The organism is Patescibacteria group bacterium (assembly GCA_041650895.1).
Lineage (GTDB): Bacteria > Patescibacteriota > Patescibacteriia > 2-01-FULL-39-33 > 2-01-FULL-39-33 > CAISTG01.
Window position 1 is genome coordinate 865,074 of the sequence record JBAZKF010000001.1, and the last position, 57,671, is coordinate 922,744.

General features: G+C 43.3%; 52 protein-coding genes and 4 tRNA genes (2 of these 56 cut by a window edge). 53 read left to right on the forward strand and 3 right to left on the reverse strand.

Features of this window, described 5'->3' with window-relative positions:
• Both WC473_04315 and typA read left to right on the forward strand, forming a co-directional pair.
• A protein-coding gene (locus WC473_04315; protein ID MFA5125014.1) for a hypothetical protein crosses the window boundary here: on the forward strand, window positions 1-547 show its 3' portion. It extends 647 nt beyond the left edge of the window; only the last 547 of its 1,194 coding nucleotides appear in the window; its start codon lies off the left edge, out of view; the stop codon is at window positions 545-547.
• A gap of 147 nt (window positions 548-694) precedes the next feature.
• On the forward strand, window positions 695-2,479 hold the full coding sequence (gene typA, locus WC473_04320) for a translational GTPase TypA (protein MFA5125015.1): 1,785 nt from the start codon (window positions 695-697) through the stop codon (window positions 2,477-2,479).
• A 140-nt stretch (window positions 2,480-2,619) separates the two neighbouring features.
• Here the strand turns inward: typA and WC473_04325 are convergent, their stop codons facing one another.
• The gene (locus WC473_04325; protein ID MFA5125016.1) at window positions 2,620-2,949 is read right to left on the reverse strand and encodes a hypothetical protein; all 330 of its coding nucleotides are present in this window, start codon (window positions 2,947-2,949) and stop codon (window positions 2,620-2,622) included.
• Between the two features lie 11 nt (window positions 2,950-2,960).
• The gene (locus WC473_04330) at window positions 2,961-3,428 is read right to left on the reverse strand and encodes a hypothetical protein (protein ID MFA5125017.1); all 468 of its coding nucleotides are present in this window, start codon (window positions 3,426-3,428) and stop codon (window positions 2,961-2,963) included.
• Window positions 3,429-3,700: 272 nt separating this feature from the next.
• Between WC473_04330 and WC473_04335 the strand changes: the two genes are divergently transcribed.
• From WC473_04335 to WC473_04555, 45 genes are all read left to right on the forward strand, one after another.
• Window positions 3,701-3,982 (forward strand): HU family DNA-binding protein, encoded by a 282-nt coding sequence (locus tag WC473_04335; protein MFA5125018.1) that lies wholly within the window; start codon window positions 3,701-3,703, stop codon window positions 3,980-3,982.
• A 75-nt stretch (window positions 3,983-4,057) separates the two neighbouring features.
• Window positions 4,058-5,410, forward strand: coding sequence for a hypothetical protein (locus tag WC473_04340; GenBank protein MFA5125019.1), 1,353 nt, complete (start codon window positions 4,058-4,060; stop codon window positions 5,408-5,410).
• 103 nt (window positions 5,411-5,513) lie between these two features.
• Complete coding sequence (locus tag WC473_04345) at window positions 5,514-5,969, forward strand: RNA methyltransferase (protein MFA5125020.1); 456 nt, start codon at window positions 5,514-5,516, stop codon at window positions 5,967-5,969.
• Between the two features lie 4 nt (window positions 5,970-5,973).
• Window positions 5,974-6,198, forward strand: a complete 225-nt coding sequence (locus tag WC473_04350; protein ID MFA5125021.1) for a hypothetical protein — start codon at window positions 5,974-5,976, stop codon at window positions 6,196-6,198.
• A 45-nt stretch (window positions 6,199-6,243) separates the two neighbouring features.
• Window positions 6,244-6,316 (forward strand) — tRNA-Pro (locus tag WC473_04355).
• A gap of 240 nt (window positions 6,317-6,556) precedes the next feature.
• Window positions 6,557-7,309: a hypothetical protein gene (locus WC473_04360; GenBank protein ID MFA5125022.1), complete on the forward strand. Its 753-nt coding sequence runs from the start codon at window positions 6,557-6,559 to the stop codon at window positions 7,307-7,309.
• 89 nt (window positions 7,310-7,398) lie between these two features.
• Complete coding sequence (locus WC473_04365; GenBank protein ID MFA5125023.1) at window positions 7,399-7,818, forward strand: response regulator; 420 nt, start codon at window positions 7,399-7,401, stop codon at window positions 7,816-7,818.
• Between the two features lie 31 nt (window positions 7,819-7,849).
• Window positions 7,850-8,233, forward strand: coding sequence for a response regulator (locus tag WC473_04370; protein ID MFA5125024.1), 384 nt, complete (start codon window positions 7,850-7,852; stop codon window positions 8,231-8,233).
• Between the two features lie 12 nt (window positions 8,234-8,245).
• Window positions 8,246-9,067 (forward strand): hypothetical protein, encoded by an 822-nt coding sequence (locus WC473_04375; GenBank protein ID MFA5125025.1) that lies wholly within the window; start codon window positions 8,246-8,248, stop codon window positions 9,065-9,067.
• Between the two features lie 2 nt (window positions 9,068-9,069).
• A complete protein-coding gene (locus tag WC473_04380; protein MFA5125026.1) occupies window positions 9,070-18,615 on the forward strand; it encodes an Ig-like domain-containing protein in 9,546 nt (3,181 codons plus the stop codon).
• 37 nt (window positions 18,616-18,652) lie between these two features.
• Window positions 18,653-21,637, forward strand: a complete 2,985-nt coding sequence (locus WC473_04385; GenBank protein ID MFA5125027.1) for a PAS domain S-box protein — start codon at window positions 18,653-18,655, stop codon at window positions 21,635-21,637.
• Between the two features lie 17 nt (window positions 21,638-21,654).
• Entirely contained in the window at window positions 21,655-22,041 is a 387-nt protein-coding gene (locus WC473_04390) for a response regulator (protein MFA5125028.1), read from the forward strand.
• Between the two features lie 146 nt (window positions 22,042-22,187).
• A complete protein-coding gene (locus tag WC473_04395; protein MFA5125029.1) occupies window positions 22,188-22,550 on the forward strand; it encodes a response regulator in 363 nt (120 codons plus the stop codon).
• A 31-nt stretch (window positions 22,551-22,581) separates the two neighbouring features.
• Entirely contained in the window at window positions 22,582-24,228 is a 1,647-nt protein-coding gene (locus tag WC473_04400) for a GspE/PulE family protein (GenBank protein MFA5125030.1), read from the forward strand.
• 12 nt (window positions 24,229-24,240) lie between these two features.
• Complete coding sequence (locus tag WC473_04405) at window positions 24,241-25,467, forward strand: type II secretion system F family protein (GenBank protein MFA5125031.1); 1,227 nt, start codon at window positions 24,241-24,243, stop codon at window positions 25,465-25,467.
• A gap of 1 nt (window position 25,468) precedes the next feature.
• Window positions 25,469-25,936 (forward strand): prepilin-type N-terminal cleavage/methylation domain-containing protein, encoded by a 468-nt coding sequence (locus WC473_04410; protein MFA5125032.1) that lies wholly within the window; start codon window positions 25,469-25,471, stop codon window positions 25,934-25,936.
• 1 nt (window position 25,937) lies between these two features.
• Entirely contained in the window at window positions 25,938-26,531 is a 594-nt protein-coding gene (locus WC473_04415; protein ID MFA5125033.1) for a type II secretion system protein, read from the forward strand.
• A 3-nt stretch (window positions 26,532-26,534) separates the two neighbouring features.
• Window positions 26,535-27,047, forward strand: coding sequence for a prepilin-type N-terminal cleavage/methylation domain-containing protein (locus WC473_04420; protein ID MFA5125034.1), 513 nt, complete (start codon window positions 26,535-26,537; stop codon window positions 27,045-27,047).
• On the forward strand, window positions 27,004-27,426 hold the full coding sequence (locus WC473_04425) for a hypothetical protein (protein ID MFA5125035.1): 423 nt from the start codon (window positions 27,004-27,006) through the stop codon (window positions 27,424-27,426). Before WC473_04420 ends, WC473_04425 begins: the two co-directional genes overlap by 44 nt.
• A gap of 31 nt (window positions 27,427-27,457) precedes the next feature.
• On the forward strand, window positions 27,458-27,919 hold the full coding sequence (locus WC473_04430) for a type II secretion system protein (GenBank protein MFA5125036.1): 462 nt from the start codon (window positions 27,458-27,460) through the stop codon (window positions 27,917-27,919).
• A 48-nt stretch (window positions 27,920-27,967) separates the two neighbouring features.
• On the forward strand, window positions 27,968-28,432 hold the full coding sequence (locus tag WC473_04435; GenBank protein ID MFA5125037.1) for a type II secretion system protein: 465 nt from the start codon (window positions 27,968-27,970) through the stop codon (window positions 28,430-28,432).
• A 76-nt stretch (window positions 28,433-28,508) separates the two neighbouring features.
• Window positions 28,509-30,077 carry a CHASE domain-containing protein gene (locus WC473_04440; protein ID MFA5125038.1) on the forward strand — a complete coding sequence of 523 codons (1,569 nt, stop codon included), beginning with the start codon at window positions 28,509-28,511 and terminating at the stop codon, window positions 30,075-30,077.
• Window positions 30,074-31,096, forward strand: coding sequence for an ABC transporter substrate-binding protein (locus tag WC473_04445; protein MFA5125039.1), 1,023 nt, complete (start codon window positions 30,074-30,076; stop codon window positions 31,094-31,096). Before WC473_04440 ends, WC473_04445 begins: the two co-directional genes overlap by 4 nt.
• Window positions 31,097-31,114: 18 nt before the next feature.
• A complete protein-coding gene (locus tag WC473_04450; GenBank protein MFA5125040.1) occupies window positions 31,115-33,460 on the forward strand; it encodes an ATP-binding protein in 2,346 nt (781 codons plus the stop codon).
• Window positions 33,461-33,470: 10 nt separating this feature from the next.
• Entirely contained in the window at window positions 33,471-33,863 is a 393-nt protein-coding gene (locus WC473_04455) for a response regulator (protein ID MFA5125041.1), read from the forward strand.
• Between the two features lie 8 nt (window positions 33,864-33,871).
• Window positions 33,872-34,237, forward strand: coding sequence for a response regulator (locus WC473_04460; protein MFA5125042.1), 366 nt, complete (start codon window positions 33,872-33,874; stop codon window positions 34,235-34,237).
• 139 nt (window positions 34,238-34,376) lie between these two features.
• Window positions 34,377-35,633, forward strand: coding sequence for a replication-associated recombination protein A (locus tag WC473_04465; protein ID MFA5125043.1), 1,257 nt, complete (start codon window positions 34,377-34,379; stop codon window positions 35,631-35,633).
• 8 nt (window positions 35,634-35,641) lie between these two features.
• Entirely contained in the window at window positions 35,642-36,082 is a 441-nt protein-coding gene (locus WC473_04470; GenBank protein MFA5125044.1) for an NUDIX domain-containing protein, read from the forward strand.
• A gap of 3 nt (window positions 36,083-36,085) precedes the next feature.
• Entirely contained in the window at window positions 36,086-36,337 is a 252-nt protein-coding gene (locus WC473_04475; protein MFA5125045.1) for a hypothetical protein, read from the forward strand.
• The gene (locus WC473_04480) at window positions 36,312-36,890 is read left to right on the forward strand and encodes an epoxyqueuosine reductase QueH (protein MFA5125046.1); all 579 of its coding nucleotides are present in this window, start codon (window positions 36,312-36,314) and stop codon (window positions 36,888-36,890) included. Before WC473_04475 ends, WC473_04480 begins: the two co-directional genes overlap by 26 nt.
• Window positions 36,891-36,894: 4 nt before the next feature.
• Window positions 36,895-37,227, forward strand: coding sequence for a hypothetical protein (locus tag WC473_04485; protein ID MFA5125047.1), 333 nt, complete (start codon window positions 36,895-36,897; stop codon window positions 37,225-37,227).
• 53 nt (window positions 37,228-37,280) lie between these two features.
• On the forward strand, window positions 37,281-37,637 hold the full coding sequence (locus tag WC473_04490; GenBank protein ID MFA5125048.1) for a hypothetical protein: 357 nt from the start codon (window positions 37,281-37,283) through the stop codon (window positions 37,635-37,637).
• Window positions 37,638-37,652: 15 nt separating this feature from the next.
• A complete protein-coding gene (locus WC473_04495; GenBank protein MFA5125049.1) occupies window positions 37,653-38,117 on the forward strand; it encodes a hypothetical protein in 465 nt (154 codons plus the stop codon).
• Between the two features lie 5 nt (window positions 38,118-38,122).
• Complete coding sequence (locus tag WC473_04500; protein ID MFA5125050.1) at window positions 38,123-38,887, forward strand: hypothetical protein; 765 nt, start codon at window positions 38,123-38,125, stop codon at window positions 38,885-38,887.
• Between the two features lie 10 nt (window positions 38,888-38,897).
• Window positions 38,898-39,980: a S1C family serine protease gene (locus WC473_04505; protein ID MFA5125051.1), complete on the forward strand. Its 1,083-nt coding sequence runs from the start codon at window positions 38,898-38,900 to the stop codon at window positions 39,978-39,980.
• A 158-nt stretch (window positions 39,981-40,138) separates the two neighbouring features.
• Entirely contained in the window at window positions 40,139-43,684 is a 3,546-nt protein-coding gene (locus WC473_04510) for a DNA polymerase III subunit alpha (protein ID MFA5125052.1), read from the forward strand.
• A 64-nt stretch (window positions 43,685-43,748) separates the two neighbouring features.
• Window positions 43,749-44,675, forward strand: a complete 927-nt coding sequence (locus WC473_04515) for an AAA family ATPase (GenBank protein MFA5125053.1) — start codon at window positions 43,749-43,751, stop codon at window positions 44,673-44,675.
• A 4-nt stretch (window positions 44,676-44,679) separates the two neighbouring features.
• Window positions 44,680-45,777, forward strand: coding sequence for a hypothetical protein (locus WC473_04520; protein ID MFA5125054.1), 1,098 nt, complete (start codon window positions 44,680-44,682; stop codon window positions 45,775-45,777).
• Window positions 45,778-45,788: 11 nt separating this feature from the next.
• Window positions 45,789-45,923: a hypothetical protein gene (locus tag WC473_04525; protein ID MFA5125055.1), complete on the forward strand. Its 135-nt coding sequence runs from the start codon at window positions 45,789-45,791 to the stop codon at window positions 45,921-45,923.
• A 71-nt stretch (window positions 45,924-45,994) separates the two neighbouring features.
• Window positions 45,995-47,263, forward strand: coding sequence for a tRNA (N6-isopentenyl adenosine(37)-C2)-methylthiotransferase MiaB (gene miaB / locus WC473_04530; GenBank protein ID MFA5125056.1), 1,269 nt, complete (start codon window positions 45,995-45,997; stop codon window positions 47,261-47,263).
• 91 nt (window positions 47,264-47,354) lie between these two features.
• Window positions 47,355-47,427, forward strand: a tRNA-Thr gene (locus WC473_04535).
• A 23-nt stretch (window positions 47,428-47,450) separates the two neighbouring features.
• The gene (gene rpmG, locus WC473_04540; protein ID MFA5125057.1) at window positions 47,451-47,606 is read left to right on the forward strand and encodes a 50S ribosomal protein L33; all 156 of its coding nucleotides are present in this window, start codon (window positions 47,451-47,453) and stop codon (window positions 47,604-47,606) included.
• A 21-nt stretch (window positions 47,607-47,627) separates the two neighbouring features.
• Window positions 47,628-47,698, forward strand: a tRNA-Trp gene (locus WC473_04545).
• A 497-nt stretch (window positions 47,699-48,195) separates the two neighbouring features.
• Complete coding sequence (locus tag WC473_04550) at window positions 48,196-49,119, forward strand: hypothetical protein (GenBank protein ID MFA5125058.1); 924 nt, start codon at window positions 48,196-48,198, stop codon at window positions 49,117-49,119.
• Between the two features lie 172 nt (window positions 49,120-49,291).
• Entirely contained in the window at window positions 49,292-50,461 is a 1,170-nt protein-coding gene (locus WC473_04555) for an outer membrane protein transport protein (protein MFA5125059.1), read from the forward strand.
• Window positions 50,462-50,574: 113 nt separating this feature from the next.
• Here the strand turns inward: WC473_04555 and WC473_04560 are convergent, their stop codons facing one another.
• Complete coding sequence (locus WC473_04560; protein MFA5125060.1) at window positions 50,575-50,805, reverse strand: hypothetical protein; 231 nt, start codon at window positions 50,803-50,805, stop codon at window positions 50,575-50,577.
• A 217-nt stretch (window positions 50,806-51,022) separates the two neighbouring features.
• Here WC473_04560 and WC473_04565 point away from each other — a divergent pair, with 217 nt between their 5' ends.
• The 6 genes from WC473_04565 to WC473_04590 form a co-directional block, all read left to right on the forward strand.
• On the forward strand, window positions 51,023-52,087 hold the full coding sequence (locus WC473_04565) for a hypothetical protein (protein ID MFA5125061.1): 1,065 nt from the start codon (window positions 51,023-51,025) through the stop codon (window positions 52,085-52,087).
• Window positions 52,088-52,211: 124 nt separating this feature from the next.
• Entirely contained in the window at window positions 52,212-54,455 is a 2,244-nt protein-coding gene (locus WC473_04570) for an ATP-binding protein (protein ID MFA5125062.1), read from the forward strand.
• Window positions 54,456-54,517: 62 nt separating this feature from the next.
• Window positions 54,518-54,811 (forward strand): Asp-tRNA(Asn)/Glu-tRNA(Gln) amidotransferase subunit GatC, encoded by a 294-nt coding sequence (gene gatC / locus WC473_04575; GenBank protein ID MFA5125063.1) that lies wholly within the window; start codon window positions 54,518-54,520, stop codon window positions 54,809-54,811.
• A 41-nt stretch (window positions 54,812-54,852) separates the two neighbouring features.
• Entirely contained in the window at window positions 54,853-56,313 is a 1,461-nt protein-coding gene (gatA, locus tag WC473_04580; protein ID MFA5125064.1) for an Asp-tRNA(Asn)/Glu-tRNA(Gln) amidotransferase subunit GatA, read from the forward strand.
• 58 nt (window positions 56,314-56,371) lie between these two features.
• On the forward strand, window positions 56,372-56,983 hold the full coding sequence (locus tag WC473_04585; GenBank protein MFA5125065.1) for a thioredoxin family protein: 612 nt from the start codon (window positions 56,372-56,374) through the stop codon (window positions 56,981-56,983).
• Between the two features lie 659 nt (window positions 56,984-57,642).
• Window positions 57,643-57,671 (forward strand) — tRNA-Ser (locus WC473_04590) (it continues 61 nt past the right edge of the window).

The following is a 57,671-nucleotide window of genomic DNA, read 5'->3' on the forward strand; positions in this document are numbered from 1 at the left end:
CGGCCAAAGCCATCATATTCTTTTTAATGTTTTGACTAATTTTATTTCGCGTAGTATTTGGTTGACTTCCGCCGAATCGGCAAAGAAACGGTTGACTGATAATGCTGCATCGCAGCAAAAAGATTTTTTAGAGTTGCTTTTTGATTGTACCGACGGCATTAATGAGAGCAAGCGTTTCATTCAATCCAAAGAGGCGCAGAGGCTAAGACTGTCGCTGGTAAAGAAATGGCTGCCGCGAATAACGTCCTGGTTGCCCGATTGGGATCCGCGCCGGCAAGAACTGGAAAAAATATTTAAGTGTTCCGGTGAAACTAGCCGGTTGCAATCAGAAACAAAGCCGGCTGAAAAGGATGATCCGGCTGAGGCGGAAGAGTGTTGCTCCGGCTGTACTTTGTGCGGAACCTCCTGTCTGCCAGCGATACCAACTCCGGCACCGACAGAGTCTAATGCCACGACTCCTTTCTGTGCTACTTTCCGTTATTGCCAGTATTGTGGCGAATGCATACCAGCTGCTTTGGATTCTTGCCCTGTTTGTTCGGGAAAATAACAACCTCAGGTGTTGCCGGCAGTCGGTATTCCACCCTTGGAATAGTTGAAATTTTAGCTCATTTTACGGCACTGCCTTATCGGCGGTGCCTTTTATTTTGGCAGAATCCTTGACTTTTGTTAAATTTTACTGTATAATAAAGCAATTATGGAAATCAGAAATATCGCAATCATCGCTCACGTTGATCATGGCAAAACCGCTTTGACCGACAAATTACTCAAGCAGACCGGCATGGTGTCTGAGGATTTTTCTATGGATCAAAACGCCCTGGAAAAAGAACGCGGCATCACAATTTATTCCAAAAACGGTTCGTTGTTTTACAAAGACACTAAGATTAATATCGTGGATACTCCGGGTCATGCCGATTTCGGTTCTGAAGTGGAGCGGGTTCTACGCTCCATTGATTCGGTTATTTTGGTGGTGGACGCGCAGGAAGGACCCATGCCTCAAACCAGATTCGTCTTGAAGAAATCATTGGAATTGGGCATTAAGCCGATCGTCGTCATTAACAAAATTGATAAGCCGGCAGCTCGGCCGGATATTGTTCAGGAAGAAGTATTTGAATTATTTTTGGATTTAGGCGCGACTGATGAGCAATTGGAGTTTCCGGTGGTTTATGCCATTGCTCGTGAAGGGTTTGCCAAAATTAATTTGGATGATCTTAATCATGATTTGACTCCGCTTTTGGAAACTATTATCGCTAAAGTAGCGCCGGCTAAAAATGACACGGCTAGCCCGTTGCGCGCCCAGCCCTTTAACTTGGCTTATGACGATTATCTGGGCCGTTTGGCCATTGCTCGAATTTATGAGGGCACGATTAAAAATGGTGATAATATAGTAGTCAAGAAGCCTGATGGCACGGTGATGGACGGGAAAATCACCAAACTGTTCACTTTTCGCGGTTTGAATCGTGAGGAAGCGGTCGAGGCTGAGGCGGGCGACATTGTTATGATCGCCGGCTTGCCTGATATTTATATTGGCGATACGATTTGCCGGGATGCCGGTCAAGAGAGCTTGCCGGCTATTAGTATTGACGAGCCGACTATCGCTTTGAATTTCTTGGTCAACAGCTCGCCGTTTGCCGGCCGGGAAGGAAAATATGTCACTAACAAACAAATTAAGGAGAGATTGCAGAAGGAATTGGAAGTCAATGTCGGTTTGAAAATTGATTTTTCTTCTTCTGAATATTTTAAGGTTTTCGGTCGCGGAGAATTGCATATTGCTATTCTGCTTGAGAACATGCGCCGTGAAGGTTATGAACTGTCAGTTTCCCAGCCCCAGGTTATCATCAAAGACGTCGTCGGAGTAAGATCCGAGCCGTTTGAAGAAGTGACCATTGATATACCAACCGATTATTCCGGTTCGGTGATTGAAAAAATGTCCAAGCGCAAGGGCTTGATTAAAGATATGAAAACCGAAGGCTCGCTGACCAGGATTATTTTTGAAACTCCTACTCGCGGACTTTTGGGTTATCGGGGAGAGTTCACTGTAGATACGCGCGGTGAAGGAATTTTATGTTCCCGTTTTGTCGGCTTTAAGCCGTATGCCGGTGAAGTAGAAAAACGCGATGTCGGCAGTATGATTTCCATGGTCACCGGTAAGACCGCCAGTTATGCCTTGGCTAATTTGGAAAATCGCGGCTTATTGTATGTCGGTGGCAGTGTGGAGGTTTACGAAGGCCAAGTTATCGGTAACGTAACCAAAGGCAATGATTTGACGGTTAATCCTATCAAAGGTAAGAATTTGACCAATATGCGGTCTTCCGGCGCCGATGAAGCTATTAAACTGACCCCGCCCTGGGAACTGTCTCTGGAACGAGGATTGGAAGTTATGGCCGAAGATGAATATTTGGAAATTACGCCGTCTAATATTAGATTGCGCAAACAGATGTTGTTAGAAGTGGAACGTGTTCGCCAGGCCAGAAAAAATTAGAAAGACAATTTTGGTTGAATAATTATCAGATTATTATATAAAAGATTAAAACCCCTTCGGCCAGTCGAAGGGGTTTTATAATTCAAAGTGCTAAGCGGTCGCTAAGTGGTCAAGGTGATAGAACTGGGTGCTTCGTTTTTCTAATCAATCAATTTCTTGATTCCTTCCATATCAACCCAAAACAACCGATAGCATCTAATCTCGAATATTACGCAATTGAATGATTGTATTAAAGCGCAAATAATGATCAGCATGGGTAGAACAACACTCGCGCAACCAATCAGAGTCAACCATTGAAATTTTAAAGCGGCGACAACTCCCATAATAACAAATAGTAGGCCTATCAAAAACGCTATAATCACGCCAACCAGTAAAATCACGCCTTGCCAGCGCTTAGCCCTGATCTTTTTTTTGAACAGTGATTTTGCCGTTTCGGCCTGTTTCAGTAGGGCTTCTTTATCTTTTATCATTATTCTTCTCCTTATACCCAGTGAGCTTGGCCGTTTGTAATCAATTCTTCTAATTCTACCGGTGATAAGCCGTAACTGCCTTCCTCATTTTCCCACCAAAGACTGTCTTCAAACGACATTAGTTCGTATATCCCGGGTGTCAGCCCGACCGTTTTTTCTGGGGGAGAAATTTTCATGTTATACAGCACCGCCGGACTAAGTAATTCGATTTTTCTCTTGATTATTGGCCAGGGAGGCGAATGTACCAGATCTGACAGATCAGCATTGTCATCTATCCCCGGATAATACCAACCGCTGTAGATTCCTTGGCGGCTGAGCCAGCTTTCAAGGAATAGCAAGCCGATAGTCATGGCAATGAAAACGATTAATGGCGGTATGATCTCCAGCCGGCCCGTGGCCAAGGAGCAGATTAATACGGATACTAGAATTAGAAGCAGGCCCAACTCAAAGATGACCGTGGCAGAAACCTTGATTTTCATGGTTATCCCTCCAATCGTTGATTTTAAGGTTCTTTTTGCTTATTTTAAGCTTATTTTGTTGATAATTTATTGTATCATATTTCTAAAGAAAGTCAAGGTGTCCAGTTTAACTTTAGATTGGCACTTATTTTTATTTGTTATTTAAATGGCAACCATTGACATTTTATTGGCTTTTTTTAAGGTTTTGCGTTATAATTCAGACATGTGGATAAATCCGGCGCCAAGTCGCCGCGACCGCACTTAAATAATTAAACAACTAATAACAAAGATTTATGGCTAAGATGACCAAATCTCAAATCATCGCCGCTTTGGCTGATGCCACAGAGCTGTCCAAGAAGCAGGTCGTGGATTTAATGGACAAGATAGTGTCCATGGCTTACAGTGAAGTAAAGAAGAGCGGTGAATTCGTTGTTCCCGGCATTGGCAAGCTGGTCAAAGTCCAGCGCAAAGCCCGAGAAGGCCGCAATCCGGCTACCGGCGAATCCATTAAGATTCCAGCTAAGACTGTCGTAAAATTCCGCGTGGCAAAAGCTGCTAAGGAAGCTGTTCTGTAATTTCAGTTTAGTTAAATTATCATTAAACCCCGCTTGGCTCGCCAACGGGGTTTTTGGTATGCTATAATATAGTATATGCCGACTAAAAAAATAAAAACTCTGCCTCGCAAGGCTTGGGTGGTGACGGTGGATATGGGTTACGGTCATCAACGCGCCGCTTATCCGTTCAAGGATATTGCCCAAGGCGGTATAATTTCCGCCAACACCTACCCCGGAATTCCGGATAAAGATAAATATATCTGGAATAATAGCCGGGTATTCTATGAATTCGTTTCCCGCTTTAAAATGGTGCCGATAATCGGGGAAGCGGTGTTTGATTTGTATGACCGGTTGCAAGAGATCCCCAGTTTTTATCCGCGTCGCGATTTGTCCAAATCCACCGTCCAATTGAAAGAGATTTATAAGTTTTTTAAGGAAGGCGAATGGGGCAAACATTTGATTAAAAAGTTATCGCGCAAGCCCCTGCCGTTTGTAACGACTTTTTTCGCCACCGCTATGATGGCGGAATATTTTGATTATCCGGCGGAAATTTATTGCATTTTATGCGATGCCGATATTTCTCGCGCTTGGGTTCCGCCTGAGCCGAGCAAAAGCCGAATTATTTATTTTGCTTCCAATCGCCGTGTGGCCGATCGTTTATTATTGTACGGCGTCAAGCCGGAGCGGGTGATTTTCACCGGTTTCCCGTTGCCTGAAGAAAATGTGGGCAAAAGTTTAAGTATCTTGCGCAAGGATTTGGGTCGGCGTCTGCCGATTTTGGATCCGCAAAAAGTTTATATCAATCAATACAAGAAAGTCTTGGTGGCACAGTTGGGTCGCCACAACCTAAAAACCAAAGCTACCCGTCCACTGACTATCACTTTTGCCGTCGGCGGCGCTGGCGCGCAACGCGAGTTGGGCATTGCCATCGTGGAAGGTTTGCGCGAACAGATTTTGGACGGTCAGGTGCGAGTCAATTTAGTGGCCGGCGTCAATCAGGATGTAGCCAAGTTTTTCCGCGATTCTTGCAAACAATTAAAACTTTGCCGGGAATTCGATCGATCAATCCATATTTTGTATGAACCGGGAAAGATGGAATATTTCAAGAAGTTTAATGAATTGTTAAGAGAGACGGATATCTTATGGACTAAACCGTCGGAATTGTGCTTTTACTGCGCCTTGGGCCTGCCGATTGTTATGGCGCCGCCCATCGGCAGCCAGGAAAAGTTTAATCGCAAATGGCTGACATTAATCAATGCCGGTATTGATCAGGATGATCCTCGATATACGGGCGAGTGGCTCAAGGATTGGTTGAATTCCGGTTGGCTGGCTGAGGCGGCGATGCAAGGATTCATTGAAGCGCCTAAATATGGCACCTACAATATTAAGAAAATAATCTTCCATCGCGAGAAAGAATTCAAGAAAGTCAAGACAGTATTACAATACTAGAACCAATTACAAATCAATAATTGCTAATTATAATATTCAGTTGTATCTTTGTTTCGTAATTCGTAATTTGAAATTCGTAATCTTATGAGTGATTATTGATAATATGGAAAAGCAAATACATGTTGTTCTAGACAATATTCGCAGTTTGTATAATGTCGGGTCAATTTTTCGTACCGCGGATGCTTTGGGGGTATCAAAGGTTTGGCTAGGCGGCATTACCGGCACTCCCGAACAAAAAGGAGTGAAGAAGGTTGCTCTGGGGGCGGAAGAAGCAGTACCTTGGGAACATATTAAACAGCCTTGGCGTGCAGTTGAAAAACTTAGACGCCAAGGTTTTAAAATCGTGGCTCTGGAATTGACAAAAGACAGCCAGAATGTTAAGGTATTCAAGCCAAAGTTCCCCTTGGCTTTGATTGTAGGCAATGAGGTTGCGGGCGTTTCGCCGGCATTACTGAGTCGTTGCGACGCTGTAGTGCATATCCCGATGCGGGGAGTAAAAGAATCATTAAATGTTTCTGTGGCTTTCGGTATTGCGACGCATGAAATTATAAGCAAATAAACTTATGGAGATTAAAATTATCGATGGCGCCAATATGGATATTGATCTGGTCTCCGGGGATGAAGCGTCTTGGCAACAAATGAGGTGTCCATGGAATGAAGCGGAAGGAGTAAAGAGCCATAGGTGCGCGGTGAAGAATATTTCCATTTGTGATTATTTTTGCGGCATAGAATATTTGGATAATGTTAAGTGTTGTTATCCGGATAAGAATGAATTAGTGGATAATTAAGTGAAACAACCATAGTTTAAAATTAATAATTAGTAATTTAATATTCGGGGTATAGCGCAGTTGGTAGCGCGCGCCGTTCGGGACGGCGAGGTCGTGGGTTCAAGTCCCGCTACCCCGATAAATAAAAAAACCGCCTTAAGCGGTTTTCTTATTTAATGAGGCGGGACTTGAACAGGTCAGAAGTGAGACAAGCGCGAGAGCGCGCAGTCGAACGTCGCCAACCTGCCAGTGACAGGTTGGCGCTGACCCTGGACGAGCTGAGCGAGAGCGAAGCGAGATGATATTTCCCGCTACCCCGACATAATGAAACATCTCATTTTTTTCATTTTTTCGCACCTTACAAATAGGAGAGCGCAACATGCGTTGGCAAAAGAAACAGGCTCAGGTTGAAGGGCTAGTTTATGACGCGTTGGCAGAATTATCTGAATGTTTGTCCATTGAATTAAGCTGTTACCCCGAGGTTTGGTGGATCGGTAAAACCGTCAAGTTTAATGATCTTGGTTTGCCTAAATCATTAAAAGACGAATTTGAAATAAGGTTGGCTGGCGGTTTGAGTTATTATTTGGTAAAGCAACAGATAATAATCATTGGTAGTAAATCAACCAGACATTCCATTTTAGAGGAATCGTCACACGCTTTTAATTTTTTGTCTTCCGGTGTCTCTTATAAAGTAGCCAATAAGAGAAGAAATGTTAAGGATTATATGGCACTGGGGATGCTGGTTGAGTTGATGGGGATGTTAGGTGCCAGATTGCTCGGCAGTGATTGGGAAAATCCCTATGAAGATTTCCCCGATCTGATGCTATTTGATGATAAATCGAGAGATAATATTCGACGGGTGTTGCTTGAAGCTTTAGGTGAAAATATTGATTTTGAAGAGTTTTTTATCCACCAGCAGGATTATGGCTTAGCCGATAGGATTTATGCCAAATATCTAAGCGGTGAAGTCGGCTTGGCTTGGATTAGAAAGCTGTTCCTTGATGATTTTAGCGGGCCGGATGGAGCGATAAACGCCTATACCAGATTAAGGAATAGATTTTGGCCCAAAGAATCTAGCAAGTTGCAATTGAGCGACTTGCTTTTAATTTTATTAAATTGTCCGGCCAATTAGGTAGACATTTGGTGCATATTAATTTTGCTTGTGGTATAATATTATGGTATACTATATTTAACTAACTTGGAGGGTAATTTAACTAAATTATGTTGAAGAATATTCTTGGCTTTGCAAGGAAGAGTCAATCCAAAAGTCAGACCAAAAAAATTTTAGTCGTAGAAGATGATTCTTTGTTGTCTAAGGTGCTGGCGGAAACCCTGAAAAAAGAGGGTTTTGAAGTTATGGTGGTTGATAACGGCAATGACGCCGTTACTATGATCAGGAAGTTTTTGCCTCAATTGATTCTATTGGATCTGGTTATTCCTGGCATTGACGGTTTTGCAGTGCTTAAAGAGTTGAAGGCTGACGACAAATTAAGGAGTATCCCCGTAGTTATTTTGTCCAATCTTGACGAGATTGGCGATGTTAAATCAGTTAAAGCGCTGGGTGCCGATGATTATTTCATAAAAGCCAATACGGAAATGAAGAAGATCGTTGATTATGCCAAAAGAGCATTAAAGGCTTAATTGAATTAAAAGATTAATACGAAATATCGTTATGGCGAAGGAAGGAACAAAGATAATTTTGATGGTTGAAGACGATGAAGTCCTGCTGAGGGCGCTGTATTTGGTTTTTCACGAAGGCGGTTTTACTATTGCCACCGCCACCGATGGCGAAACGGCCCTGCGCATGGCCGAAAGGACAAAACCAGACATTATCTTGCTGGATTTACTGTTGCCCAAGATGAACGGTTTTGAGTTTCTTAAGAATATTAAGGCCAATGCAAATTTACGGTCTATACCGGTAGTGGTTTTGTCTAATTTGGGTGATGATGACAATGTCAAGAAAGCTAAGGATTTGGGCGCTGTAGATTATTTTATCAAGGCCGATACTGATTTATCCGTCCTGAATGATAAAGTCAAGAAAATTTTAAACACTTAAAAATAACAATAGATGAAGAACAAATGGTTAAATCTCGTGCTGCTTTTAACCAATCGCATCTATAATCGCAAACAACTCATCGTAGGGCAAACTGGTTTGGAGGCAGTTTATAACATTTTCCTACTTTTTCTCTGGGAGATATTTTTAGCCGTGGTCTCTTTTCCTCTTTACCTGACTCTGAAATCGCGCGAGGTCACAGCTTATTTTGCTGACCGGGGGTCGTATGCCCAGGTGAATTTTGACTATAATTTGCGTCGCATTTTGACTGTTACCGGTGTCGGCGCTATCGCCCTGGTTTGGCTGATAAAACTATTGATTATTGTTTTAACTCCGACTATTTTCGGCCCTTTGCAGCTTTACTCTGTGGGTGATTTACAGCCGGCCGATATTACGCAAAAAGATTTGGTGGCAACTGACACTGGCATTCAGACGGCTCGCGTAGTGAGCACCATAGCCAGACCGGAGTTGCAGCAAGTCAAAAAAATTCGAGGGGGCAATTACGTCTTTTCGGGCATCGGACAACCGCTGACTACGGTTGTTTTATTATTGTCGGACAAACAGACTGCCGTGTATACGGCCGACGCTGATAGCCAAGGCAAATGGCAGATAGAACAGTTACAGAGTAACTTTCGTTTAAGCGAGGGCAATCATTCGGTGTTGGTTTTTAATTACGACAAACAACAGGGGATAAGGAGCGAGACCGCGCCAACTCAATATTTTAAAGTGGCTACGAACTGGTTTGATTTAGCCGCTAAGAACGTTGATTCCTTGGCTAATTGGTCGGTGGTCATTATTATCCTGTTAGGAATTTTCTTAACCATTCTAACCCTTTAGCTATGTCCAAACGCTGGCTAAATTTATTTTTGTCTTATTCCGGCTATGTTTTCGGTTTGCGTCAAAAAGTCGTTAAGACCGGCCAGTGGTACAAGGTTTTGCCTTTAGCTGTAGAACTATTGGCGATAGAAGTGGTGTTTGCCGTTGTTTCTTTGCCCATGTATTTGTTGGTTCCGCCGGATCGGTTGCAAGAGCAAGGGATGATTTTTCCCAGCCGGCAGAAAGTCGCTAAGCCCCTGCGAGTTTATACTGTCAGGAGGAGAATCAGTTTGGCTACCGCATCCGGTGCGGGAGGCCTTTTTGTTTTGAAAATTTTAGTTGTCGGCGTCCTATCTTTTATTTTTCTTGGTGCTATTCAAATTTTGGCTGATACGCAAGACTGGACATTCAGCACGCCAGGTGATTACGTCTATAACCCAGCTAAGATTGAAGTTACCGGAGGTGTGGCGCGGTTGAAAAATTTGGGTGGTCTGGTTTCCGGCAGCACTGTTAATTCCGGCTTTAACACCGATGCCAGCGGTTGGACTGCCGTTCCTGGCTGGGACAATGCTCCCGGTAAGACTAATACCGCTGCCTGGCAATCCTCCGGCGGTAACTCCGGCGGCTATGTCGATATTTATTTGGATGGAAAAAAGAATAATGATTCCGCCGGTTACTGGTACCAGAGTTTTACTACCACAGTCAACTCTCCGGATACGGCCGTTTTGAGTCTGGATTGGAAGGCGGTTTCAGTCACTGGCGCGCCCGTTTCATACGTGCTTTATGCTTTTATCGGTACTGACAGCGGCAACCCGACAATCGGCGGGGCTAATCAAGTTTGGTCCAGTGGCAATATATCCGGCGCAACTTCTTTCGCCACTACAACCCCCATTGATATAAAATCCAAAGTAACGGCGGCTGGTACTTATTACTTGAAGATAGCCGCTTATGTAAATTGCCAGGCTTCCGTTGACTGCAAGGCTACCGCCGGTTTTGATAATGTAATTGTTAATTGGTCAAAAACTACAGTCAGTTATGCTTCCGACAAGCCGACTACGACCCCGGTGAGCTCTTTAACTATGACTAAGGCCATCAGCTGGAATTCTTTCGCAGAAACGGCGACTAAAAACGGCGGTGAGATTTATTATCAATTGTCGGCCGATAATGGCTCCAATTGGCAATACTGGAATGGTTCAGCTTGGGCGACTACTACCTTAGCGACCAATTATAATACGGCGACTGACGTCAACTCTAATATTTCCAAATTCACTACTTCTACCAATCAGATAAAATGGCGCGCTTATTTGTCCAGCGACGGTACTCAGCAGGTGATTCTGGACAATATTACTATTACTTATACCCAGAATCAGCGGCCCCAGGTGCAATCTCTGGCGCCGGCGCAGAATACGGCCTACGGCTATGTCCATGTCAATTATAACTTGCAAGATGCAGAAGGTGACCTGTCCAGTTTGACGGCTTATGAATATTCCTTGTCCGGCACTTTTGCCGATGCCGTAACTATGACCGCCTCCACCACTGATCCGGCTCATAGCGGAGTTTCCGGACTGTCGGCGTCTTCCGGCGGTACGCCCCATGTTTTTGTCTGGGATGCTCGGTCGCAGTTGGGTAATATCGCGACTACCACCTATGTCCGTTTGCGGCCTAATGACGGCATTGGCAATGGCATTTATACCACTTCCTCGGTCTTTACTGTGGACTATGTTTCTTCCACTGTTTCCAATATTTCAGTTTCTCAACCCTTAGCTACAACGACTGTTACTATTGCTTATGATTTATTTGATAATACCGCCGATAATATTTTAGTGGAAATGCAAATATCGGGCGATGATGGCAGTACCTGGACGGTGCCGTCGACGAGCGTTAGCGGAGCTGTTGGCGCGGGGGTTGCTGCCGGCAATAGCAAAGTGATTTATTGGAATGCCGGGGCTGATTATCCCAACCAACAAAAAAATAATCTTCAAGTGCGCATCCGAGCTAAGGATAAATGGCAGAATCAGGGTGCTTACGTTTCCTCAGCTAATTTTTCTCTTGATACTTTGCCGGCGGCGATTTTGTCTGTGGCCGATCTTAAGGCTCAGCCTAATGCCGGTGATACCGCAGTTTTAATCGGCGGATCATTTACCGAGGTTAATCCCGACACCAATCATTTTTATGTGGCGATTAATAGCGGTAGTTACAGTTCCTCTACGGCCGGGGATAGCGATACGGCTACTCCGTCTAATCAGTCTACGGCTGTCGGTACTACTTTAGATGGCAATGACTATATTTCTAAAGTTAAGATTATTCATACTGATGACTACTCCAATGTAGGAACCAATGAAAACTTGACTCCGGATGCTGCTTATAAGTATGTTAAACCTTATACGCCATCAGCCCCGACTCTGAGTAATCCGGTTACCACGCGTCTGGATTTGACGATTAATCCGCATGTCGGCGAGGCCAGCGATGTGCCATACGCCCTGTTTGAAACGACGACTTCCAAATACGTACAAAGCGACGGTACCTTAGGTGTTAATCCGGTTTGGCAAATCATTGGTACCGGCTCCGGCCAATGGGGCAATAATACCGGTTCAGCAGGTATGGTCAGAATAACCGGTTTGTCTTCGCCGGTGGCTAATTATATTTTTAAGGTTAAATCGCGCAATCCCAGCGATTCCGGTCATGCGGCATCTTCGGAATCGTCTTTTTCCGCTTCGGCGCAAATCACCAACACCGCTCCCGGCATTGCTTTGAGCAGTTACGCCCAAACAACCGATGGTTCGCAGTACAGCCCTATTGCCTATACGGGTACGGATGGGCAAGGTGATATTACTTACCTGAGTGCTTACGAGTATTCGGTTGACGGTTCCACCTGGCATACCATGACGGAAAAATCAGGTGTGGGCAGCAACGGCACGACCAATCTGGTATTTTTGCCAACCGGAAGTGCTTACAGTTTTGTTTGGGATTCGGGTGCGGATTTGTCGAATATGGAAACAACCACGGCCAAGGTCCGCTTAAGGGGCAATGACACCTTGACTGACGGCAGTTTAAGTACCTCGGCCAACTTTGTTTTAGATAATAAGGCCCCGGTCGTCTCGGCCGTAGTTGCCAGCCAAACTGCCGGCGATAGAACCATAGCAATCACTTATGATTTAACCGATGCCAATAATTCTCTGATTCAGATAGATATTTCCAGCGACGGCGGAACGACTTGGACTGTCGCCACCTCAAGCTTAACCGGCGCTGTCGGTTCGGGGGTAACGTCGGGAACTGGCAAAAGCGTTACTTGGAACGCGGGTACGGACTATAATAATCAATACAATACTAATATCATGGTAAGGATTCGGGCTCGTGATACCTTCGGTAATCAGGGGTCTTATAGTAGTTCTGCTATTTTTACTGTTGATACGCACGCGCCGATGTTGTCTAATCTTTCCGCCAATCAAGATAGCAACGCTAACACTTTCACTTTCCATTACGACGTGTCCGAAGACGCGGGCAATATTAATACATTATTGGCGATTTCCGCCGATGGGGGGTCAACTTGGACCGTCGCCACATCCTCGGCGTCTGGCGATTTGGGCGTAGCTGTTGCGCCGGGCACCAGTAAAACCATTACCTGGGATGCCGGCGCTGATTACAATAATCAGGAAAAGACTAACATGCAATTTCGTTTAGTCGCGACTGATGGTTTTAGCAATAGTAGCTCTCTGGCTTCCTCTGATTTCTCTTTAGATACTAAAGCTCCGCGTATAACCAATGTTTCAGCCACTCAACCTTTGGGTGAGACCAGTGTGACAGTTTCTTATGATTTGGCCGACCAGAACAATTCCCTGGTAATGTTAGATATTTCTAACAATAGCGGAGCAACTTGGACGGTTGCCACCTCAACCTTAAGCGGTGAAATCGGCATCGGCAGGACTCCGGGGATAGGCAAAATAGTCACTTGGAATGCGGCGGCTGATTTCCCCAATCAAAATCTGTCTACGATGCAAGTGCGAGTCAGGGCTCTGGATGTTTTTGCCAATCAATCGGCTAATGTGCCCTCAACTGATTTTTCCCTTGATACTTTGCCGCCGGCGGTTAGTGTCATAGCCAATTTGTCAACTCAGCCTTTGGCCGGAGCAACAACGACGTTGATCAGCGGTTCTTTTACCGAGGCTAACCCTAATATTAATAATTTTTATGTGGCGATTAATGGCGGTGCTTACGGATCGGCCACTATTGGGAGCGGTAATACTGCTTCACCGGCTGATCAGGCTACGGCCGTCGGCGCTACTCTGGATGGCAATGATTATGTTTCTCAAGTTAAAGTTGTCCATACCGACGATTACGGTCAATCTGTAACCAATGAGAATAATTCGCCTAATTCGGCTTACAAATATGTGAAGCCCTACACGCCGTCGGCGCCGACCGTCAATAACCCCAGCGTCGGCACCGTAGATGTTTTAATCAATAAAAATCCGGCGGAAATAGACGGTTTGGAATACGCTATTTATGAAAGTTCCCAGAACAAATATGTGCAAAGCGATGGAACCTTAGGTATCAGCCCCGTTTGGCAGGTGATTGGCACCGGTTTTTTTCAATGGGGATTTTACTCGGGCGTAAGCGGCAAAATTAACATTAGTGGTTTAACTCTTGATTCTTACTACTATCAATTTCAGATTAAATCGCGTAATAGTAGCGACGCCTCTCATGCCGCCTCCAGCGATAGTACTTTGTCCAGCGGCGCTTCCTCGGTTAACCAGTCGCCGACTATTGTCATTGATTCAGTCGCCCAAACGACTGACGGCACTAAGTATGTGGTTATCAACTATACCGGTTTTGATTTGGAAAGCGAAACCACCACCTTAGTTACCTATCAGTATTCTACTGATAATGCTATTTGGCACACCATGACTGAAAAGTCCGGTGTGGGCTCGGACGGCAAGATTGGTTTATCTTTTATTTCTGTCGGAACAGCGCATGATTTTATGTGGGATGTTGGTGTGGATTTTCCCAACACCGAAGATGAAACGGTTTACGTCAGGTTACAGGCTGATGACAGTACTAGTAGCGGCGGAGTAACGGCTTCTTCGGCATTTATTGTTGATACCAAAAACCCCATAACAGCTTCGGTAACCGCCAGCCAGGATGCCAATTCAAATAATGTGTCGGTGAGTTATAATTTGACTGACTTATCCGATTCTTATATTGAGTTTGATGTTTCATCCGATAGCGGATCAACCTGGACTGTCGCAACTTCTACGGCTTCCGGAGATGTCCATGATAATGTCACGCCGGGTAGCGGCAAGGCTATCAGTTGGAATCCAGGTATGGATTATTCCGGCCAGGAATCAGGCACGATGAGGGTGCGAGTGGGCGCCAGAGACAATTTTGGCAATAGCGGATCCTTGGTTTCATCTGTTAATTTTGCCGTTGATAGTAAGGCCCCGGTTTTTGCCAATATTTCCGCGGCGCAGGTCGTTAGCAGCAGTTTAGTGTCTATAAGTTATGATTTTAGCGATGCCAACAGTTCTGTTGTGGCTATGGATATTTCATCGGACGGAGGCGGTTCTTGGGATGTTGCTTCCTCAAGTGTTAGTGGTGCCATTGGCGCAGGCATAACAACCGGCAATAGCAAAATTATTATTTGGGACGCCGGAGCGGATTTCCCTAATCAGCAGGTTAATAACATGCAGATTCGTCTGCGAGCCGTTGACGCTTACGCCAATGCGACCGGCAATGTCGGTTCCAATTTGTTTGCCATTAATACCCAAGCCCCAGTGATTAATACTGTAACCGCAGAACAAGTCGTGGGGTCCGATAATGTCGTCATAACTTATAACCTGTTTGACAGCGATAATGTAGTTATCAGTGTGGGTATTTCCAGCGATGGTGGCGCCACTTGGACCGTAGCTACCACTACCTTGACAGGCGATGTTGGTTACGGAGTCGCACCAGGACTGGGCAAAACAATTAATTGGAATCCGGGAGTTGATTTCAACAGCCAACAGAATGGCAGTATGAAGGTTCGTATCCGTGGCACCAATACTTACGGTAATAGTAGCGCTTATGCCGTTTTGGTTGACACTTTTAGCGTGGACACTCTGGCCCCGACGATTTTGACGATTGCGGATTTGACTGCTCAGCCACTTGCCGGCGATACGAGCGCGACTGTTAGCGGGTCGTTTACCGAGGCCAATCCAACCTCTAATGAGTTTTTAGTCGCTTTCAGCAGTGATGTCTATTCGGCTACTACCACCGGAGAAAGCAATACGGCGACTCCGGCTGATCAGGCGGTGCCGGCAAGCGGGGCGCTTACTGGTCATGATTACATTTCTAAAGTTAAGCTGGTAGAAACCGATAATTACGGCCATACAAGAATAAACGAGAATACTTCTCCTACAGCGAGTTACAAATACGTCAAACCGTATACGCCGGGAGCGCCGACGGTTAATAATCCGCAGAATACTACAGTGGATGTAACAATTAATTCGGCTTTCGGCGAGGCTAGCGATGTGCCTTATGTCATTTATGAGGTTTCCACCGGACAATACGTGCAGAGCAATGGCACTTTGGGTGTTAGCGCTGTCTGGCAGACGCTCGGCACCGGCGCCGGCCAATGGGGCCAGGGGAGCGGTATTAGCGGTCAAGTTACTATTAGCGGTTTGTTCTCGCCGGTGGCTAATTATAGTTTTAAGATCAAGTCACGCAACCCGAGCGATGCGGCACATCTGACGACTTCCGAATCTGATTTTTCTACAATAACGGGAATTGCTAATACTGCTCCGGCAATTAATATTTCAAGCGCAACTCAACAAGCCAGTGGCGGTTATGTGTTAATCAATTATATCGGTACGGATGCGCAAAATGATACTAATGATTTAACTGTTTTTGAATATTCCATTGATAACGCCAATTGGCAGGTTATGACCGAAAAATCGGGGGTGGGTTCAAACGGTACCTCCAGCTTGATTTTCTCTTCGGTTGGCACGGCTTACATTTTTGCTTGGGATATAGCGACTGATTTGCCTAATCAGGAGAATTCCACAGTTTATGTACGCTTAAAGTCATCTGATACTTTGGCTGACAGTAACTTGGCGGTGTCCTCGGCTTTTTATGCTGATACTTTGGGGCCGGTTATTTCCAATATTGATTTAACGCAAACGCCAGGTACGGGATTGGCCGTAATTATTTATGACTTGATCGATAATTCCGGAGCTAGCAATACTGTTAGTTTATTAATTTCCAATGATGGCGGTTTGACTTATACTGTGCCCGTTACTACGGCCAGTGGCGATGTCGGTAATGATGTTACGGCTGGCGTCGGCAGGAGTATTAGTTGGAATCCGCAAATTGACTTGGCCAATCAGGAGAATTCTGCGGTTAAAGTCAAACTTCAAGGTGCGGATCGCTATGGCAATGCCGGTTTAATTTCTATTTCTGACAATTTTACCGTTGATACCAAGGGGCCGGTGGTAAGCGGTGTTTCCGCCGGCCAATCAGCCGGTACGACGGATGTGGTCATAAATTATAACTTGGCTGATATTACGCCGGCCGGTAATCTGGTTGAATTTAATATTTCTGATGATGGTGGGGCTACTTGGACAGTATCTACAACCACTAGAAGCGGACAAATCGGTTCCGGTCAAACCATCGGGGCAAAGGCGTTTATTTGGTCGGCCGGTACGGATTTCGTTGGTCAAGATTTATCCAGTATGAGAGTTCGCGTCCGCGCTAAGGATTATTTCGGTAATCAAGGCGCTTATGTTGCCTCTGGTAATTTTGCTTTAGATACCAAAGCCCCGGTTATTTCTGGCGTCTCCGCCAGTCAAATCGCCGGCACAGATAGCGTAGCGGTTAGTTATGATTTAGGAGAAAATGCTGATGTTGCCTGGGATATCTCTAGTGATGGCGGTTTGACTTGGACGGTTATTAAAACTACAGCCGTTGGGGATTTGGGCGCGGTAACAGCAGGCAATAATAAATTAGTCACCTGGAATACCGGCGTTGATTTTATTAACCAAGAGAATTCCCATATGCGGGTCCGTTTCAGCGGCACGGATAGTTTTGGCAATGTCAGCACTTATTATGAATCGGCTGATTTTTCAGTTGATACAGGGGCGCCCTTGGGACTTGCTTCCTTGAGTAAATTTTCGGAAACCGCCACAACCATTACTATGAATTGGCAGACGGCAACTGATGCGAATTTTAATCACTATGAATTATGGCATGGCGCAACGGAAAGCGATGTGGTAAATCGCACGGGCACAGCCGACAAATGGAGCGTAATTGATGATGTTAATTTGTCTAACTCCTTAACCATATCGACGGTTATTACCGGTTTGAATATTACCAATAATTATTATGTTAAGATTTGGGCCATAGATGATTATGGCAACGAAGCAACGGTTGCCCAGCTTAACGTTTTTGCCCCAGTAACTCCGCCGGTTGTTTCGCCTGTAATCCCGCCGGTAGTCGGCGGTGGCGCTATTTTGGTGCCCGATACAATTGCGCCGGTTAAACCACTTTTGAACTCGTTGGATTCACCAACTAACAGCACAAGGATTGCCATCGGCGGTTTGTCTGAGCCGGGCTCAAACATCGACTTGTTTGATAATGGCGTTTTGTTTGCCCGGCTTAATAACAGCGCCGATAGCGGCGGCAGGTTCAGTCAGATTTTTAATTTTTCGTCAGGCAATCATTCCTTAACTGTTCGGGCAACTGATAGATCAGGCAATATCAGCCAGTTGTCCGATCCAGTCAACTTGCTTATTATCGGCGTGGCCCCGGCCGCCCCGATAATCTTAAACCCGATTAATAATTCGGCTATTGCGGAGGCAACTCCGACAATCACTGGCGTAACTGAACCGTTAGGCGAAGTGCTTATTGCTTTGGACGGTCGAAGTAGGTTTACGGTGACAGCAGATTTATCCGGCGCTTGGAATTTTAAGTTGCCTAGCGCCTCGGCTCTAGTGGATGGTCGCCATACTATTAGCGTTACTGTTCGCGATCAAGCCGGCAATGTCAGTAATCCAACCGTCATAAGTATTAATAAAGTTGTTGCCTTACCGGCGTCAGTCACTCCGATTATAACCGTGGCCGGCATTACGCCTATTCAGCCGGTTCCCACGGCTCAATTAGTGGAATTGAACGCCCAAGCGGTGGAATTGGCCGGCATACCGGTGCCGCAAGTCACTAATATACAAACCATAGCTGTCGGCGATACTTTAAGTTTCTCCGGCACCTCTTTGCCTAATCAAGATGTCATCGTCTATATTCATAGCGATCAAGCCTTGATTTATCGCACTCATACTGATAGTCAGGGCAACTGGCGCATTGACCATTCGCAAGACATTACAGAGTTGTCTCCTGGCCAGCATACGATTTTTGCCGTCGCTCTGGACTCCACGGCGCAAATTAAGAGCCGACCCAGTCCGGTTAGCACCTTTACTGTTAGAAGAAATTTTTGGGTGATGATTTATCGTTACTTAAATTGGCAGACAACGGTCATAACCTTAGTCATTTTAGTGGCTACTATTTTCTGGCTTTATCGGGCCAGAAAGAGACAGTTGATCGGTTAATTATTAGATAAACTCATAAGTTGTAAAACAATATACAATGACTTGGCCAATTTTTAATAAAAAACTTTCTTGTCCCACTCCAGAAAGATTAATAGTCGGTGACGAAATTAATTATCGGATATTGTTCAATGCTACAGCCGATGCTATTGTGATTGCTGATTTATCAGGCAAAATCATCGATGCTAATCTCGCCGCTTGTAGCTTGTTCGGTTATGACAAAAAAGAATTTTTTAGATTATCCGTTAATCAATTACACCCGGCCGATGCTGTCAAGGAAACTTTAAAAATTTTCAGGCAATTGTCTAAAGGCAATAAGCTTGATAAGAATATTGAATTGCAAATAATTACCAAGGATAAGAAAGTTAAAATCGTTTCCGCCAGCTTCGGTAGAATAAAAATTGATTCTCATTATTGTTTGATTGCCTTTTTTCGCGATATTACCAAAGCAAAGGAAAGCGAAAAACGCTATAAGATATTGACTGAGGTGGCCCATGACAGCATTTATTTGGTTAATAGAAGCGGTATAGTGACGTATGTTAATTATTTCGGAGCCGGGCAGTTCAAGGCCAAGCCTGAAGACATTATTGGCAAGAATATCAAAAACTTATTCCCGCCAACTGTGGCCCAACGGCAAATGGCCAACATTATTAAGGTATTTCGTAGTGGTCAGCCGATTTATCAAGAGGGTCTATCATTTTTTCCTTCAGGAGAAGCATGGTTGAGTACGCAACTAACTCCAATCAATGATCAATCGGGCCGAGTGGAAAGCGTTATGGGCCTATCTCGTAATATTTCCAAGGTTAAGGAGTCGGAGATAGCCATAAAAAACTATTCTTCTTTATTGGATTCAATCACTGCTACATCGCAGGAGGGTATTTTGGTGATTGATCAACGGGGTAAGGTCACTTTTTATAATAAAAATTTTTTGAAAATGTGGAAGATACCGCAAGAACTGGTGAAAAGTAAAGACGATAAAAAACTATTGTCTTTTGTTATGAGTCAATTGTCCGATGCCAAGGAATTTTTGGTTAAAGTGGATTATCTTTATCGGCATCCGGCAAATAAAAGTTCCGATACTATTTATTTTAAAGATGGCCGAGTTTTTGATCGTTTGTCTTTACCGCAAAAAATTGACGGTAAAATTGTGGGCCGAGTTTGGCGTTTCACTGATATTACTAAGGATATAAAAGTCCGAGAAAGTTTAGTTAGGTCAGAGCAGAAATACCGCCGACTTTTTGAAGCGGCCAAGGATGGTATTTTGATTCTTAATGCTAAAACTGGAGAAATTGAAGAGGTTAATCCGTATTTGATTGAGATGCTGGGTTATAGCAGGGGAGAATTTTTACAGAAGAAATTGTGGGAAATCGGGTTATTTAAGGATATAGCGGCTTCCAAGAAATCTTTTAAAATTTTAAAGAAGAAGAAGTATGTTCATTATGAGAATTTGCCTTTAAGAACTAAGTCTGGCAAGTCGATCAGTGTGGAATTTGTCAGTAATGTCTATAATATTGACCATACCAAAGTCGTTCAGTGCAATATTCGCAATATTACCAGTCGTCACCAAATAGAAATGGAGTTGATTAACAGCGAAGATCGTATGCGGGCGATTTATGAAAATAGCCCGGTACCGATTGTCCTGGTCGGCTTAGACAATAAATTTATTAGCGCCAACCCGGCCGCTGTAAGATTGTGGGGTTATTCCGAGGAGCGACTTAAAAAAATGACTTTTGCCGATATTACTCATCCTGATGAAATTAAAAGGGACGTAGAAAAAGTCAAGCTTCTGCTTAAAGGCAAAATTCCTATCTATAATGTGGATAAACGTTATATTAGGAAAGACAAGAAAATCATTTATGGCCGAGTCAGCGCTACTTTAATTAAAGATAATAGCGGGGAGCCATTGTATTTTTTAACGATTATTGAGGATATTACCCAGCACAAAAAGTGGGAGGAAGAAATCAAGCAATCGGAAGAAAGATACAGTAATCTGGTGGAGAATAGCAATGACGCCGTGATTTTAATTCAGGAAGGCATAGTTAAATACGCCAATCCGGCCATAAAAAATATTACCGGTATGGTCCCTTCGGATGTTGTCGGCAAACCCATGATTGATTTCATCGCCCCCCAGTATAAAAGTTCAGTTGTTTCAAATTATCAGCGCCGCATGCGAGGAGAGAAGGTGGAAACCCGCTATGAGTTCGCTGTTATTGACAACCATGGCAAAGCTATACCGGTAGAGACAAACAGTTCGGTGATTATTTTTGAAGGCCGGCCGGCTGACATGGCTATTTTACGCGACATCAGCAAAGCCAAAGAAGTTGATCGGTTGAAATCGGAGTTTATATCCATGTCTTCGCATCAATTGCGGACGCCTTTAACCGGTATCAAGTGGTTTGGAGAACTACTGTTAAAAGAAAAAATCGGCAAATTGAATACGGAACAGCGCGATTTTGTTGAACAGATTTATCATAGTAATGAACGGATGATTAAACTGGTTAATGACTTGCTGGATGTTTCGCATATTGAGACGGGGCGTAAATTTGTTTTGAAAAGGAAATCAAGCGACTTGCGTTTGGCTTTTAGCCGCGCCGTAGAAGACCAAAATTTGGCCGCCGCCAAAAATAAAATCAGCTTTGTTTTGGGTCGTGGTTTTGATGAAAAAATCATCGCCGTTTTTGATTTTGAAAAAATTGTCCAGATGTTGAATAATTTAATCAGCAATGCCTTGAAGTATTCTCCGGAGAAAACTAAGGTAACTTTTGATTGTCAGCGCCAAGGAAATTATTGGCACTTTTCTATTGCCGATCAAGGTTATGGCATACCGGCCTACCAGCAACATCGGATATTTGAAAGGTTTTTCAGGGCGGATAACATTAGGGGAGTGGCTCCGGAAGGCACGGGTTTGGGATTATATATCGCTCGAGGCATAGTTGAAGCTCATGGCGGCAGGATTTGGTTTGATTCCAAAGAGAATAAGGGCACGACTTTCTATTTTACTTTGCCGATTTATTCTGCTAAATAATTATAATTTTAAAATTTATGATGAAAAAAATGATGAAAAAATTGTTAGTCATTGATGATGAACCGATCGTGCTTAAAGCTTTGTCGTCACAGTTTGATGCCAAAGAGATTGAGGTGTTGCTTGCCAAGGATGGCGCTGAAGGTTTAAAATTGGCTAAGAAAGAAAAGCCTGATTTAATCTTATTGGACCTGGTAATGCCTAAAATGGACGGATTGGAAATGTTAGCTAAGTTGCGCAAAGATAAATGGGGCAAGAAAGCGGAAGTAGTGATTCTGAGTAACTTGAGTGATTCGGCCAAGGTAGCTCAAGCTGTTGCTTTAGGGACCTTTGAATATTTGGTTAAGGTGGACTGGAATGTGGCTGATGTGGCCACTAAGGTGAAAAAGAAGCTGGGATTAAAATAATTAAATTAAGCATTGTTTAGTCAACTCGGAAGAAATTTTCGGGTTGACTTTTAGTTATCCCCAGAGCAGATTATGCGACTTGTTTTTGAATGGCAAAGCATGTTATAATATATTAATAACTAACCATAAAACATTGGTTAAAAAATATGGTCGCTAAGAAAAGAATTCTCATCGCCGAGGATGAGAAATCCATGGCTAACGCCTTGGAACTAAAACTGAATAAATCCGGCTTTGAAGCTAAGGCCGTTTATGACGGCGAGCAGGCTTTGGCCACTGTGACTGAAGGTGGCTATGACTTGATGCTGTTGGATTTGATGATGCCGAAATTAGATGGTTTTGGCGTATTGGAAGGCATAAAAAAGAAGAATCTTAAGATCAAAGTTATTATTACTTCTAATTTGTCTCAAGAAGAAGATATCAAGAAGGCCAAAGATTTGGGGGCTATTGACTACATCGTTAAGTCGGATACGCCTATTCAGGCGATCGTAGAAAAAATTAAAAGTCTTTGATTAAGTTATCATCTTAATTCCATGCTTTAAGATGAATTTAGACAACAAACAACTCAGAGCCATCCTGGTTGATGGTGATTATTTGTCCGCCGGCGATTGGCAGAAAGCCGAGGCCGTTGCGGCAAAAAAAGAAATCGACATAATCGATTATCTTTTGCGTGAAGGTATTTTGAATAAGGATTTATTCGGCCAAGCCATGGCCGAATATTTTAGTTTGCCTTATGCGGATTTGAATTCCAATATGCCGATAAAGGAGCAGGTTTTGGCTCTGCCTGAAGATATCGCCAGAGAATATCGTTTGGTGGTGTATTCCGCCGACAGTAAGACCGTGGTAGTAGCGACAGATCAGCCGGATAATCAGAAATTGCCAGAATTATTAAAAAAAGTAATACCAAACCGGCAGGTTAAATTAGCTTATTCTTTAACCGAGGATATTGATGCCGCTTTCGTCAATTATCGCAAGACATTAGAAACTCGTTTTGCCGCCATTATTAAGAAAAGCCGACAGGTGGTGCCGGAAATAGTTGATGAAATTTTTGCCGATGCCGTTACTTTTAAGGCTTCAGATATACATTTTGAACCAACGGAAGCAGAGGTGCTGGTGCGATTCCGCGTAGATGGCGTCTTACAAGATGCCGGGCACATCCCTAAGGAATTCTATGGCAATATTGTCAATCGTATCAAAGTAAAGAGCCACTTGCGCATTGATGAGCATTTTGCCGCTCAAGACGGCAGTTTGAATTATGTCAGCGACGGTCTGGTTACTGACATGCGCGTGTCCGTAGTGCCGACTATTGAGGGGGAAAAAATCGTCATGCGTCTTTTGTCGCATTACGTTCAGGGTTTTGATTTGAATGATCTGGGTTTATCAGTTAAAGATCAAACTAATTTTAATGTGGCGGCGCAAAAACCGTTTGGTATGATTCTTGTTGTCGGTCCAACCGGTTCAGGCAAGAGCACCACCTTGTACGCCGTTTTAAAACAACTTAATCAACCGGCAGTAAATATCACTACCATTGAAGATCCGGTGGAATACCGGGTGCCAGGCATTAATCAGATCCAAGTTAATTCTCAGACTGGCTTGACTTTCGCCCGCGGTTTGCGTTCCATCGTTCGCCAGGATCCTGATATTATCCTAGTTGGGGAGATTCGCGATTTGGAGACCGCCGAGATTGCAGTCAATGCCGCTTTGACCGGCCATTTGTTGCTTTCCACTTTCCACTCCAATGACGCGGCGACCGGCATTCCGCGTTTACTGGATATGAAGATTGAGCCTTTTTTGCTCGCTTCCACCCTGCAAGCGATTTTGGCGCAACGCTTGGTGAGGAAGATTTGCGACCATTGTCGTGTCAGCTATACGATTTCTCCCGCTCAATTAACCAAAGAGTATCCCTTAGCCGCTAAATATTTTCCTCGTCGCAATCTGACCTTATATCGCGGTAAGGGTTGCCCGGCCTGTAATAATACCGGTTATAAGGGGCGGACCGCTATTTTTGAGTTGATTTTGATCACGCCGGAGATGCAGGAATTAGTTATGAAACATCCGTCGTCTCGGGAAATTTGGCAGTTGGCTAGCCGTCAAGGGTCGCGGCCGCTCTTTGAAGATGGAATGGAAAAGGTCAAAGACGGCGTTACCACTATGGATGAAATCTTCAGAGTGGCTGAACCGCCACAGTAAAGAGATTATTTTATGGCTATCAAGAAAAACAAAAAAGATCTTACCGTTAAACTGCCTAGTAACAGTCCGGTGGTGCCGGTTAAGGCGATTCAAGTTGAGTCTAAGAAGAAAACGAAGGGAGAGTTGATTATTGCCAAATCCGTGTATGCCGGAAATAATCGGCGCCGATTACTTATTAAAACTTTTAACTTTGGCTGGCGCGATCAAAGGGAAGGGTTAATGGAAAATCTAGCGTTATTGCTCACTGCTGGTATGGACTTATTGGGCGCTTTGGAGGCAATACGGCCGGATCGCGGTTTTTGGCGTTTGAATTTTTTGATTAGGATATTGCAAGAGGATATTGAAAGCGGTTTTGCTTTCTGGCAAGCTTTGGAACGAACGAAAATATTCCGCGCCCAAGACATTTCTTTAATTAAAATAGGGGAGCAGACCGGTAAATTGGATGAGACTTTGAAAATGTTGGTCTTACAGCAACAGAAAGAGCGTGATTTCTCTTCTAAAGTCAAGTCGGCCATGGCGTATCCGGCTTTTGTTTTGTCAGTAACTTTTGCCGTCGGCTTGGGTATCGCTTGGTTCATTTTGCCGCGTTTGGCTACGGTTTTTGCTTCATTAAGCATTGAATTGCCGCTTATTACCCAAATATTGATTAATTTCGGAAAATTTCTAGGGACTTACGGCAATACGGTTGTCCCGGCAATTATTGTTGCATTCGTGGTTTTATTTTATTTGCTGTTCTTTTTTCCTGGCACTAAGATTATTGGTCAGTTTTTGTCTTTACATACTCCGGCCGTCGGCAAACTAATCAAGCAATCGGAAGTGGCGCGTTTCGGTTATGTTTTAGGCACACTTTTATCTTCGGGTATGCCGGTTTTGGAAGCGCTGAAGTCATTGTCGCAATCAACCGAGCTCAGGTCTTATCGCAAGTTTTATCGCTATTTGGAAAAAAATTTAGAGGAGGGAGCGTCGCTTAAGGATTGTTTTCTTTCTTATCGCACAGTAAGCGGTTTATTCCCCAAATCATTACAGCAACTTCTAATCGCCGGCGAGCAATCGGGTAGCCTGTCTAACGCTTTGATTAAAATTGGCGAGATGTATGAGGATAAAATAGAGATAACCACCAAGAATTTGGCTATTATTCTGGAACCGTTGCTTTTGTTTATCGTATGGCTTGGCGTATTGGCGGTGGCGGTAGCAGTTATTTTGCCGATTTATAGTCTGGTTGGCTCCTTAAATAATTAATATGCCTAGGGAAACAAAAACAAAACATCTCGGTTCAAACGGTTTTACTTTAGTAGAGGTGTTGTTATCCTTGGCTCTTATAGCTGTTATTTCCGTGATGGCTATTCCGGTTTATCAATCGTTTCAGACCAAAAACGATTTAGCCGTCGCCACCAATAGCTTGGTTCAATCCTTGCGCCGCGCTCAGATTTTATCACAGAGCATGGCCGGAGACAGTGGTTGGGGGGTATTTATAACCACTGGCAGTGTCGTGTTGTTTCGCGGCTCGTCTTACGGTAGTCGTGACATCCTCTATGATGAGAGCTCCACCGTGCCAACGACAATCACTCCAAGTGGTTTGAGCCAAGTTGTGTTTGATAAGTTTACCGGCAAGCCGGTCGCCACCGCCACAGGAAATATTTTATTAGTTTCCGTGGCTCACGAAACCAGCACCGTTAATATTAACAGTCGAGGGACGATAACTTATTGATATGTTATTGAGAACAAGTCAATCCGGTTTTAATTTGGTAGAAGCGATCCTAAGCGTTGCAGTTTTTGGCTTGATGATTACGGCTTTAGTCGGCGCTTGGCTTTATGGCCAGCAAAGTACGGCTATCGCCGGACAGAGATCCCGAGCCATATTTTTAGCCGAAGAAGGGTTGGAGGCGACGCGTAATCTGCGCGATGCGAACTTTTCTAATTTGACTGCCGGATCACATGGTTTGGTTATTGCCGGAAATGTTTGGACTTTCTCCGGCGTCTCTGATTTGATTGACAGCTATTATCGGCGGCAAATTAGTATAAGACCGATTGACGCCAACCGTTTTCAAGTAACTTCCACCGTGGCTTGGCAGCAGACTCAACAACGTTGGGCAACTATCACTCTGGCTACTTATCTGACTAATTGGCAGGTCCAGGGAACTATTGCTAGCTGTTCTTCTTACTGCCAGTCTTTAGGGATATATATCGCCGGCGCTTGCCGCAGGAATAATAGCGCTTGTAATGCTAACGGGGAGACCAGGGAGACGGGTGGCGCCGTCTATTGTACGATTGATAAAAATAATACCTGCTGTTGCCAGCCTTAACTTATGAAACCCCGAATAACCAATCGCCAAGGTTTTACTTTAATAGAATTGTTGCTCTATTTGGCTATTGCCTCAGTTATTTTATTATCAGTTTCTGTTTTTTTGTCGTTAATTCTGCAAAGCCGGGTTAAAAATCAGACCATAGCCGAAGTGGAACAACAGGGACTGGAAGCGATGCATGCCATTACCCAAACTATCAGAAATTCCAGCAGCGTGACTGTTCCTATTGTCGGCGGCTCCAGTGTTACTTTGATTCTGGCAGTGCCCCTGCCGGAAAAAAGTCCTACGGTTTTTGACCTATCCGGCGGAGCATTAAGGATTATTGAGGGCGCGAACGGAGCCGTGGTCCTGACTAATAATCGCGTGACAATAAGTAATTTGAGCTTCACTAATTTATCCAGTACCAGCTCTAAGGATATTATCAGAGTGCAGTTCATCTTGAAACATTTAAATCCCGGGAGTCGCAATGAATATGATTATCAGAAAAAATTTTATGGTTCGGCCGAACGCCGCTAAGCCGAGAGGCTACATCTTGTTGTTAAGCATCTTGGTGGTGGGTGCGGTCGGTTTAGCCGTAACTCTGTCGCTTTTATTACTGGGTTTGGATGCCTCACGGACTGTCTTGGCCGTGGAGCAGGCTAGTGGAGCCAGGGCACTGGCTAATGCTTGCGCTGAAGAGGCCTTACAGCAAATTAGGATTGATAGTCTATTTGTTGGTTCGGGCAACTTGGCTTTTAATGGCGGTATTTGCAACTATACGGTGGTAAATACCGGCGGTAACACGCGAGGAGTAACGGTCAGTGCTAGTAAAAGTAACACTTTCAGCCGTTTGGCGGTTAGTATTAGCGCTCTTTACCCGCTAATTACTTATACTTCCTGGCAAGAAGTTCCCTAAGAATACATTAACATAAAATAAGATAAAATTTATGAACAAAAAACAATCAGGTTTTACTTTGCTGGAGGTGTTGCTGGTCGTAGCGATTATCGCTATTCTGGCCGGCATCGTTATTTTGGCCTTGAATCCCAGCAAGCAATTGGGTGATACAAGGAACGCCCAACGTCGCGCCGATGTTAATACTATTTTGAGCGCCGTTTACCAGTACGCCATTGATAATAATGGCATCGTGCCGGCCAGCATTTCGGTTGATACGGCCTGTTATGCTTCTAATAATGAGATATGCAGTATAGACGGGACCTGTACCGGTAAAGTCAACCTAAAGCAATACTTGGTTAGTACGACATCAAAATATTTGGTTTCATTGCCGGCCGATCCTCAGAACGTAAGCAGTGAAGGCACTGGCTATTACATCAGCAAGGATTCAAATAATCGGATTACAGTTTGCGCGCCCATTGCCGAGAATAATGCCAGTATCAGCATTAGCCGATAAATCAATATAAATAAAATAGTTAACAATTAATTTATGAACAAATAATTTATGAACAAAAAAAAATCAGGGTTTACTTTATTGGAGGTGTTGCTGGTCGTAGCGATTATCGCTATTCTGGCCGGCATTGTCATTTTGGCTTTAAATCCCAGTAAGCAATTAGGCGACGCTAGGAACGCCCAGCGTCGCGCCGATGTCAATACTCTTTTGAACGCGGTTTATCAGTATGCCATTGACAGTAATGGCGCCCTGCCAGCCTCCATTGTTTCTGGTACGGCTTGCGGCGTTTCTACTCAGGAAATTTGCCGGACCGGTGGTACTTGCACAGGATTGACTAATTTAGACACCTATTTGGCCAGCTCCACCGCTAAGTATCTGGTATCTATGCCTATTGATCCCAGTAGTACTTCCACTAATGGCACCAGTTACCAAATTTTTAAAAATTCTACCACTAACCGCGTGACGGTTTGCTCGCCTAATGCGGAGAATAGTGTGACGATTTCCGTTAGCCGCTAATCAGAACAGGTTATTAGCCGGTAATTTTTGCCGGCTGCCACTTGGCTTGATTATACTGAATTAACATTATGAATCTATGAAGTATAAAACTTTAAGAAGTCATGTTTTACCGATTTTTATTTTTATTATTGGTCTGAGTTTGTCTTTGGCAGCCTTTTTCTATATGTCGAATATCCTTAAGCATCAGGCGCAATTGAAGTTTGAAACGCAAGTTCAAGACGTCACCGGTTTAATCGGCGCTATGATAAATCGCGATATTTATGTGCTTAACGGTTTAAAGGGATTGTTTGTCGCCAGTCAGAGTGTGGAAAGGAATGAGTTTTATGATTATCTTGATCAGCTGGACTTAGCGCAAAATTATCCCGGCATTAATACTATTAATTATTGGGAGAAGGTAAAATTAGAAGACACTGACAAATTTATTGAACAAGTCAGACAGGATAAGAGCGTAGAGCTAAATGGCTATCCTAATTTTACAATTTATCCTACCAGTACTGCCGTGGAAAGTTTTATTATCAAATATATCTACCCGGAAAAAGGCCTTGAAAATATTTTGGGTTTTGATGTCTATTCAGAAATGAATAGAAAGCAACCGGCGGAGTTGGCCAGAAATAGCGGTCAAATAACCGTTACAAATAGAATTTCACTTTTGCCGGATAACAGCCCTGGGATTTTGTTATTAGCTCCAATTTATAGGAATGGTGCTACTATTATTAGTGAAACGGATCGTCGGGTAAACACAGTTGGTTTTGTCAGTGTAACCATAATAGCGAATGACTTTTTTTCTAATATTTTATCCAGGATTAATCTTGATTGGCATCAATTTGATTTAAGCGTTTACGATTCTATCGACGGAAATTATAATAAAGAAATGCTGTACTATGATTCTGACGTTAGAAACAATGATTTTCAGCAATCGGGGTTTATCAAGGAAGTGCCGTTTAGCGTAGCCGATCACATCTGGGTTTTACGTTATTGGGGGCTGGACAATTATGGCCTGACTTGGGGAGAAATGATCTTACCCTGGCTATTTTTATTTTTTGGCGTTCTTATCAGTTTTTTGGCGGCCGTTGTGGTTTACTTTTTGGCTAATTCTCAAATCAAAGCCACTGAATTAGCCGAAACGATCACTATGGACTTGCGGGAAAGCGAAGAAAAATTTAAGGCGATTGCCCAAGCGATACAAGACGCCATAATCATGATGGATGATAAGGGGCTGGTAGTCTTCTGGAATCAGGCGGCGGAAAGGATTCTGGGTTATAGCAGTGCTGAGATTATGGGCAAGTACTTCCATAAAATAGTTGCCACAGAAAAAGGACATCAAACTAAGAAAAATAATATTTTGCAGTTCGGCAAGACGGGAGAGTCAAATGTTATCGGTAGTTTATTGGAATTATCGGTAAAGAAGAAAAACGGCGAATTAATCACTGTAGAATTATCCGTGGCGCGAGTCAAAATTAAGGGCAAATGGCATGCGGTTGGCGTGATGCGCGATATTACGGAGAAGAAAAAAGTAACTGATGCCTTAGCCAGTCGTAGCGAGGAATTGGAGCGAATAAATAAATTGATGATCGGCCGGGAGATGAAAATGATTGAATTAAAGAAAAGAATAGAAGATCTAAAGAAAACAGAAAAAAACATATGAAAAAATATTTAAACATTATTTTGGTTTTGGCTATAGTTCTAATTCTTATTGTTGCTGCCGTTGGCGCTTATTGGAGTTTAAGATTATCCAAACAATCAGTCATCCCTAATAATTTGGGTGAAATTACTTATGGCTGGGATGAGTGGCCAGGAATTTTGCCGTATCTGGTGGCGCAAGAAAAAGGCCTGTTTTCAGCCAACGGCTTAAAGGTGAGAATGGTCAAATCAGAAACTAACAGCCAGCTGGTTTCCGAGTTGATTAATGGGCAGATTGATTTTGTTGGCGACATTACTATGGTAGATGTTTTAAAAGCTCAATCCCAAGGGAATAAATTGCAAATTATAAATGTAACCGACTACTCTAATGGCGGCGATGGCATTGTTGCCAGAAAATCGATCGTCAGCATAGCCGACTTGAAGGGTAAAAAAGTAGCAGTAGAACAAGGATCTTTGAGTGAGAAATTACTTTTTTATGCCTTGGAAAAAAATAATCTTAAATTGCAGGATGTGCAGAGGGTGAGTTTGCCGGCGGCGGAAGCGGCCCAAGCTTTCATTAGAGGAGAGGTGGATGCCGTCGTTACTTATGACCCGGGATTAAGCGAGGCTGTAGCGGCCGGCGGAGTAAAAATTTTTTCTACCGCCTTGGCTCCGGGGCTGATTATTGATGTCGGGGTGATGCGTCAGGATTTTATTGACAGCGAACCGGAAAAAGTCAAAGCCGTATTGCGGGCTTATTTTCAGGCCCTGGAATATATAAAAAATAATCCCGAGGAATCATACGCCATCGGCATTAAATACTTTAATGTCAGCGAACAGGAGTTTATCGGTTATTTGTCCGGTCTCCAGTTAGTTGATTTACGAGGCAATTTATCAGCCATGTCTTATACCTCCGGTTATGAATCGTTATATGGCAATGGCGTTTTGGCTAACCGTTACCTGCGAAGTATCGGTGCTATTGGCTCCGACGTTGACGTTGTCGGAGTCATTAGGCCGGAATTTGTCCGTATCCTATCACGATAACCTTAAACGGTTGATTTTATGAAGTTATTATTGAAAATTATTTCTATTTTTACTGCCATCTCCGTTATTGCTATCGGTACGATGCTGTATTTAATTTATACCTCGGTTGGCGGAACCCTGCATTCTTCCCGCGCGGAAATCCAGCATGTTAATGCCGGGCAGTTATTGGGGAATATTGATCAAGTTATTTATGAACGCTACTTGGATATTCAGTTGATTTCCGGATCGGTGCCCTTAAAGAAGTTGCTAACTGGCCAGACGAACACCTTAAGCGAAGTTAAACAGAGAATGAGTGAATTTTTGCTTCTAACCGGACCTTGGTACGATCTGGAAGTCGTAACTATAAACGGTTTAGTTGTCTATTCTACTGATGACGAAGAATTAGGTGAAAATATAGATGATCATCCCGCCGATTCCCTGGCTTTCATGCAAGCCCAAAACGGGCAGGTTTATTATTCCGATCTGCTAACAGATGAAAACAATCAAAAGCCGACAATCATTTTTGCCGCTCCGGTAATTGATGACAATAAAATTGTCGGCGTAGTCTTGGGGCGTTTTGCTTGGCCGGCAATACTGGATTTTTTATCAACCAGCGGTTTTGATCGCATTTATTTGTATAACAAAGATAAGATACTGATTGGCAGCGGCGATTATGCCAATCTGGTTAATATCCTGAATCAAAAGCAATCAACGGCTCTGGCTAACCTTACTCCAACTAAAGACAGCGCCACCGTCAAAGAGCAAATCAATGGCGATTTAGTGGAATTTTTGGCTAGCAGCGCTTATTCTGACGGTTATCTGGCTTATTCGGGTAATGGTTGGCAGTTAGTGATTGAAACGCCGACGGAAAATATTTTTTTTGCCGTTAATAGGGCTATTACCTTTCAACTGCTCATCATTATAGCCGTTATTGCCTCGGCGTTATTATTATTTTTATTGTTTATTTTTCATTTTATTGTCAGGCCGATCCTGGCTTTAACTCGCGTAGCGCAGTCCGTAGCCGAAGGCGATTTGACTAAGAAAGTCCCGGTGGTTTCTAATGATGAATTGGGCGCCCTAACTAAAACTTTTAATGCCATGGTGGATGAATTAAGGGGGAATTATGGCAAATTAGAACAGCGGGTAGCAGAAAAAACCAAAAGTTTGTCAGAAACCCTGATTCAATTGAAGAAAAATAATGAGTCATTGGCAGCAACCCAGAAGTCGGTCTTAAATGTTTTAGAAGATGTGGAGGAAGAAAAGAAAACATCCGAAGCTTTAGCCAAAGATTTGGAGAAGTTCCGTCTGGCTGTGGCTGAAGCGTCGGATCATATTGTCATTACCGATAAGGAGGGCATAGTAATCTTTGCCAATAAGGGCGTAGAGGGCATCACTGGTTTTTCTAATTCCGAGGTGGTGGGCCAAAAAGTCGGCACCAAAAAGTTATGGGGCGGTTTAATGGACAAAAATTTTTATGAGAAGATGTGGCATACCATTAAGGTGGATAAAAAACCTTTTGCCGGCGAAATAGATAATAAGCGTAAGAATGGCGAGCTTTATACCGCCTTTGCCAGTATCACCCCCATTCTTGATAGAAAAGGGGAGGTGGAATTTTTTGTTGCCCTGGAACGTGATATTACCAAAGAGAAACAGATTGACAAGGCCAAAACTGAATTTGTATCTTTGGCTAGTCATCAGTTGCGTACCCCCTTGTCGGCGATTAACTGGTATGCAGAAATGCTTCTGGCGGGCGACGCGGGAAAATTAAATACCGAACAGGATAAGTATATCAAGGAGATTTATAACGGTAATCAGCGTATGGTAGCATTAGTCAATGCTCTGCTGAATGTTTCCCGAATTGAGCTTGGAACTTTTGCCGTTGAACCGCAGCCGACTGATTTTTCCGCTGTCGCTAAGAGTGTTATTGGTGAGGTTCAGCCGCAAATCAAAGAGAAAAAAATTAATTTTAGTTTCAATTACGATAAAACCTTGCCACTAATAGAAGCTGATCCAAAATTGGTTAGGATTTTAATCCAGAATTTATTGACTAATGCCATCAAGTATACTCCCGTCAATGGAAAAATATCAATAACCCTGATTAAGAAAGGCAGTAATGTGGAAATCAGCGTAGCTGATACGGGCTATGGTATCCCAGAAGCCGCCAAGCATAAGATTTTTGAAAAATTATACCGGGCCGACAATGTTAGAGAAAAAGAAACAGAGGGTACTGGCTTAGGATTGTATATCGTCAAGAATATCGTCGATCAGGATAGCGGCAAAGTTTGGTTTGAATCGGAGGAAAATAAAGGATCTATTTTTCATATTAGCTTACCGCTCAAGGGTATGAATAAAAAAACCGGCTCTAAGGAGTTGATGCCGAATTAATCATAATAATATGAATGAACAAAAAACTATTTTAGTGGTAGAAGATGAAAGGCCGCTGGTCGAGGCGATTAAAATCAAACTGGAGAAAAGCGGTTTTGCCGTCACGACAGCCAGGACCGTTAAGCAGGCTTTGCAATACTTGGAGGAAGGCGTAAAAATAGACGTTATTTGGCTGGATCATTATTTGCTGGGTCAGGAGAATGGTTTGGATTTAGTGGCTAAAATAAAGGAAGAAGATTCGGCCTGGAAAGCCATACCGATCTTTGTCGTTTCCAATACGGCTACGCCCGATAAAGTTCAGAGTTATTTGCGTTTGGGTGTAAATAAGTATTATACTAAAGCTGATTTTCGTTTGGAGTTGATTATTAAGGATATCAAAGACTTCCTAAAACAAGGAGAATAATTAAACATATGAAAAAAATTCTTATCGTTGAGGATGAGCCGTCATTGGCCGAGGCTCTAAAACAGAAATTAACTAAGGAAAAGTTTAATGTTGCAGTAGCCAAGGATGGCGGTGAGGGCTTGGCTTTATCTTTAGAAATTAAGCCCGATCTAATTTTATTGGATATCGTCATGCCGGTTATGGACGGCTTAACAATGCTGGAGAAATTACGTGAGGATAAGTGGGGTAAAAACGTACCGGTTATCATCTTGTCTAACCTTAATGAAGCGGACAAAACGGCCGAGGTTATGAAAAGCGGTGTTTATGATTATTTGGTTAAAAGCGACTGGAAACTGGAAGATTTAGTGAAGAAAGTCAGGGAAAAAATAAAATAATCATTAGTCATTCAATTGTATTTTTAAAAACAGGCGCTAACCGTCTGTTTTTATTGATTTTTTATTCAGCTTATTTTGTCGGGTTGATTTTTAATTTGTAAACAAGACTGGATTTGGTTATGATATAGGCAATAAGATTATGGATTTATTTGATTTAAAATCGGCTGATTTTAAGGCTAAGGAAGGGCCCTTGGCCGACCGTTTACGTCCCAGAAATCTGGGTGAATTTTTTGGCCAGGAACAGATTGTGGGCGAAGGGAAGTTATTACGGCGACTGATAGAGAGTGACCAGGTACCGTCGATGATTTTTTGGGGTCCGCCAGGTACGGGCAAGACCACCTTGGCGCGGATTATCGCCGGACTGACTGGTGCGTTGTTCGTATCTTTTTCGGCTGTAAGCTGTGGGGTTAACGAGCTAAAAAAAATTATTCTTGGAGCTAAAGACGACTTGAAATTCAAAAACCGCCGGACTATCTTGTTTATTGATGAAATCCATCGTTGGAATAAATCCCAACAAGACGCTCTTTTACCGCACGTGGAAGATGGTACCGTGGTTTTGATTGGCGCCACCACCGAAAATCCCAGTTTTGAAGTCAATTCGGCGCTATTGTCCCGTTCCCGGGTTTTTATCTTGGAACAGCTGACCGAGGAGGACATTGCCGGTATTATTAAAATTGCTTTATTGGATAAAGAGCGGGGATTAGGTAGGTTGAAGGTTAAGATTGACGAAGAAACGATAAGATATTTGGCGTTACTTTCAAACGGCGATGCTCGTACGGCTTTGAATGTTTTAGAAATCTCCGCAAAAGCGACTAAACCCCAGAAATCTGGTATAATTAAATTGTCTAAGGTGTTAATTAAGGATTCTTTACAGCGTAACGCCCACTTATACGATAAATCCGGCGAACAGCACTATAATATTATTTCCGCCTTGCATAAATCTTTACGCGGTTCGGACGCTGACGCCGCTTTGTATTGGCTGGGACGAATGCTTTCCGGTGGCGAGGATCCTTTATATATTGCCCGCCGTTTGGTGCGTTTTGCTTCCGAAGATGTGGGCTTGGCTAATTCTCGCGCCTTGGAACAGGCTGTGGCCGGTTATCAGGCTTGTCATTTCATCGGACTGCCTGAATGTAACGTGATTCTGGCACAAATCGTAGTGTATTTGGCCAAGTGTCGAAAGTCCAATGAATTATATTCGGCTTTCGGCCAGGTAATGAAAGATGTTAAGGAAACAACAGATGAGCCGGTGCCGATTCATCTGCGCAATGCCCCGACTAAGTTAATGAAGAATTTGGGTTATGGCAAGGATTATAAATATTCTCCGGACTTTGATTACCAAGAAGATCAGGAGTATTTGCCGGAAAAGTTAAAAGGAAAGAAATATTTGAAATAATTATTAATATGATCAGACAAAAATCAGTTGGTTTTATTATTTTTCGTCGCCATCCCGAAGAGGGTTTACAGTATTTAGTTTTGTATCATCGCGGCAGTTATTGGAATTTTCCTAAGGGTAAGATGGAAGAGAGGGAGAGTGAATTGGAAACCGGTTTACGCGAGTTATATGAGGAGGCCGGCCTAAAAGATCTTAAAGTAATCGACGGTTTTAGGGAACAGACGGAATTCATGTTTCGAGAAACGCATCATGGCGGTAATGATTTGATAAAGAAGGATTTCGTGATTTATCTGGCTGAAGTGCCGCCCGGCACCGAACCTAAGATTTCCCACGAGCATAACGGCTATGGCTGGTTTGATTTGACGACCGCTCAGAAATTTCTGCGTTTCAAACAGCCTAAGGAAATTTTGGCGGAGGCCGACAATCTGATCAAAACATTAAAAAATTAAAATATGGAAGAAAAGATTGGCAAAATTACGCATTACTTCGGCAAGATCGGAGTTGGTGTGATTGAACTGACTGACGGCCAATTAGCCGTCGGTGACACCATCAAGGTCAGGGGTGGAGATAGGGAATTTGAGCAAGTTGTCAATTCCTTACAGATTGATCGTGCTGAAGTGCCCTTGGCTAATGTAGGTCAAGTTGTCGGCTTCAAAACTGATCAACCAGTGAAAGAAGATGACGAGGTTTTTAAATCAACCTAAGATCGTGTCTAAGAAAAAATTATTATTTCATGTCTGCTGTGCTCCTTGCAGCGGCCTTTTGTCGCAAGAGCTGATCAAAGAATACGATCTGGCTGTTTATTTTGATAATCCCAATATTTGGCCCAAGGAGGAATTTGACAAACGCTCCGAAGAGGCTGGAAGATATTTTGTCAATCAGGGTATAAAGTTCGTTTTTGTTGATTGGGATCATGATAGCTGGTTAGGGGTGGCTAGAGATTTTGATCAAGAGCCGGAAAGGGGCAGGCGTTGCAAACTTTGTTACCATTTACGTTTGGAAAATGCCGCTAAATATGCGGCTAGCCATAAATTTGATTGTTTTGTTACCTCACTTAGTATTTCGCCGCATAAAGACGATAAAACCATCCGTAATTTGGGCCGGGCATTAGCTAAAAAGTACGGCCTAACATATTTAGATTTTGATTTTAAGGCCAGTCCAGGGTATGCTGCCGCTCTTCTGTTCGCCAAAGATCAGAGATTTTATCGTCAGAAATATTGCGGTTGCGAATATAGCCTGAAAAATGGTAAGATATAAACATATGACACCGCAAAAATGGCAGCAAATTAAAGGCATGATTCAGGATAATTTTCCCGATGTCCAAATAACCGCGGAAGAATTGCCTGAACCGGAAGTCGGTGAAAAGGAAACCCTTTGCTTTACTGGTCCTTTAGGTAAAATGAAGATAGATTTTATTACTCGGCCGGTGATTTTGGACAAACAAACTCATGGTAGTCGGCGCATCGGCAGCCATCACGAGATAGAGTATACTTATTCGGAAACAGATTTCACTCATCTGGTTAAGGCATATAAATGGGATGAATCTCTGGTTGATTGGATAGAGATTAACCTTAAAGAAAATTTTTCTTTGTAGCAGAGATTGAGACATCGGCCAATAATCAAAATTAATAATTAACCCCTAATCATATGTTAAAATTCAATCCTTTCAGGCGCGATCATTTTTCTACCCCGGCCGGCCAGGGACTGGTGGCTGGTATTATGGAGGTGTGCTATATCGCTTTAGTGGCGATATTTATGGTCGGCACGCAGACATTTTTTTCTACGCCTCGGCCTTGGACAGCGGTTTTTGGCATCGTGGCCTTTCTCGCGTTGCTGGTTTTGTCAGTTGCTGTTTCCGGCGTAATTGTTTTTATCTGGCCGGTGCGTTATTTTTTGGATAAGCGTTATAAGGAATCTTTGACTGCGTTCATTTCCACAGCCGCTACGATGTTTGTAATTTTTGCGATTATTTTTATCGGCTTGGCTTTGTTTTCCGTCGTCTAATTAAAATCCAGTAGTATGACTAAAAATAGCTTAAAGTTGGAATTAAGTCAGCAAACAACGCTGACCATCCTTTTGGTTGGTCTGGCCGTCATATGCAGTCTGGCTTTTCTGGCTTATAAATTTTATGGGGTCGTCAATAATGTTGGCCTTCCAACAAACCAGATTAAGCAGGTAACGGCCAATCTAGACCAACCTAGTCAGCCGATTGACTTAGTCAAATTAAATACTGATTATGCTGGCAGTTTTGCCGCTATTACTGATGACTTTTTAAGTCAGGCAATTGTTAGTAATGATTTGTCGGTTTTGGCTCGCTCCGCTCAAGATAAGTTATTGGCGCTTAAGGTCCCGTCTGAAAACAAAGCCAAACACTTAGCTGTCATTCTAGCCTTGGGAGAAATCGGTGAATTATCCGGAAATAGCAATCAATCGGCGACCGCTAAGAAGTTAACGGAATTAAAAGGTATAATCAATCAAGAATAAGGATTATGATCTTGCTTCTCTTACGACTCTTCCCTTACTTGGCGGCCTTGGCTTTTTTTGCTCTTTGTCGGGCGGTTTTTTATTGGCCCGGGCATTGGTTGTGGTTTTTTATTGTCCTTTTAGCAGTTCCCAGTATTTATTTTTTTCTTATCAATATTAACAATAAGACCAAATCAGTCATTGTCGCTTATCTTTATAGTTTGATTTTTATTACTTCCGGTTTTGTCTTTTTACTGATTTTGGAAAATAATTATGTTATTAACTGCTTCCTGTTTTTATGGTCTTTTTTGTTTTGGCTTTATCTGGAAGCGGTATTCCATGATTTTTATGAAACCACCCGCATCCATATAATCAATTTGAATAATTTGTATTCGTATTTCAATATTTTGATAGTTTTTTTCTTGACCGCCTCCTTGGTTAATTTCTCCATTTTTTTAAATTGGCCGGTCTTGGCGGTGGTTCCTATTTTAAGCTTAGTCTGTTTCATTCTTTATTATTGGCTTTATCTTAAATACTCATTCGGCTGGCGTCCCGCCTTGATTTATGCCTTGATACAGGCTATAGTATTAACGGAATTGCTATTTTTATTGTTGCTTTGGCCGGTTAGCTTCTACGTATCCGCTATCTTATCAGCCGCAACATATTATCTAATGTTGTCGTTATCCCTACCTCGTTCGGCGGGGATAAACAAAGGAAAATCCCACCTAAGAACAATCGTGGTTTTTTCCTTGGTCGTCGTTTTAACTCTTATTAGCGCTATCTGGCTTTAATTATTTTTTTATGTTCAAACCATCGCAAACTTTTTTGGTTATTATTCTGTCAATCTGTTTCGGTCTACTTTCCGGTTTTCTGGGCTTTGTCATTATTAGCGCTTCCTCTTTAAAAATTCCGATTTTAAGCCAGCTGAATTTTTCTTCGGCGACTCTAAACGATAGGATTATCATCCAACAGCCGCGTAGCGTGGTGATTGAGCAGGATACGCAAATGAAGCAGATAGAGAATGATCTGTTGCCCACTGTAGTTAATGTTTATTATAGCAATAAATCAACCGAGCCGCTTAGCGCCGCTTTTACTGATAGTGATGTTTTGGGCCATGGTTTTGTTTTGACTGCCGATGGTTGGGTAGTCAGTTCTCGCGCCGCTATCACCAATCTTAAAGGGTCTTATACTGCCGTAGGTTACCAGAACAAACAATATCTGTTGTCTGATTTTGTTGAGGATCATGCTACCGGCATAGTTTTTGGAAAAATGTCGGCCAGCAATTTGCCGGTTGCCAAAATCGGCAAATCTAACAGTTTATCATTAGGCCAGACAGTTGTAGTCGTTTCCGGCCATAATCGGCTGGAGCTGACTCATATAACCAAGATCGGCTATAGTTTTTCCACAGTCAGCGATTTAAAGCTTAACTCTGATCATCCGCAAAAAAGGATTTATTTAGATCGGCTTTTGGCCGAAAGTTATAATGGCGGTTTATTGGTTAATTTTAAGGGGGAGATAATCGGTGTGATTGATAATGGTTCAGTTATTCCCGTTGATTACTTTTCTCAGTTAATTACCGGATTATTGAATAATAAGGAAGTTGTTCGGGCGTCTTTGGGCGTGAATTATATTGACTTGGCTCAGGCTGACGGCTTAGCTGATTGGGGCGATAAGGGTGCTTACGTCATTAGCGAACCGGTACGCGGTACTGCGGTTTTCGGCCTAATCAGGAAGGGTGATATTATTAAGAAAATAAACGATTTCGAACTCAATGTTTATCAGGGTCTGTCCGATATTGTCAATAACTTTAAGATGGGGGATAAAGTGGAGATTGTTTTATCTCGCGGCGGCCAGGATATGTCGATTACGGCAGTTTTAAAATAGGTGGGCTTGAATTTTGTTTAAACTCTATTTTTTTGTATAATAAAAATTGAGATAAGGTTTTTTCTAACTAAACAAAACTCTCTTTGATCGGGGAGTTTTTATCTTTAATCGGCTGTTTGTATCGGTTTTTTTATTAAAACTTTCTAAATTTTTCAGTCATGTCCCAATTCGTCCATCTCCATGTCCACTCTCACTACTCTTTGCTTGACGGCTTAGGGCAGATTGATGAACTGATAAAAATTGCCAAGCAATATGAGATGCCGGCCATGGCCCTGACTGATCATGGTGTAATGTACGGGGCGATAGAATTTTATAAAAAAGCCAAAAAAGCAGGAATAAAACCGATCATTGGAGTGGAAGCGTATGTGGCCAGGAATGGCCATTTGAATAAGCGACCCAAAATTGATGAACGGCCGTGGCATTTGATTTTGTTAGCTAAGAATAAGGTTGGCTACCATAATTTGGTCAGGTTAACGACCATCGCCCATTTGCAGGGATTTTACTATAAACCTCGCATTGATTGGGAGCTGTTGCAGGAGCATCATGAGGGATTAATCGCTTTAACTGCTTGCGTTGCCGGAGAATTACCGGGCTATGTTTTGAATAATGATTTAAAAAGCGCGCGTGAGATGATTGCTCGTTACCAAGATTTATTCGGTCGGGAAAATTTTTTTTTGGAAGTGCAGTATCATCCTAATTTTGACAAGCAGAATCAACTAAATGAACAGATCTATCGTTTGGCTGAGGAAACAAACACGGCTGTCGTCGCGACCAATGATGTTCATTATCCCCGGCAGGAAGATGAATATGCCCAAGACGCTCTTTTATGCATCCAGACCAAGAAGACCCTGAGTGATCCCGATCGCATGAGTTATATCGGCTTTGACCTGTCATTTAAATCACCGGAGCGGATGATTGCCGATTTCGCCGATCATCCCGAGGTGGTGGCCAATACGCTGAAAGTGGCGGAGATGTGTAATTTGGAATTACAATTAGGTGATAATATCCTGCCTAATTTTCCTCTGCCCGAAGGCCGAACGGCCGATGGCTATTTGCGTGAATTATGCGACCAGGGTTTGCAAGAGAGATTTAAATTAGAGCAAATCACGCCGGAAATCAAAGAACGTTTGTCTTACGAACTTTCCGTTATTGCCAAAACCGGTTATGCCGGCTACTTTCTGATCGTGTCCGATTTTATTAATTGGGCTAAGGATAATAAGATTGTCGTCGGCCCGGGACGCGGTTCAGCTGCCGGCTCTTTGGTGTCTTATCTGACGCGGATTACCAATATCGATCCGATTAAATATGACTTGGTGTTTGAGCGTTTTCTTAATCCCGAACGTATCTCCATGCCTGATATTGATACTGATTTCGCCGATAGCCGGCGTGACGAGGTGTTGAGTTATGTAGCCGATAAATACGGCCGTGATCACGTGGCGCAGATTATTACTTTCGGTACCATGGCCGCCAGAAATGCCATCCGCGACGTGGGCAGGGTGATGAGCTTGCCTTATAATTATTGCGATCGCGTAGCCAAGTTGATACCTTTGGGTATGAATTTGGATGAGTCTTGCGAAACCGTGCCCGAGATGAAGGATATTATAAACGACAGTGACGGCGCTAAGTTGATTGCTACAGCTAAACGGTTGGAAGGCGTCTGCCGTCATGCGTCCACCCATGCTTGCGGCGTGGTGATTACGCCGGAGTCGCTGGACTATTATGCGCCGCGCCAATATGGTTCGGGCGAATCAATAGTCGTTCAATATGAAGGCCATTCAGTGGAAGATTTGGGGTTATTGAAAATGGACTTTTTGGGTTTGTCCAACTTGACTATCATTGAACAGACGCTGCGCATCATTAAAAAAATCCATAATATTGAGATTGATGTTGATCATATTACCTTGGATGACAAAAAAAGCTATAAACTTTTTCAGGAAGGCAAGACTACGGGCGTATTCCAGTTTGAAAGCGCCGGTATGAAACGTTATCTAAAACAGTTGGCGCCGACGGATTTGGAGGATTTAATTGCTATGGTGGCGTTGTATCGTCCCGGTCCAATGGAGTACATTCCTGATTACATTAATGGCAAACACGGCCGTAAAAAACCCCAGTATTTGCATCCGAAACTGGAGCCGATCCTTAAGGGCACTTACGGCGTGGCTGTTTATCAGGAGCAATTATTGCGTATTGCTAGAGATTTGGCTGGTTTCACTTATGGCGAGGCCGATGTGTTGCGCAAAGCTGTGGGCAAAAAAATTAAAGAACTACTGCATGAGCAAGAAATCAAAATGGTGGACGGCATGGTCAAGAATAATGTTGACCGCCGCATCGCCGAAAAGATTTGGGAATTCATCTTGCCTTTCGCCGCTTACGGTTTTAACCGTTCCCATGCCGCCTGTTATGCCTTGATTGCTTATCAGACCGCTTATTTGAAGGCCAATTATCCGGCAGAATTTATGGCGGCATTGCTTACTTCCGATCAGCAGAATCTTGATCGTATTGCCATCGAGGTTGATGAGTGCCGCCAGTTGGGGATTGAGGTTTTACCGCCCGATATTAATGAGTCGTTTGCCGATTTCGGCGTAGTGGCTCAGACTCTGGCTACGGCTAAACCCCGCGTTCGTTTCGGGTTGATGGCAGTCAAGGGTTTGGGCGAAAATATTGTCAAAGAAATAATCGCGGAGCGAAAAGCTAACGGACGTTTTTCTGATTTGGTTGATTTTTTGTCCCGCGTCAAAAGCAAGGATTTGAATAAGCGGTCACTGGAAGCCATGATTAAAGCCGGAGCCTCTGATTCTTTGAGCGAGCGCAATTTATTATTGCAGAACATGGAGCGGCTGTTGAAGTTTATCCAAGAGACAGGTAGAAGCGTTGATGAAAAACAGGATTCCTTGTTTGATCTGTCGCCTCAAGTGGCGTTGCCTCGGCTTAAGTTAGAGCCGGCTCCGCCTTTAGATAAAAAAACTAAATTGCTATGGGAAAAAGAATCTCTAGGTTTGTATATTTCCGAACATCCTATGAGCGATTATACGGCTGTTACTGCTAATTATGCCGCTGCTTGCGCCACTTTAAGGGGCTGTGTTGACGGCGTTCAAGTCAGAGTAGCAGGGGTTATTACCAATGTTAAGAAAATTTATACCAAAAAAGGAGATGCCATGTTGTTTGTTAAAGTTGAAGACGTGTCCGGTGAAATTGAAGTACTAGTTTTCCCTAAAATTTTAGAACAGAATCCTCATTTATGGCAGCCGGATACGATTATTATCGCCAGCGGCACCGTGTCTGACAAAGACGGCGAGCGTAAGGTTCTTTGTGACTTAGCGGCCGTATTGAATCAAGAGGGGCTTAAGGAAACGCTGGACAGTTTTTTAATCAGCTCCAGGGATCAGCCGAGTCGTAGGCGAGGGCAATGGGGTAATAGCAATGGCAACGGCTATAATAACAACCGGCAGTCAGTTGCTCCGTCTCCGGCGCCAAAAATAATTGAAAAAGTCATTACTTTTAATTTAAAACCGCCCCTGGACTATGATTTGACCAAACAGCTCAAAGCGCTTATCTTTGCTTATCCGGGTAATCATGTTATTGAACTGGTAATAAGCGGTGACGCCGGGTCAGAAAAAATTCGCACTAATTTCCGAGTTAATTACTCCGAGGCCTTTAAGCAGGCCGTAGAAAAGCTTTTAGGGCCGGGAGTAGTTGCGGCTTAGACCGTAATCGTGTTATAATTTAAGCAGTGCCATGAGTCATGGGCTTTAAAATTAATGAATTTTTATGGATCAGATTCTTTTACTTGTCGGAGTTTTGATTCTAGCGCCTGTTTTGTATTACCTTTATCGTCAAGCGGGTTGGGGGGAAAGTAATCACAGCATTAGTTCCGGTTCTATTTTAGCCAAATATTCCAGAGATTTAACCCGTTTAGCCGCAGAAAAAAAACTTGATCCGGTTATCGGACGCGATCATGAGATTTCTCGGGTAGTAGAGATTTTATCCCGTCGTACCAAGAATAATCCTGTTTTGGTTGGCGCTGCCGGCGTAGGTAAGACTGCAGTAGCCGAAGGACTGGCTTTGCGCATTATTAGCAAACAGGTGCCCACTTCTTTGTATGGCAAAAAGGTCCTGGCTTTGGATTTGACCGGGATCCTGGCCGGCACCAAGTATCGCGGCGAGTTTGAGCAACGACTTAAAAAAATTACCGATGAAATTATCGCCGCCAAACGAGTTATCATTCTGTTTATTGACGAGATACATATTTTAGCTGAGGCTGGAGTGGCGGAAGGGGCTATTAATGCCGCCGATATTCTTAAACCGCTTTTGGCACGCGGCGAATTACAAGTCGTGGGCGCCACCACCAAGGACGAATATTTACAGTTCATCAAACAAGACAAGACTTTGGATCGGCGTTTACAGCCGGTGTTTGTTTCTGAACCGACAGCGGCTCAGACTGAACAGATATTGCAGGGTATTAAGGATATTTACGAGAAGTACCATAAGGTTGTTATCACCCCATCAGCTATTAAAACGGCAGTTACAGCCACTAAGGCAATTAAGGGTCGTTCTTATCCGGATAAGGCCATTGATGCCATTGACGAGGCCTGTAGTCGGGTTCACATAGAAAATTTAGCCGCCCCTCAAAAGGCTTTGCGCGTTACTGATAAAGATGTCAGAAAAGTCGTGAGAGAGTGGCTAGTAAACAATTAAACTTATGGGTAGAATCACGCTCTACCGTAACATCGCCATTGTTTTCATTATTTGCGCCGCGGTTGTCATCTCGGCCGTGTTTTTGTTGTTTTATTCCCAGGCGACGATTGTAATTACGCCGGAAGTGCAAGTAGTCAATTTAAGTTTCAATACGGAAGTAAAGACCAGCTCTACACCGGCGGAAATCGCCAAGCAAGGGGCAGTAGGCGGCACTCTTAGTATTACCACCAAAATCGTAGAAAAAATGTTTGAAGCTTCATCCACCAAATCTCAATCTTCAGACTTGGTGGGTCAGGTAAGAATAGTCAATCAATACAGCAAGAGCCAACAATTAGTCAGGACTACTCAATTACAGGGAGAGAACGGAGTTATTGTCAGAACTGACGAAGCTGTTAATATACCGGCCGGCGGCAGTGTGACAGTCAGCGTTTTCCCCAAAGATCCCGCCACTTTCCAACCGATAATCAGCGGTAACTTGACTATAATCAAGCTAGCTTCTGTTTTGCAAAGCAAGATTTTTGGACAAATCATCAGCCCATTGCAACAGAACCCCACCGGTGCCGTGAAAATCATCGGCGAAGCCGACATTAATCATGCCAAGAAAGAACTCGTGGCTCAAGCAGTAGCCGAGGTTCAAGCGTCTACCACCGCCGGCATTGTACGGGGTGAATTAGTCAGTTATAAGATAGACAAGAAACTGGGCGATGAAGCAAGTTTTTTCACTATGACTGGTACGGTACGGCTGAAGACCATCAGCGCGGATATCGGCGCTTTGGCTGAGTTGATAAAAAGCAAAGCCCAAAAAATGAATTTTAATGATTTAAGCGTGGAAGATATTGATCAGCGACTGATACAGATTACCGTTCTAGACGCCAACAACTCGGAAAATATCGCAGTTAAAATTAATTATCCCTTGCAAGGGTATCTGACCGCCGACAGTCCGGTGTTGGATAAAACTAATTTTACCGGTCGGACTGCCGATGAGATTATGGATTATGCCCAGAAAACAGGAGTCATTAAAGATATTCAGGTGGATATTTCCCCGTCTTGGCGCGATATTACTCCTGATGACGTCGGACGCATTAAAATTGTCATTAAATAATTATATTGGCTATGAACAATAAGCAATTATCAACTGTCACTGCCGTTAGAACTTCTGCCATTAAGAAAGTAGCCGCTATGACCGCCTGGATGCTTTTGGGTTCGGCCGCTATTTCCGCTATTCTAGCTTGGGTGGCGACGAGCTAACAGCCCGCCTGGTCATTAATTGAGGCACGGAAGCATTGATTTGTTTTCGTGTTTTTTGTATAATGAATTGCATGAAAAAATCCGCTAAAAAATACTATCTTTTGGTCTTGGGTTGCCAAATGAACCAGGCTGATGCCGAGCGCGTCAGCCACTTACTTAATGATTTGGGCTGGCAGGCGAGTATGAGCGATGATAAAGCTGATTTAATTGTTGTAGTAGCTTGTTCAGTCAGACAAGCGGCCGTAGACAGGGTAATAGGCAAAGCGCAATTATGGCAGAAGCGCCGTCAGGCCGGCCGGCTTACAACTATTTTGACCGGTTGTGTTTTGGCTAAGGATCGGAAGAAACTGTCGAAATTTTTTGACAGTGTTTTGCCAATTACGGAAATGTGGCGGCTGCCAGAAATTATGTGCGGGGATAAGGCGATGGCGGTTACAGATTATTTATGTTTGCCCGCCCAACCCTCGTCGGAATCTTCCGCTTTGGTTCCTATCAGTAACGGTTGTAATAATTTTTGTTCCTATTGCGCCGTGCCCTATACGCGCGGCCGGGAGAAACATCGGCCGGCCGATAGTATTATCAGAGAATGTCGGCAGTTGATTAAGCGGGGCTATAAAGAAATTATTCTGTTGGGGCAGAATGTTAATTCTTATTCTTGCGACGGAATTGATTTCTCGCAATTATTAAGCAAGATTGACAAGATGCCTGGAGATTATTGGTTAAGGTTTATGACCTCGTATCCCAAAGATTTGTCTGCTGAGTTGATAAAGGTTATGTCTAATGGCCGACATATTGCCCCGCAGTTGCATCTGGCTTTGCAGTCGGGGGATGATGTAATCTTGAAGGTCATGAATCGCAAGTATACGGCTAAGAAATTTTTGGCTTTGATTAATAGCGTTAGGCGCGCCGTGCCTGACATAGCAATCTCTACTGATATTATCGTTGGTTTTCCCGGAGAATCAAGAAAACAATTTTTGAATACGGCCAAGTTGATGCGTCAGTGCCGGTTCGATATGGCTTATCTGTCGCAGTATTCGTTGCGACCGCAAACCGCCGCCGCTAAGTTTAATGATGATGTACCAAAGTTAGAGAAAAAACGGCGCGAGGCAGAGTTGAACGAAATTTTGAAACAGACGGCCCTGGCTAATAATCAAAAATATTTGGGGCAAGTGGAAGCGGTTTTAGTTGATGGTTACAAGGCGGGAAAATGCTACGGCCGAACCGCTTCGGGCAAAGTCGTGGCTTTCAGTTCCAAAAATGAGCTGTTCGGGCAGAAAGTTAAAGTCAGGATTCTCTCAGTCAAAAGCTTTTCTTTGGCCGGGGAGAGGGTTTCGGGCTGATTTTGTCCGAATTTACGGTGTCTTGCTTTTTTACTAAAAATATGTTAAGATAAAAGGGCAATTTTAAGGTTTAAGGCTGTTTTACCAATAAGCCAGCTTAGCTCAGCTGGTAGAGCAACGGTTTTGTAAACCGTAGGTCGTCGGTTCGAATCCGACAGCTGGCTAAGTAAAATTAATGTAAATTTTTATGTCTCAAGACAACATGATTAAATTTGAGTGCACCGAATGCAAGAAGATCAATTATTTTTCCAGTAAGAATAAAAAGCTTCTCAAAGGCAGATTGGAAATGAATAAATATTGCAAGCATTGCCGGAAGCATACGATGCATAAGGAAACCAAATAAAACGCGGTTGGCCGCGTTAATGCGGGGTTCGTATAGTGGCAGTACAGAGGTCTCCAAAACCTTTAGCGAGGGTTCGATTCCTTCACCCCGTGCGTTGATAATTCTGTGCAAAGCGGCCCGAAATCCTGGCATTTTTAGGTTCTTTCCCAGATAGTTTGGATAGCATCTTAATGGGTATCGTATAACAGGATTTATTTAAACATAAAAACGCCCTAACTGGGGCGTTTTTATGTTTGTGTGTAATATTGGAAACTATACATATTTATTGACTTTTAGTAATTTCGGTGGGAGAATTTAAGTATAAATTAAAAGTAAATATATGGTGAATTTTAATAACATCAACTCTAAGGGGTGCCAGCATAATATCAGTAGAATAATTTGGGTTGTCGTTTTTGATCCCTAAATACGGAAAATCGTTAAGCATCCCAGAGGGAATAGAAAATATTATCTAGTGCCGGCAAAAGCCATCTTTTATCAATATTACTAAATTAGGCTATTTCTGATATAATATAGATGGTCTGTATGGGAACTAAGTAGCCTTATCGCCTATTTAATTTAAGCTTTTTTAGTATTATAAACTTATAACTATATGCCTAGAATCGAACAACAAAAATCATTTGAGCGGGAGGTTGAGCTCGAACTTGATGAGCCGGAGATAATAGACCAAGAATTTGAAGGTTCTCCTTTTTTGGATGATGAGGCCTATGAGAAAGAAGTTGACTGGCAAGAAAAAAACAGAAAATCAGAGAAGTTAAAAGAAGAAATCAACCAAGCGGGATCATTAGAAGATTTATATCAGATTATCTCTAAAACCAAGGGGATCCAGGGATCTAAGGAATTTTTTCCGCCGGAGTATGTCGTTGAGAAGATTGCTGAAGCAGAAAAATACCTGAAGGATAATTTAGATAAGATAGTTTTGGGATCAATTAGTGGCGCTTACGAGACGGAAAGAAAAACTTTGGGCGAAAAAACCAATCTGGTCACCCGTGGTCGTGATTTGCAATTACGGCAGAAAGTCAGGGAGATTATTAAGATAATTTTGGCCGAGAGATATAGTCAACATCGGGAAAAGTTTGAGGAATATAAATTGCAATACGTAGCACAAGCAGTGGAACATAGTTTTAATATAAATCAATTGGAGAGAGTTGTTAAAAATGTCCAACCAGTTAAGGAGGGGGAGAAGTCATATAAAGGACAGGATATGGAGCAAGCACTGGATTTGATGGTGGAATATATGAAAGCCCCGACTCTTAAAGGAGATAATAGTTATATTAATTTTATATCTTTGCGGGGAAAGGATTTAGAACAAAAAGTTGAGGCGGCATTTAAGGCTAATGCGGTAGCTTTACCCGAATACGCTGGCATCAGACAGCGGGCTCATGATGTTCTAAGGCCGTCAGTAAAAGAAAGCCAGATGGGGGAGTATATTTCTTCCACGGCTTCTTCTAAGGAGGATGAGGGGTTCATTCGGCGTGGTTGGCAGAAGGTTAAAAGTTGGTTTAAATTAAAATAACAATTAAAATATGACTAAAATCGCCGCTTATTTGCGGCGTTTTTAATTGTGGATAACTATCTTGACAAAGTATTGTGTATATGGTACAATTATATATTGGCATAAACTATGTTGTTTAAATGCCTTTAGCACATAAAATCATCCCTTTGGGGATAAAAAGAGGAGAGTTGAAATGAAGAAAGGTATTATTATTGCGGTTGTCGTTGCTATTTTTCTGTGTATCGATCAGTCGGCATCTGCTGGCGGATTGAGTCGTGTGGCGGCTACCGGTACGACCGATATCGGATTGGGATCCGACCCGTCGGGGGCGTGGTTTCCGCATAACCTCGGCAGTAAATTGCAACTGTCCTGCAAGCGTTTGGTGGAAGTGGGGGCTGAAGTTATGGTTCCCAAGTTCACTTATGAAGATGGGCGCGGGAAGAAATTCACTTCTAAGAATATGGCCCATGTCCTCCCGGCGGTTTCTTATGCCGAGAGGATTGATGAGTCAACGGTATGGGGTGTTGACATCCACACCAATTACGGTTTGGGCGCCAGCTTTAAGAATATCTGGTATGGTATGGATTCGCAGACGCTTGTGTCTGGGACCTATATTAAGCCATTCATCTCCAAGCAATTGACGGATCGTTTGTCAATCGGCGCCGGACCGGTGATTGCTATGGGTATGATGACTTGGGCTGGCCCTTTTGATATCAACCGTATAGCATTGCCGGTTCGAGTTAATCTGAAGGCTCTGGGGTTCGGCTATGGCTGGCAAGCCGGTGCCATGTATCAGGCGACAGACAAACTGGCCTTAGGCGTCAATTATCTTTCGCCGGTCACGGTAAATCTTGAAGGCCGTTGCAGTGCCAGTTTCTTGGGATTAAAGATTCGCGATGGTATTGACTTGAAATTCAAGTTTCCGGAAAAGTTCGATTTTTCCGTTGGTTATCAGCCACGGGAAGACTGGCTGTTGGTTGGTCAGGTGACTTACTTCGGCTACAGCCGGAACAGCTTGAACCGGGCTATGGTGAATTTTGATAAGTTGCCGATCACCAAAGCTGTCAACATGAATTGGCAGGATAACATCGCTATTCACTTGGGCGCCAGTCACAAGTTCAGCGATAAGTTGACGGCCGGAGGCGGTGTGACTTACATGAGTAAGGCTATTACCAAAACGGCTGATTATATGACGCCCGATGTTGATGGTTGGGCTCTCGGCGGACGGATCAAATATTCGCCGACTAAGCATTTCAGCTTGATTGCTTCTACCAGTTACGGCTGGGGGAGCAATGAGGTCTCCGGACGAAAGATGTCCACCGAAATCCTGACTTTCGGCCTCTCCGGAAGTTGGAGATTCTAAAGTTCTTTGCGTCTTTGCGCCGGCATTCTTAAATGAGTGCCGGCTTTTAAAATGAATTAAAAGACCGGCAAGCTTAATGCTATGCTCGCCGGTCGTAGTACGTGTTGTCGGTCTTAGTCGCCGACAAATAGGTGTTCCGTTGCCAGAACAGGGTAATAGCTTACGGCGGCGATGATAAAAATCGCCCAGCCCGCTAAGCCTTTGGCCGTGTCTTTCCAGCCCAGCCAGCAATTTCGGTAGTCCGCCAGGGCGGAAATAAAGAAGTATGCTAGGACCACCAGTCCGAAAGCCGCGCCGCCGATCACTTCCAATAATCGCATCATAATCTCTCGAAACGTCTTCATTTTCTTATCCTTTTTTTGGTTTGTGTATTGCTACACCTGCTTAGGTTGTTAGGTTGAATGTTCTAATATGTTTACATTATACCATATGTAAAAAATTTGTCAAGTGGTGTCCTGTGGATAACTATATTGACAAAATAACGCTAATATGATATTATATGAGTAATCGGTAAAATGCCGGTTTTAACACTTGAACGTTACAACATAGGAGTTATAAGACATGGAAACGAATGAACGTAGAATGGCCTTTTTAGCTCACTGGGTGGAAAGCTGGAACTGGTTATTATGGCCGTTCTCTTGCCTTCACAAGCACCCGGAGAGGCGTTATTGGCTCTTCTGGCTCTACCCGCTATGTTGGCTGATGTCGGTAAGGTATCTTGTCGGCAAGAAGTCGTTTGATACGGTTGATCGATTTGTGTTTAAGACGCCGACCGGAGAAGAAATTGATGGTCGGACTGTTCTTTTGCGTAATTTCGGTTGGCATTTCTTTCTCCCGACAAGGCGGAACAGCATTAAAAAGCGTATCTTGGAAGCGGTCCTTGATCTGCAAAGAAAGGGAGTCAAGGTTATTGGTCTAGGAGCACTGACCAAGGATGTCAGAATAACCGACGGAGGGTCAGGGATCGTTCAGGAATTATCCGACCGTTTATGGGCTCGGATAGTCCATGGTGATACTCTCACCGCAGCAACGGTTATTCGGCAAGCTCTAGCCCTGATTGAGAAGTATCAGATTAAAGGGCCGGTTTTTTTGACCGGATCAACCTCAAAGATCGGCCGTGCCGTGGCTATTGATCTGGCTCGGCGAGGCATTAAGATTTTGATGTACACACAGGATTACGAGCGGTTTACGGCTATTGCCCTTGAGGCGGGTGACGCTTCCGTCAATCTGGAGTGGACAAATTCCCTAACTATGGGATCATCATGCGTTCTCTGGATCACTGGTAAATCAATCCCTTCTCGTCGGGATTTGTTCAAGCATATTCCCGATGATGCAGTGGTGCTGAATTTCGCCGTACCCAATCCTCTCAAAAAGCGTGATTTTCGGGCACGGCCGGATATCAAGCATTTTGAAGGCGGGTTATTGGCCTATGATCCTCAGCAAGTGAACATTCACTTTACCATGCGTCTGAAACCGGGCATTACTTATGCCTGTCATGCCGGCACCTTCGTTCACGCTTTTAAGGAATGGCAACACCACGAGGTGGGGCCGGTTGACTTGGGTAGACTGGATGAGGTCTGGCAGGCGGCGGAGGAAATTGGTTTTTCCTTACCGCCGGTTAACTGAACAAAAGTACTTTGGTTTATCGAGTCGTCTCTTTCGGGGGACGGCTCTTTTTTATTCAATTTTGTTTAGAGTTTACAAATGTGTTATAATATTAGAGTAATGAATATTATTTTTTCCAAAAAAAATGATGAGCTTGCCTACATTATATCCGTTAATCAGCGCCATCTTCGTTTTCATTTTAGGCGTCTTGGTTTTATTAAGAAACCCTAGGAACCGGTTGAATTTTACTTTTGCCTTACATGCCTTGGTTATTTCTCTTTGGCTGTTTGGCACTTTTATGATGTTTTTAAATCGCGATGATATTACGTCAGCAATTTATTGGGATCGTTTCATTTATGGATCAGTGGTGTTTATTCCGGCATTCATGTATCATTTTTGTTTAGCCTTGACTAATCGCAAAGCTAATTTTTGGTTGTTTTCAGCCTATTTTTTATCGATATTTTTCTTAATCGTCAGTCAGACCGATTATTTTGTGGCTGACGCTTTTTATTATAAATGGGGAGTCCATACTAAGGCCAGATTGTTTCATCATTTCTTTTTAGCTTATTTTTCTTTTTATGTGGTTTTCTGGTTTTTTGAGGTTTATAAATATTATAAAAAAGTTGATTCGGCCTTGCTTAAATATCAGATTAAATATTTTTTCATCGCTTTTTTGGTTTTGTTCACCATTGGTCCGACTGCTTATCTCCCGGCTTATGGCATCAGTATCTATCCTTTTTCTTATTTGTCAGGATTGATTTTCACCATTATCATTTCCTACGCCATCTTGAAATATCGCTTAATGGATATGAGAGTGATAGTCAGGTGGTTCGTTATTTATGGTATTGATTCTGTTTTTGTCTATCTTTTTTATTCAGTTATTATTATTATTTACCCTTATTTGTGGGGTAGTATTTATAGTAATTATACGATTTTGGCCGGAATCGTAGTGGCGCCGCTATTTGTTTTTTTTATGTTTGGTTTTCATAGGTTGTTCTCCAATTTTGTTAATAAATATTTTTTTTATTCTCTCTATGATTATCAGAAGACCATATCTGGATTGACCCGCGAACTTAATTATTACAACGACCTTGATAAGATAATAAATTTAATAGTCAGTACTATTAAAAAGACTATGGGGTTGAACAGGGCGGGCGTGCTTCTGGCAGAAAATGACGGATCCGTAGTCAATTATAGGATTGCTAAAGTAACCGGCTTTAATATTACTAACGGCATTTCTCTGGTGCAAGACAGTTTTTTTACTAAATATTTAAAGCAAATATCTAAGCCGTTAGTACGTGAAGAGCTATTTCTTTTGGCTAGGGACGCCAAAACCGACAAAGAGAAGAAATCCCTGCTTTCTCTGGAGAAAGAAATGCATCACATAGAGGCTTCGTTATGTTTGCCTTTGCTAAAATCGGGAAAACTGATGGGAATAATTGTTTTAGGCTCTAAAAGTTCCGGCGATCCTTATACCGAGGAGGATCTTAACCTGCTTTCTACACTTTCATTGCAAGCGGCTGTTGCTATTGATAATGCCCGGCTTTATCAAGAGACTAAAAATTTTAACAAAGTATTGCAGAAAAAAGTGGATGAACAGACGCAGGAATTGTTGCATCGCGCCGAACATTTACAGAAACTATTGGAAATGCGTTCCGAATTTTTGGATATTGCCAGCCATCAGCTCAAAACGCCGGTCTCGGTCATTAAGGGTACAATTTCCATGTTCCGCGATGGCTCCATGGATAAATTGCCGGAGGTAGAAAAGAAAAAGTTTTTTGATAATATTTATCATAAAGCGGAAAAGCTAAATGTTATTATTGGTGATATTCTGCGTGCTTCCGAAGTGGATACTGAAGAGTTTAAAATTGATCCCTTAACTGCTAAGCCCGATAAAATGGAGGACATCCTTAAGTCAATTTATGAAGATCTTAAGGATTTAGCAATTAACAAGGGGTTGAAGCTTAATTTGGTTTTACCGCCTAAAAAACTGCCGCCGGTCATGACCAGCGCTGATTTTTTGGAACAGGCGCTGTATAATCTGGTAGATAATGCCATTAAATATACGGCTAAAGGTTCGGTAACCTTGTCCTTAAAACAGGACGGTGATTACTTAGTAGTGGAAGTGGCTGATACGGGCATCGGCATACCTCAGGCAGATAAGGACAAAATGTTTGATAAGTTTTCCCGCGCCAAGAACGCCGTGGATATGTATGCTGACGGCTCGGGTTTAGGATTATTCATCGTCAAGCGCATCATTGAGGCGCATGATGACAGTTCTGTAACTTTCAATAGCCAAGAGGGCCAGGGGACGACTTTCATCGTCAGGATGAAAACGGCCGATAAGCTGGCAGGCCGGGTTAATCGGAGAACTAACCCAAAGAGTTAAGTGTCTCTTTTTTAGCCTTGATTTATTTCCGCTTCGGTGGTAATATTTTTGTATCTAAATTTATGAAATTAACCATAGAACAAGTAGAACATATCGCTAGGCTGGCGCGTCTTAATCTGACCGCCCAGGAAAAAGCCAAATACGCGGAACAACTGTCCGGGATTCTTGAATATATGGACGCTTTGCAGACCGTGGACACCACGGCGGTAGAGCCGACATCCCAAGTTACCGGGTTGGTCAATATTAGCCGCGATGACCGCATTATTGAATCGGGTATCAGCGAGGAATTAGTGGCCTGCGCGCCGGTCAGCCGTGACGGTTATGTTGTGATACCTAAGGTATTTGAAAACAAATAATTTTTTAGTTTTTTATAAGTTACACGTCAGCTGCCAATATTATGTCTGATTTAAATAAGTTAACATTATTAGAAGCATTTACCGGTTTGAGAGAGAATAAATTCACCAGTCGGGAATTAACCCTGGCTTGTTTTGAGCAAATTAAAAAACAGGACGACAAGATTAAGGCCTTTTTGACTTTAAACGAAGAAGAAGCATTGGCGCAAGCCGACGTCGCCGATAAGTTATTGCAGACAGGGGATGTTATTTCGCCTTTGGCCGGCATCCCCGTGGCCATCAAGGATATTTTTTGCACTAAGGGTTTGCGCAGTACGGCCGCTTCTAAAATTTTAGAAAACTATATTCCGCCGTTTGACGCCACTGTGGTCAAAAAGCTGCGCGATGAGGGTGCGGTGATTTTGGGCAAAACCAATCTTGATGAGTTTGCTATGGGCGGGTCAACCGAGAATTCCGGTTTTTTCCCGACACGTAATCCTTGGGATTTGGATCGCGTGCCCGGCGGTTCTTCCGGCGGTTCGGCCGCGGCTGTTTCTGCCGATATGTGTTTTTACGCCTTGGGCACTGACACTGGCGGTTCCATCCGCGAACCGGCTTCATTCTGCGGCGTCTCTGGTTTGAAAGTGACTTATGGCCGGGTTTCCCGTTATGGCGCGATGGCCATGACCTCGTCGCTAGATACTATCGGTCCGTTCGGCAAGAATGTTGAGGATATTGCGTTGATTATGAAATATCTGGCTGGCCGCGATGAAAAAGATTCCACCACGCCCAATATCAGCGTGGATAATTATTCGGAAGAAATAAAGAAGGACATTAAAGGCTTAAGAGTAGGCTTACCCAAAGAATATTTTGTTGAGGGCATGGATGCGGGCGTGCGCGAGCGGGTGCTTGAAGCCGCTAAAAAATTGGAAGAATTAGGCGCGGAGATAATTGATATTTCTTTGCCGCATACGGATTTGGCCGTGGCCGCTTATTATATCATCTGTCCGTCGGAAGTGTCCTCTAATATGGCGCGTTATGATGGCATTCGTTACGGCTTATCCAAGCAATCCGGCGACTTGCTGGATATTTATACTAACACCCGCGCCGAAGGTTTCGGCTCCGAAGTCAAGCGTCGTATCATGATCGGCACTTATGCTTTATCCGCCGGTTATTATGACGCCTATTATAAGAAAGCCATGCAGATTCGCACCTTGGTGCGCGAAGACTTTGATCGGGCTTTTGAACAAGTGGAAGTGATTTTGACTCCGGTGGCGCCGACTCCCGCCTTTAAGTTGGGGGAGAACATTAATGATCCGCTCAAAATGTATTTGGCCGATGTCTTTACTATTCCGGCCTCGCTTGCCGGCATTTGCGGTTTGACCATTCCTGCAGGTTTGACTGATAATTTGCCCGTGGGCATTCAGTTATTAGGCAAGCGCTTTGATGAAAAAACGGTTTTGCGCGTCGGCCATCAATATCAATTGGCCACGGACTGGCATAAACAGAAACCAGAGATAAAATAGTTGCTTTACGGCTAAGAAAAAGCTATAATATTATTACCTAAAAATAATTTTTAATTCTATGGAAGGCGAAAACAAGAGTTTATTAAAAGATCAGCAGTTTTTACTGGGGTTATTTGCCGGCATTGCCGTTATTGCCGTTGTTGGCATGATTATCATGGCGGTGTTTATGATTAAGGGTCAAGATGCCAACTCGGCCAAAATAACTGATACAACCGATCAAATAGCCCAGACTACTCAACCTGTCGGGGATGCTCCGGAATCAATCAAACCGACGGCCGCCGGCGTTTCAACTTTTCTGGAAAAGAAGGACGCTGTTATTTGCAAGGAAGGCGGCAAGCCGGTAGTCTATTTGTTTTCCACTACTTGGTGTCCGCACTGCGAGTGGGTCAAGCCGACCTTTGATAAGGTGGTTGCTGATGCGGTCAAAGCCGGAAAAATCAAGGCTTATCATTGGGAACTTGATACCGGTGACAATACTTTAACTGCGGCCGTAGAAAAAGAAGTGCCGGCCGATGCTTTGGCTGTCTATCAGGAATTCAATCCGGAAGGATCCATTCCCACTTATGTTATGGGTTGCAAATATTTCCGTGTCGGCAATGGTCATGAGGCCCAAGACGATTTGGTTAGTGAGGCTACCGAACTTAATGCCGCGATTGACGCTCTGAAATAACTTTATTGCAAAAACCGTCCCATTGACTGGGGCGGTTTTTTATACTGGACATTTTCAGTTTTTTACTGTATAATACATTTACGCTTTTTGCACCTTTTTAAACCGCAACGCCTTTTACGGCAGGGAGAAAAGTCATGAGTAAAGTTGCGAAAAGGAACAGTTCTGATCTCAGACTGGATGCTTATTGTTGGTCTTGTGATATGCGTTTCAAGACTAATCTCCAGAGAAATGTGATCTGCCCTTACTGCCGTAAAAAGGGTGGCGTGATGGTTAGGCGGGAGGGAAAAAATCAACCCAAACATCCGCAAAGTCTGCGGCGACGGAGGTGATCCCATGGTTTATGCGCTATTAGCTTTCGTTTGTTTGTTGGTTTTGACCGGTTCGCTTTTTTCTATCGGCGTGAGCAGGGGATTTTTAAAAAGAAAACAGCTCTGTTGCCATAGTTGCGGTCGTTTTTTTAAATCCTTCGGGTTTTTTGTTAACAGGTGTCCGTATTGTCACAGCCGTAAAGTCCAACAATGGAAACAAGGCGAGGTAATGCAGGCAGATTCTCCTATTAAAATAGGATTCAGTTCCTTTGGAGCGTGGTTTATTTCTATCAAGAAACGGCTTAGACGGCGTTAGTAAAACAGGGTGCTCTATGAGGCATCCTTTTATCTGGAGAGGTCGCATAGTGGTCGAGTGCGCT

What these genes read in the sequence shown, in the direction of transcription:
- WC473_04525 (MFA5125055.1), top strand. Translation starts at nt 45,789, where the DNA reads ATGAACAATAAGCAATTATCAACTGTCACTGCCGTTAGAACTTCTGCC.
- WC473_04550 (MFA5125058.1), top strand. Translation starts at nt 48,196, where the DNA reads ATGCCTAGAATCGAACAACAAAAATCATTTGAGCGGGAGGTTGAGCTC.
- WC473_04385 (MFA5125027.1), top strand. Translation starts at nt 18,653, where the DNA reads ATGACTTGGCCAATTTTTAATAAAAAACTTTCTTGTCCCACTCCAGAA.
- WC473_04510 (MFA5125052.1), top strand. Translation starts at nt 40,139, where the DNA reads ATGTCCCAATTCGTCCATCTCCATGTCCACTCTCACTACTCTTTGCTT.
- WC473_04350 (MFA5125021.1), top strand. Translation starts at nt 5,974, where the DNA reads ATGGAGATTAAAATTATCGATGGCGCCAATATGGATATTGATCTGGTC.
- WC473_04405 (MFA5125031.1), top strand. Translation starts at nt 24,241, where the DNA reads ATGGCTATCAAGAAAAACAAAAAAGATCTTACCGTTAAACTGCCTAGT.
- rpmG (MFA5125057.1), top strand. Translation starts at nt 47,451, where the DNA reads ATGTCTCAAGACAACATGATTAAATTTGAGTGCACCGAATGCAAGAAG.
- WC473_04450 (MFA5125040.1), top strand. Translation starts at nt 31,115, where the DNA reads ATGAAGTTATTATTGAAAATTATTTCTATTTTTACTGCCATCTCCGTT.
- WC473_04495 (MFA5125049.1), top strand. Translation starts at nt 37,653, where the DNA reads ATGACTAAAAATAGCTTAAAGTTGGAATTAAGTCAGCAAACAACGCTG.
- WC473_04480 (MFA5125046.1), top strand. Translation starts at nt 36,312, where the DNA reads ATGACGAGGTTTTTAAATCAACCTAAGATCGTGTCTAAGAAAAAATTA.
- WC473_04440 (MFA5125038.1), top strand. Translation starts at nt 28,509, where the DNA reads ATGAAGTATAAAACTTTAAGAAGTCATGTTTTACCGATTTTTATTTTT.
- WC473_04470 (MFA5125044.1), top strand. Translation starts at nt 35,642, where the DNA reads ATGATCAGACAAAAATCAGTTGGTTTTATTATTTTTCGTCGCCATCCC.
- WC473_04460 (MFA5125042.1), top strand. Translation starts at nt 33,872, where the DNA reads ATGAAAAAAATTCTTATCGTTGAGGATGAGCCGTCATTGGCCGAGGCT.
- WC473_04360 (MFA5125022.1), top strand. Translation starts at nt 6,557, where the DNA reads ATGCGTTGGCAAAAGAAACAGGCTCAGGTTGAAGGGCTAGTTTATGAC.
- WC473_04560 (MFA5125060.1), bottom strand. Translation starts at nt 50,805, where the DNA reads ATGAAGACGTTTCGAGAGATTATGATGCGATTATTGGAAGTGATCGGC.
- WC473_04390 (MFA5125028.1), top strand. Translation starts at nt 21,655, where the DNA reads ATGATGAAAAAAATGATGAAAAAATTGTTAGTCATTGATGATGAACCG.
- WC473_04490 (MFA5125048.1), top strand. Translation starts at nt 37,281, where the DNA reads ATGTTAAAATTCAATCCTTTCAGGCGCGATCATTTTTCTACCCCGGCC.
- gatA (MFA5125064.1), top strand. Translation starts at nt 54,853, where the DNA reads ATGTCTGATTTAAATAAGTTAACATTATTAGAAGCATTTACCGGTTTG.
- WC473_04555 (MFA5125059.1), top strand. Translation starts at nt 49,292, where the DNA reads ATGAAGAAAGGTATTATTATTGCGGTTGTCGTTGCTATTTTTCTGTGT.
- WC473_04455 (MFA5125041.1), top strand. Translation starts at nt 33,471, where the DNA reads ATGAATGAACAAAAAACTATTTTAGTGGTAGAAGATGAAAGGCCGCTG.
- WC473_04330 (MFA5125017.1), bottom strand. Translation starts at nt 3,428, where the DNA reads ATGAAAATCAAGGTTTCTGCCACGGTCATCTTTGAGTTGGGCCTGCTT.
- WC473_04515 (MFA5125053.1), top strand. Translation starts at nt 43,749, where the DNA reads ATGGATCAGATTCTTTTACTTGTCGGAGTTTTGATTCTAGCGCCTGTT.
- WC473_04520 (MFA5125054.1), top strand. Translation starts at nt 44,680, where the DNA reads ATGGGTAGAATCACGCTCTACCGTAACATCGCCATTGTTTTCATTATT.
- WC473_04565 (MFA5125061.1), top strand. Translation starts at nt 51,023, where the DNA reads ATGGAAACGAATGAACGTAGAATGGCCTTTTTAGCTCACTGGGTGGAA.
- miaB (MFA5125056.1), top strand. Translation starts at nt 45,995, where the DNA reads ATGAAAAAATCCGCTAAAAAATACTATCTTTTGGTCTTGGGTTGCCAA.
- WC473_04415 (MFA5125033.1), top strand. Translation starts at nt 25,938, where the DNA reads ATGTTATTGAGAACAAGTCAATCCGGTTTTAATTTGGTAGAAGCGATC.
- gatC (MFA5125063.1), top strand. Translation starts at nt 54,518, where the DNA reads ATGAAATTAACCATAGAACAAGTAGAACATATCGCTAGGCTGGCGCGT.
- WC473_04435 (MFA5125037.1), top strand. Translation starts at nt 27,968, where the DNA reads ATGAACAAAAAAAAATCAGGGTTTACTTTATTGGAGGTGTTGCTGGTC.
- WC473_04475 (MFA5125045.1), top strand. Translation starts at nt 36,086, where the DNA reads ATGGAAGAAAAGATTGGCAAAATTACGCATTACTTCGGCAAGATCGGA.
- WC473_04395 (MFA5125029.1), top strand. Translation starts at nt 22,188, where the DNA reads ATGGTCGCTAAGAAAAGAATTCTCATCGCCGAGGATGAGAAATCCATG.
- WC473_04465 (MFA5125043.1), top strand. Translation starts at nt 34,377, where the DNA reads ATGGATTTATTTGATTTAAAATCGGCTGATTTTAAGGCTAAGGAAGGG.
- WC473_04375 (MFA5125025.1), top strand. Translation starts at nt 8,246, where the DNA reads ATGAAGAACAAATGGTTAAATCTCGTGCTGCTTTTAACCAATCGCATC.
- WC473_04345 (MFA5125020.1), top strand. Translation starts at nt 5,514, where the DNA reads ATGGAAAAGCAAATACATGTTGTTCTAGACAATATTCGCAGTTTGTAT.
- WC473_04425 (MFA5125035.1), top strand. Translation starts at nt 27,004, where the DNA reads ATGATTATCAGAAAAAATTTTATGGTTCGGCCGAACGCCGCTAAGCCG.
- WC473_04570 (MFA5125062.1), top strand. Translation starts at nt 52,212, where the DNA reads ATGATGAGCTTGCCTACATTATATCCGTTAATCAGCGCCATCTTCGTT.
- WC473_04485 (MFA5125047.1), top strand. Translation starts at nt 36,895, where the DNA reads ATGACACCGCAAAAATGGCAGCAAATTAAAGGCATGATTCAGGATAAT.
- WC473_04430 (MFA5125036.1), top strand. Translation starts at nt 27,458, where the DNA reads ATGAACAAAAAACAATCAGGTTTTACTTTGCTGGAGGTGTTGCTGGTC.
- WC473_04365 (MFA5125023.1), top strand. Translation starts at nt 7,399, where the DNA reads ATGTTGAAGAATATTCTTGGCTTTGCAAGGAAGAGTCAATCCAAAAGT.
- WC473_04420 (MFA5125034.1), top strand. Translation starts at nt 26,535, where the DNA reads ATGAAACCCCGAATAACCAATCGCCAAGGTTTTACTTTAATAGAATTG.
- WC473_04340 (MFA5125019.1), top strand. Translation starts at nt 4,058, where the DNA reads ATGCCGACTAAAAAAATAAAAACTCTGCCTCGCAAGGCTTGGGTGGTG.
- typA (MFA5125015.1), top strand. Translation starts at nt 695, where the DNA reads ATGGAAATCAGAAATATCGCAATCATCGCTCACGTTGATCATGGCAAA.
- WC473_04585 (MFA5125065.1), top strand. Translation starts at nt 56,372, where the DNA reads ATGGAAGGCGAAAACAAGAGTTTATTAAAAGATCAGCAGTTTTTACTG.
- WC473_04410 (MFA5125032.1), top strand. Translation starts at nt 25,469, where the DNA reads ATGCCTAGGGAAACAAAAACAAAACATCTCGGTTCAAACGGTTTTACT.
- WC473_04445 (MFA5125039.1), top strand. Translation starts at nt 30,074, where the DNA reads ATGAAAAAATATTTAAACATTATTTTGGTTTTGGCTATAGTTCTAATT.
- WC473_04370 (MFA5125024.1), top strand. Translation starts at nt 7,850, where the DNA reads ATGGCGAAGGAAGGAACAAAGATAATTTTGATGGTTGAAGACGATGAA.
- WC473_04400 (MFA5125030.1), top strand. Translation starts at nt 22,582, where the DNA reads ATGAATTTAGACAACAAACAACTCAGAGCCATCCTGGTTGATGGTGAT.
- WC473_04325 (MFA5125016.1), bottom strand. Translation starts at nt 2,949, where the DNA reads ATGATAAAAGATAAAGAAGCCCTACTGAAACAGGCCGAAACGGCAAAA.
- WC473_04335 (MFA5125018.1), top strand. Translation starts at nt 3,701, where the DNA reads ATGGCTAAGATGACCAAATCTCAAATCATCGCCGCTTTGGCTGATGCC.
- WC473_04500 (MFA5125050.1), top strand. Translation starts at nt 38,123, where the DNA reads ATGATCTTGCTTCTCTTACGACTCTTCCCTTACTTGGCGGCCTTGGCT.
- WC473_04505 (MFA5125051.1), top strand. Translation starts at nt 38,898, where the DNA reads ATGTTCAAACCATCGCAAACTTTTTTGGTTATTATTCTGTCAATCTGT.
- WC473_04380 (MFA5125026.1), top strand. Translation starts at nt 9,070, where the DNA reads ATGTCCAAACGCTGGCTAAATTTATTTTTGTCTTATTCCGGCTATGTT.